Here is a 44,141-nt window from a genome sequence, read left to right as displayed (position 1 = left end):
AATATAACTAATCACTATAGTCAAAGTAGTACTAATAGAGTTCGATGTATCGAATATTCAGGGTCTTTACTGGTTACACTTTACTTTTCGCCAAGGTACGATGTCCCCCTTTGGAGGGCGCAGGGGGAGGTTCATTTAGTTATATGCAGATTGAAAGCGTTTTTCAGCCCCCATCCTCAGCTAGAGCCTGCCTGGCCTGCTACTCTTTCCAGTTTCTAACCCCCTCATTTCCCAACCAGTACCCCTTCCTGCTCTGCCTGATGCTGCCAGAGCTCCCGAAAGGCGTGGCCGTTGAGGCGCAGCTGCTCAAAACTCCCTTCCTCTACTACCTGGCCCTGCTGCAGTACATAAATGTAATCGAAGAGGGGCAGCAGGTGCATGCGGTGCAGGGAGGAGATGACCGCTTTGTCCGTAAAGGCCCCAAACAGTTTCTGGTACAGCTGTAGCTCGGTGCGGGGGTCTACACTGCTGGTGGGCTCATCCATCAGCACAATCTGGCTGCTGCGGGCGGCCAGGATGCCCCGGGCCAGGGCCAGTCGCTGCTTTTGCCCGCCCGAGAGGTTCACCCCTTTCTCCACAATCCTGGTGTCTAGCCCCTGCGGCAGGCGCTGCAGGACATCGGTTAACTGGGCCGTTTCGCATACCTGCTGTAGCTCTTCTTCGCTAAAGGGCAGGCCCAGCGTTATGTTGTAGCGGATGGTGTTTTCAAAGATCTCCGGCTCCTGGGGAAATAGCGTGATGGTGTTGGCAATCTGGCTGAAGTCGAATTCCAGCAGGCCATCGGCTTTGGCCACTACGCCGGGCTCCGGGCTGTAGAGCCCCCTGAGCAGGGCCAGCAGGGTACTTTTGCCGCTGCCGCTTTCACCGATCAGGGCTATGCGTTCCCCCCGGCGAATGCGCAGCTGCAGCTCGTGCAGGCCAGTGCGCTTTTCAGCCGCCCCGGTGTGCGAGTAGTTGATGTGGCGCAGCTCCAGACTCCGCCAGCCTGTCGGAAGGCCATGGGCGTTTTGGGTCTGGTGCAGCTGCTCAAAGGTATTGGCCAGGGCGTTGGCCGCCTGCACATCGGTATTGTAGTGCACAATGCGGGTGTACTGGTAGGCCACATCGTAAAACACACTGGTAAACTGGGTGACATAGGCCAGCAGGGTCACCAGTCCCCCAATCAGAAAGGCCTCTCCCGGCTGCCAGTGCTGGTACACATAGCCCACCACCACAACCACGTAAATAAGGGCCACCAGCATGTGTGCTGTAAACCATTTGAGCTCGTTAAGGGTGATCTGCCGCTTAAAGGCCGGAAACACAAGCGCTATTTTTTGCAGCAGGCTGCTGTGCATCTGTTTTTCCAACCGCAGGGTAATGACGGTAACAATATTGGAGAGGCTGTCAAATAGGGTAGAGGAGACCACATGCTCCCGCTCATTCTGCTCGTGCAGGGCCCGGGTAAAGGGTTTGTCAAACTGAAAGATCACCCAGACGGTAAAACAGCCGATAAGCACCCCAATCCCGCCAAAGAGGGGGGAGAAGTAAAGAATGGCCACCACGGAAAATAAAAGCTTGCCCAGCACCTGCAGGTAGACAAAGCCATGCTGAAAGAATTCCTTCAGCGCTTCGTAGGCTTTGCGCAGGCGGTTGATGGTAGAGCCGCTATGGTGATCCTGGTGCCATTTTACCGGCAGATGCAGCACTTTCAGGTAGAGCTCGTCCAGAAAATTGCGGCTGAGCCGAAACGCCAGGCTGCGCTCCATGATGCGGGCCGGTCCATGAAAGGCCCACTCCAGCAATTTAAAGCCCAGGTAGGCCAGGCCGTACATCCAGGCGTGCGATAAGGCAGCAGTGCCCTCCTGCTGTAAGGTGTTGATGAACCAGCCATACAGAAGGGGTTGCAGGGCAATCACCAGGCTGGCCCCGAGAAACAGGGTATAGATCAGTACAAAACGTTTCCGCTCCAGGCGGGCATGGTGCCAGGCCGTCCGGAGCAGCGAAATGTAGGGGTTGGGCATAGGGGAAGATGCGCAGAAAAATGCCTACGAATATAACAGCCTGGCAGGAGTTGATCAGAGTGAAAAGTGGGCAAATAGTACATCCTGCTTGCAGGAGGTTGATTGGGTAATAGGCTGGTTGTCAGTCTATACAGGCAGGAATTGGTCTGGGTGTGTCTGGGATAAAGCCAATTCTTGAGCGTTTCTATTGGCCATTGCGCTTATATTGCCTTCTTATTGCCCATTTTTCCTACTTTTGGGCGTGTGGCCAGGGGTAAAAAGATTGCAGAATGTTCCCGGCTGCCTGGGACTGTCACATCCCTTTCTGCGCCAGCTTCGTACCAGATAGAAAAGGGACTTTTTGGCCCACAATGGTGTTAATAGAAGGCAACTGCGGCAGCTGCAGTGCTGTTCCACCCTAACATTCATCAAAAAGAAAGGACAACATGATCAAGAATAGCGAAACCGGATTTAACCCCCTGAGCCGGGAAGAAGAATGGGTTATTTTGCATAAAGGAACTGAACGGCCCTTTACGGGTGAATATAACAACCATAAAGAAAAGGGCCTCTACCTCTGTAAGCGCTGCGATGCGCCCCTGTACCGCTCCAAAGACAAATTTGAGTCGCATTGCGGCTGGCCCAGTTTCGATGATGAGATCGCCGGAGCCGTAAAGCGCGTGCCGGATGCCGACGGGCGACGCATTGAGATTGTGTGCGCCAACTGTGGCGGGCACCTGGGCCATGTGTTTGAGGGGGAGTACCTCACCGACAAAAATGTGCGGCACTGTGTAAACTCCCTGTCGTTGACCTTTAAACCCGGCGAAGAAGGTGCCGACGAGCAGGTCTGAGCATGAGCTGTTTTCTGCACCGTATGGAGCGCAAGCAGCAGCGGCGGGAAGCAAGGATTCGTCTTCAGGTGCAACCGTCCTTTTCTGCAGAACCAATCTATGGCTGCAGCCGCTGTGGACATGCGCTCTTTGAGGAAAGCACCAAATTTGAATCCGGCACGGGCTTTCCCAGCTTTTGGGCGCACAAGGGAGAGGGAGTCGTGCAACGGCAACTCTCTACCTACGGTCGGGAGCGTATACAGCTGCTCTGCGGAGGCTGCGGCCAGCACCTGGGGCACCTGTTTCCTAACAAGCATACGCCCAGCAGGCTTCGCTATTGCATCAATGCAGCGGCCATAGTCATGCTTTAGCACCAATAAGGGCTCTTAGGCCCTTACTGTTGCTGTAGCAGCAGCGGAATAAGCATAAAGGTGATAAAGTCTACCAGAAAATGGCCGATCATGTTGATCCACAGATTCCGCTTCCACATATACATAGCCGTTAAGAGGGCACCGGCTATGGTAACGAACACTAAATGTCCCAGCCCCCACCCCATATGGGCCAGAATAAATACGGTTAGCGGTAGCAGCGCGGCAATCCACCGGGAGCCTGTAAGCGTTAGCAGGCGCTCAATTGGATAGGCCCGGTAAAGAATCTCTTCCGTTACACCGGCTCGCAGCGCCAGGAAAAAAAGCATATAAACAGGCATTTCAGCCAGCACAGCGGCCTTATCAGAAGATACTTCCAGCCCCAGTTTTACAACCCCCAGATTAAGAATGGGAAACAAGATCAGCAGCACTGTTCCCAGGCCTACTCCCCAAACAAGGTAGGTGTATTTAAAAGGGGGCAGCCCAATAGAAGAAAACCCAAGCTGTTCTCCCTTTTTCACAAATAGCAGCACAACCAGGGCGGTACCCCAAAAGTAAAGCTCTACCGTAAGCATACCGGGTGACAGCTGTTTGGCAAAGAACAGAAAGATAGCCGGTAGCATAAGGCAGAAAAGCAGTCCGGCGATACTGGCTGGCAATGTCTTGCCGCCTGATACGAGTTGATGATTTTTTACAGTGCTCATGACAATTATTTTTTGGTGATGAGCACAAATGTGGGCTTGCAACAGGGCCTATTCAAGCGTACGGGCGTTTCAGAGGCCGAATGGTAGGCAATTTCAGGCTGAATGGTGAATGGCCGGTTGTGCGGGAGTCTCGCTGCTTAACCATTCTTTGAATTCGGCGGCCTTGTAGCGGCTGATACTTTGCTCAGGGAATGCACTTTCTGAGGAATGTACTGCTGTGCGCAGCTGTACCAGCAGCTTGTAATTTTGATCTTTCTTTACAGAATACACGGCCTTGCGGTGGGCTATCAGCTGGCGGTTGATCTTAAAAAAGGCATCAGGTTTGAGCAGTTCTTCAAGTTCGGCTAACGTATAGGAGGTCAGCACTTTTTTTCCGGTATGCAGCATGGCAAACACCAGCTTGTTTTCTGACTGAAACCAGGCGATCTCATCAGGTGACACCTGCAACAGCTGCCTGCCTGAGTTGATCCGTAAAAGGGAAGGACGGCTTTCTGCTGCCAGCAGAGCTTCTGTTGCTTTTCCGGGCTCCAGTACACCTGCCTTCCAGGAATGGTAAAGCTCAGCGCCCAGGTAGGCAAAGTTGAGCAAAAGTGCAAAAAGCAGGCTGATGAAGAGACCGGACAGAAGGCTAAAAAGAACCAGGGGCTGATGGTAGACAAATCGGGTAACCAAAGGTGCATACAGCAGGTAAAATACCAGCGAAAAAAGCAGGTTTGTGCCAACTACCCTCCAGACCAGCCTGGGAGAAAAGCCCCGCTGGCTTAAAAACCTGTTGTAGATATGCCGAAAATTAAAAAGCTGAATTTCCCAAAGGATGGCAGAGCCAATAAAGCTAACCAGGAAATCAGTTAGGGGAAAGGAATAGTCCGGAGCAGTAGGAAAGTTTGCAGGCTTGATCAGGTGGATGCATAGCAGCACGCCCACCCCCAATGCAGCCAGATACTTTCGTTTAGAAAAGAATTGGTAAAGCGTTTCCACGACCTAGCTGGTTACTCCTGAGACCCCCTGTTTATCTCTAAGATAACTCCTTTGGCTTATTTCTGCTAAGGCCCTGGCCTGTTTACCGAAAATAAAGAGGCACCCCCGCGGAATCACCACTCGTTTGCCTTACGCCCCTCAGGGGCCTAACGCATTTTGCTGCGTTTCACCAGGTAGGTCATCAGCACCTTTTCCAGATCGTTGCGGATGTCGGCCTCTACAAAGTCAATTTTTAGCTGCAGGCAGCGCAGTTTTAGCTGACTGTAATACTCCTGCATGCGTTTGTAATACTCCTCCCGGATCTGAGCCGGATTCAGCTTCAGGCGGGCGCCGGTCTCCAGGTCAATAAATTCATGGGGACGGTCTTCAAAATCCAGCTCCAGTTCGGTAGCCTCATCTGTTACGTGGAACACAATGGCCTCATGCCCGTTGTGGCGCAGGTGTTGCAGGGCGGCAAAAAGTTCCTCGGCGGCATCGGCCTCGGCAAACATATCGGAGAAAAGGATCACCAGCGAGCGTTTATGAATGCTTTCGGCAATCAGGTGCAGCACGCCCGGCAGGCGGGTGGTGCGGTTTTCGGCCCGCTGCTCCAGCAGGGCCTGCATGTGGACCAGCATTTTCTGCAGGTGGGTGGGGGTGCTTTTTACCTCGCCCTGGTATTCAATGCTATCTGAAAAAACAGTTAGGCCTACGGCATCGCGCTGGCGCTGCAGCAGATAGGCCAGTGAGGCGGCCGCCAGCAGCGAGAAAGTGATCTTGCCCCGGCTTTCGGTGGGGTAGTGCATGGAGGATGAATTGTCGATCACCAGCCGGCAGCGCAGGTTGGTTTCCTCCTCGTAGCGCTTGGTATAGAGCCGGTCGGTGCGGGCGTACACCTTCCAGTCGATGTGGCGGGTGCTTTCGCCGGCATTGTAGAGGCGGTGCTCGGCAAACTCTACCGAAAAGCCATGGTAAGGTGATTTGTGCAGGCCGGTAATAAAGCCCTCTACCAGCTGGCGGGCCAGCAGATCGAGGTTGCCGGTCTGGCGAATGTTTTGCAGGTCCAGTTTCATGCGGCCTAGGTAATGGGGTTAGCGAATGTCTTTCGGGTCAAGCTGGGCTTCGATCTTCACCTGGGCCACACCCTTATCCAGCATACCTAACGCTTTAGCGGCGGCTTTTGATAGATCAATGCGGCGGCTCTTATTGAAAGGGCCCCGGTCATTAACACGTACTATGACCGTTACTCCTGTTTTCACATTTGTCACTGCTACTTCCGTATCGAAGGGCATCCAGCGGTGGGCGGCTGTAAATGCGGCTGTATCGTAGGGTTCGCCACTGGCTGTTGGCTTACCATGCAGGCCATCGGCATAGTAGGAGGCCAGGCCAGTTCTGGTATAATAATCAGAATTTACATAACTTGTATCCCGGATAGCGGCCAAAGCAGCCTGCCTGGCCAGGGTGGCGGAATCTACTTCCTGCGCCGGAATTTGATCGGAAGGGGGTGATTGCTGTCCGCAGGCTGCAAAAGCAAAAGAAGCACAAATAAGATATAACAGAAATTTATCCATTTTGTTTTATAAATTTTTTAGTTTTGTTTTGTGCTGTAGAGATTCTCTCTATATTTAAGCGATCGGTTAGGCTACATTGTTTTGCGAACATAAATCAAAAGTACCGTGGAAGAGCAAAAGGAATCAGAAAAAGCTGAAATTTACAGCCAGCGTGTGCGTGCAGGTAAGCGTACTTACTTTTTCGACGTGAAGGCCACCCGTTCAAACGATTACTACTTAACGATCACCGAGAGTAAGCGTAGGTTCAAGGACGACGGCTTTACGTACGAAAAGCACAAGATCTTTCTTTACAAAGAAGATTTCGAGAAGTTTGTAGAGGCCCTCAAAGAATCAGTTGATTATGTGAAGACTGAACTGATGCCCGAATACGATTTCTCACAGTTCTCAAAAGATGCTGCTTCTTCCGGTGAGGAAGATGAACTGGATACAGACCTTAAGTGGGAATAACCACTACCAACCAAAACACTATGAATAAGCTCTTGCCTTGCCGTAAGAGCTTTTTTCTTGCCCGTATGCCAGTCATCAATAGGTACAGCACTGCCAATGCTGTATCTTCGGCATAAGAATAATGATCTTCCCCTTGCGTTTATTGTCCCGGCTTGTTTATTTCCCGTATGCGATATTTTAACCCCAAGCTGGAGCTGATCAAAAGCTCGGTGGTGGTGCTGCTGATTGTCATTGCCCTGTTGGGGCTGGCCATCTGGCTTTTTTCTAACATTCTGGTCTATTTGCTGATATCACTGATATTGGCTACCCTGCTACGTCCCCTGGTGACCAGTATTAGCCGGGCCCAGGTCTGGGGCTTTCATATTCCGCGGGGGCTGGCCATTTTTATCTCCTACCTGTTGGTGCTGCTGGTGCTAACCCTCTTTGTGGGCCAGTTTGTGCCGTTGGTCTCCAACCAGATAGAGGTGCTCAGCGATATGGACTTTGATAAGCTGTATACCCAGGCCACCGAGCCCCTGCTGCGCTTTGAGGAGTTCTTGCGCCGCAATGAACTTACCCAGCGGGAGCCTGGCTTTATGGTCAACTCCATGCGGGTATACATCAATAAATTCTTCACCCAGGTAGATTTTCAGGAGATCCTCAATAACGTAATCGGCTTTACGGGCAGCCTGCTCATTGGGGTAATGGCTGTGCTATTTATTACCTATTTTCTGCTGCAGGAAAAGGGGATTTTGCGGCGCAACCTCATTTCCCTTATTCCTAACCAGTTCTTTGAGGTATCTATTGCAGCTGTCTACAAGATTGAAAAGCTGCTATCCAATTACCTGCTGGCGCTTTTTTTTCAGATGTTTGCCGTGTTTAGCATTGCCTCGCTGGGCCTGAGCCTGTTTGGGATCCGCTATGCGCTAACCATAGGGGTGTTTGCGGCTGTGGCCAACCTCATCCCTTATGCCGGGCCTATCCTGGGGGCTATGTTTGGCATTGTGGTAGCCATCAGCACTACCCAGATCCTGCCCGGTATCAATGAGTATGTGTTTCTGGTGGCCAAGATCCTGGCGGTTTTTGGCACTGTGCAGCTCATCGACAATGTGATCATTCAGCCCTTAATCTTCTCTAAAAGCGTAAAGGCGCATCCCTTAGAAATTTTTCTTGTTATATTTGCGGGCGCATCGGTGGGCAACCAGGTAGGGAGCAGCATCATTGGGATGATTCTGGCCGTGCCTGTGTATACCATTATCCGGGTTTCGTTCCTGGAATTCTATATGGGCTACAGCCAGTACCAGGTGTTCCGGAAGCCGCACGAGCAAAAGGAAGTGCTCCGCTAGGGGTCCGGCTCAGCCGGCAGCAGGAAGTACAGCTGCGGCTCAAGCGCCGGCTGATGCGCAAAGAAGTTATATTTAAGTAGAAAACAGTAGAGCCATGGGGCTGCAGGTAGGTATTGTAGGTTTACCAAACGTAGGGAAATCAACCCTTTTTAATGCACTGTCAAATGCCAAGGCAGAGGCGGCAAACTTTCCATTTTGTACCATCGATCCCAACGTAGGGGTGATCACCGTGCCCGATGAGCGGCTCCAGATCCTGGAAGAATTGGTGCATCCCGAGCGGGTGCTGCCTACCGTTATTGAGTTTGTGGACATAGCCGGCCTGGTAAAAGGCGCCAGTAAGGGTGAGGGGCTTGGTAATAAATTCCTGGCCAACATCCGTGAGGTAGATGCCATTGTGCACGTGGTGCGCTGTTTTGAAAATGAGAACGTGGTACACGTAGAGGGCCGCGTTAACCCCATCAGCGACAAAGAAGTGATTGACACCGAGCTACAATTGAAAGATCTGGACTCGGTAGAAAAAAAGATACAGCGTGTGCAGAAGATTGCCAAGGTAGGCGATGCTGCCGCCAAAAAAGAGCTGGCTGCCCTGGAAGGCTTCAAGAAAGCGCTGGAAAGTGGCATGAACGCCCGTTCCTATGAGGCCTCTGACGATGAGCTGGCTGCTGTGTCCGACCTAAGCCTGCTCACCATCAAACCGGTGATCTATGTGGCCAATGTAGATGAAGACCACCTGCACCAGGACAACCAGTATGTGAAGGTCCTGCGCGAAAATGTGGCCAAAGAAGGCGCCCAGGTAGTGCGCGTATGTGCTGCGCTGGAGTCGCAAATTGCCGAGATGGACCCCGAAGACCGGGGCATGTTCCTGGAGGAGTATGGCATGAAAGAGCCTGGCTTACATACGCTTATCCGCACCTCCTACGATCTGCTGAACCTAATTACCTACTTTACTGCCGGCAAAAAAGAAGTGCGGGCCTGGACCATCCGCAAGGGCTGGAAAGCACCGCAGGCCGCCGGGGTGATCCATACCGATTTTGAGCGGGGCTTTATCCGCGCCGAGGTGATCAAACTGCCCGACTACCAAAAGTACAGAACCGAGGCGGCCATAAAAGAAGCCGGTAAAATAGGGGTAGAAGGTAAAGAATATGTGGTGCAGGATGGAGATATCATGCATTTTCGATTCAATGTGTAGGTATTTTCATTTTTAGCGTTTAGTTTTAAGCCATATACAATTGCACGAAACATTGTGCAGGGCACTAGGTTATGTAACGTAATAGTGCATTATTTTTTTGCCATTAATAAGAAACTAGGAACAACGAGGTCTAAATTTTTACAACCTTGAGGGTACGCATAATTTTTCTGTTAAAGAACAAGGGCGGTTACGTGCCGTTTCACCATCAGTACCTGCTGGCGCAGCTCATCAAAGGGCTCATCCTGCAGGGGGGTGATCGCAAATACCGCGATTTTGTTAATTATAATTTCTCTGGTTTAAAGGGGCAGACCAAGATCAGCCGCAATGGTCTCCACTATTATTCGAGCCGGATCACCCTGGTATTGTCCAGCAGCGATAAGGATTTTATCGATTACCTGCTGAAGGTGCTCTTTACCTATGATCAGGTAGAAGTGGGCAACCTGGTGATGGTGCCCGAGTTTGTGGAAGAGGAGAAAATGCCGGAGATCACAGAAGCAACCAAGTTTATCTGCATTTCTCCCCTGGTACTGCTGAAGCCGGAATTTAACGATTCCACGGCCAAATCCTTTATTAGCCCTACCAGCGACCAGTTTTCTGACATGCTCTATGAGTCTACCATCTACCGCATGGAGCAGGAGGGAAGCTTTACACAAGAGCAGCTATCGAGCTTCTATAAATTTCAGGTGGTGCCCGACCGGGGCTATCTGAACAAGATCCGCGAGGGTCAGAAAAAATTTGCCCGCATCTACCCCCTGTTCGATCAGGATGTGAAGTATGAGGTGCGCGGCTATACCTTCCCCTTTACGCTCTACGCCGCCCGGGAAGTGCAGGAGTTTATCTTCTCCAATGGCCTGGGGTCCTGTACCCACAAGGGTTTTGGCATGCTGGATATCGCCAACAGTGATCCTACCCAGCGCGCCGCCCGCTATGAGCTGGAAGGGGTGCCTACCCGCACACCGCAGCAGCATCAGCGGCAGAGCCAGAGCCAGGACCAGGACTAGCGCCCCCCGGTGCGCAGCTGGCTGTAGCCTACCAGCAGATCAGTAGGCCGCGTATTGGGCCGGTAATAGACAAAGATCTCGTAAAAATTCTCCGTTTCGGAAAAACTGCCCTCCAGCGTGAGGGCATTTTCTTTGTTATCCACCAGATAGAGGTAGTTGTACCAGCCCTGCTTTAGCAGCACATCGGCCCGGTAGCCACCCAGGCCCGCATCGTACTGCATCTGGTAGGGGGCGCCCTTCTGGTAGTTACTGAATTCGCCCGCTACATAGACCGGCCAGGAAAGGGGACCATCGGTTTTTAGAAAGAAGTGCACATCGGCATACTCGGCGCTGATGGTCGGATCTTGCGGAAAATCAAGGTTAGAGACCACATACTGGCCGTTGAGGTCCTGCCGCTGGGCATAGGCCAGCCTGCCCCGTGATTTATCGGGCTGCAGAAAGGCATCCAGGCTTTTGCGCACCGTATCCAGCTGTATGCGGCCTACATTCTGGCCCAGGGCCCGTACCGTCCGCAGATCGAACCAGCGGTATTCATTGCCTCCCGGAAAGGCATTGCTCAGATCAAACAGCTGGTACTCCAAACTCTGGCTGGCGGTACGGTCGCCGGTGGGGCGCAGGTTCAGCACGGCATTGTCCCAGCGCTGGTTCTGGCGGATCACTACCTTAATTTGAGTAGTGGGGTCTACAATACCGGGCAGGTTGCGGTACAGTACGTTCAGGTCAATCTGCTGGCGCCGCAGGCGCTCGCCGCCCGGTGCGGCCACCAGATGGGTCTGGATGGGTACCTGGTTTTCAAAGACCTGAAAGCGGCGGCTCAGCACCACATCATTGGGGTTGCGGTTGCGGTACACCACCAGCAGGTAGTTGCCGCTGAGCTTTACCCGCGGCACTTCAAACTGGTAGTGGACGTACTGCAGCTGCGTATTGTAGGAAAAGGAGAAATCGGTAATGGGGTATTCATTGTACTCGTAGAGGTACTCCAGCGTACTGAGGCGGGAAACCTCCCAGTTATACTCGCAGTGCACAAGGCGAACGGAATAGTCCTGCCGGTTGGGTCGCAGATCATCGAATTGCAGCAGCAGGGGGTTTTGCCCATTCAGGGGTACCACAGCCGGCAGCATCTGACTGGTCGGAGTGCCATCGTCCGGATAGAGCTGTACCGACTGGATGCTGCGGTCGTACTGCATGTTTACCGGCTGCAGGCGGACCATAGGCCCGCTGCTACTCCCCCCTGAGCTGCTGCCTGTAGGTACCGGGCCGCAGGCGTTTAAGCAAAAAATAAGGCTAAGCAGCAGCAGGGGAGTGACACTTTTAAAAAACATGCGTTTAGAAGGGGGTTGAACAAGCAAAACGGAATATACGATATCTGTACATTCATAAGGCCCCTTGGTAGGAAAATTACCCGATGGGCTAAAAAAAAGCCCCGAACATGCCAGTTCGGGGCCGGGTTTATTCCAGTTCTTCCAGCCGCAGCATTAGGTCCTCCCACTGCTGCTGGGCAGCTTCCAGCTTTTCTTTTGTGCTGGTATACTGGCTGTTTACCTCCAGCAGACGTTCGGGATTACCAAATACCTCCGGTTTGGCCAGCTCTGCCTCAAGCTTCGCTTCCTGCTGCTCCAGGGCGGTTACCTGCTTTTCGCTTTCTTCCAGCTGGCGCTGCAGCTGTTTGCGCTCCTTTTCCTGTTCGGGGGAGGCGGCTTTCTTAGGAGCAGGGGCGGGCTTTTCCTGTTTGGGAGCTGCTTGTTTGCTTTGTGGCTCAGCGGCTGCCTTCTTCTCCTCCTGCTGCGCCTGCCACCACACAAATTCCTTATAGGTGCCGGGATACTCCCGAATCTCTCCATCCTCGATCCACCAGATCTTGTTGGCAATGTGGTTGATGAAGTGGCGGTTGTGCGATACCACAATGTAGCTGCCCTCGTACTGCTCCAGGGCCTGGATCAGGATGTTGACCGACTGCAGGTCCAGGTGGTTGGTGGGTTCGTCCAGCAGCAGAAAGTTGGCTTCGCTCAGCAAGGTTTTGGCCAGGGCTACCCGGCTTTTTTCACCGCCGGAAAGTACTTTTATCTTCTTGAATACCTCTTCATCGGTAAAGAGAAAACAGCCCAGCAGGTTGCGCAGCTCGGTTTCGGTCTTTTTGCTGCCGGCCCCTTTCAGTTCTTCCAGGATCTCATTATCCACGCCCAGGCTCTCCAGCTGATGCTGGGCATAAAAGGCCATGTTTACGTTGTGGCCTTCGGTGCGCTGGCCTTCCTGTACCTGCTCGCCGGCAATAATGCGCAGCACGGTAGACTTTCCTTTTCCGTTGGCCCCGATCAGGGCAATTTTATCCCCTCTTCTGATCTCGGCAGTGGCCCCATTCAGAATCTGCAAGTCGCCATAGGCTTTGCTGATCCCTTCCAGCAGGATCACCGATTTGCCCGATGGCCGGCTCATGGTAAATTTAAAATTCACCCGGCGGTTTTCTTCGGCTACGGCCTCAATCTTGTCCATACGGTCCAGGGCCTTTACCCGGCTTTGTACCTGGCGCGCTTTAGTTGCTTTAGACCGGAAGCGTTCGATGAAGCGCTCGGTTTGCTTGATCTGCTGCTGCTGGTTCTCATAGGCATTGCGCTGCAGCTCGCTGCGCTCCTCCTTCTCAATCAGGTAGTGGTCGTAATTGCCCACATAGGTGATGAGCTGCTGCTGGCTTACCTCTACTACCATGTCAACCGTATTGTTGAGAAAATCCTGGTCGTGCGATACGATGATGAAGGCGCCCTGGTAGGTCTTCAGGTAATTTTCCAGCCACTGGATAGAGGGCAGGTCCAGGTGGTTGGTGGGCTCATCCAGCATCAGCAGGCTGGGGCGCTGCAGCAGCAGCTTGGTGAGCATAACGCGCATGCGCCAGCCGCCACTGAACTCCTTCAGGGGGCGGTGCAGGTCTTCGGTGCGGAAGCCAATGCCTTCCAAGACGGCTTCGGCCTGCGATTGCATGCTGTAGCCGCCCAGGCGCTCGAACTCTTCCTGCTGGCGGGTAAGCTTTTCCACCAGCTTGTCGCTGTACTCCACTTCCAGCTGATGAATGGTTTTTTCGATCTGCCGCTGCAACTCCACCGCATTGCCAAAGGCTTCCATGGCCACCGTCAGGATGCTGTCGTTGGTCTGGTAGGAGAGCAGGTCCTGGTTCAGAAAGCCAATGGTGGTATCGTTGCTTTTGGAGATGATCCCCTCATCTGGGGTATACTCGCCATCGATGAGGCGCAGCAGGGTAGACTTGCCGGTGCCGTTGAGGCCTACCAGTCCTATTTTTGCTTTGGGGGTGATGTGCAGGTTGGCGTCCTCGTAGAGGGGGCGATCGCCGATATAGTACGAAAGATTGGAGATCGAAATCATGGGCGCAAAGGTACGAAAATTCTGGATGCGAACGGATTGTCCGCTTTCTGAACCCTTGCGGGAAAGAGGCGGTTGCGTAACCAAAGGGGAAAAATCATAGTTGTACCACAGAATTTACGTATGTTTAGTCCGGTCATACTTCTATCTCATGAAAAAATACCTTTTTTATCCCCTGCTACTGCTGGCAGCAGCCTGCCAGTCAGATTCTGCACCCGATGATCAGCAGGCTGCCGCCGATAGTGTGGGCCTTTCGCCCGATGCGGTTACCCCTGCTCCTAAAAATCCGGATATCAAACTGGATCAGCTGCAGCTGCCGGCCGGCTTTCAGATCTCTCTTTTTGTCGAAGAGATCGAGAATGCCCGCTCCCTGGCCCGGGGGGATAAGGGAACTATTTTTGTAGGCAACCGGCAGAAAGACAAGGTATGGGCTGTGCGGGATGAGAATGGCGATGGCCGGGCGGATAAAAGCTGGGTAATTGCCGAGGGCCTGAACATGCCCAATGGGGTGGCCTTTCGGGAGGGTGATCTGTATGTGGCGGAGGTAAGCCGCATCCTTCGCTACCGCAACATTGAGGCCAGCCTGGACAATCCGCCCCAGCCTGAAGTGGTCTATGACCAGTTCCCCACCGACCAGCACCATGGCTGGAAGTACATTGCCTTTGGGCCTGATGGCATGCTTTATGTGCCCGTAGGCGCCCCCTGCAACATTTGCAAATCCGATAAGGCCGTTTATGCCAGCATCACCCGCATCAATCCCAGGGGAGGTGCCCCTGAACTCTTCGCAGAGGGGGTACGCAATACGGTGGGCTTCGACTGGCATCCGCAAAGCCGGGAGCTCTGGTTTACCGACAATGGCGGCGATAACCTGGGCACCCTCATGGCCAATGCCGGTAAACTGCCCGAAGAGCAGGCCCTGGAGTATACCGACAACAACCCTCCCTGTGAGCTCAACCGGGCACCAAAGCAGGGCATGCATTTTGGCTACCCCTACTGCCATGCCGGCGATATCATAGATCCCCAATTTGGCAAGGATGGCGATTGTGGTACCTATACCCCTCCCGTGCAAAAGCTGGGCACCCATGTAGCGCCCCTGGGCATGAAGTTCTATACCGGCAGTCAGTTTCCGCAAGCTTACCGCAACCAGATCATCATTGCCGAGCATGGCAGCTGGAACCGCACGGCCAAAAGCGGCTACCGCCTGATGCTGGTACGGCTGAACGAAGGGGGAGAAGCCACCAGCTACGAACCCTTTATCAGCGGCTGGCTGGATGAGGAAAGCCAGGAGGCCTGGGGCCGCCCGGTAGATGTGCTGGTGCAGCCCGATGGCTCCCTGCTGGTGTCAGATGATCAGGCCGGGGTGATCTACCGGGTAACGTATGGGGGGTAAACTGCCGGTGCGGGCACCGGGATGGGAGTACATTGATTGATCTGTTACACGTTCAGGGCGTTTAGCAATGCTACTTTTCGGCTGCGCGATACGTTCACAGAGGCATTGTCACTCATGACAACCCATCCGCCTTCCCCCCGCATGTAGTGCGTGATTTCGTTCAGGTTGATAAGATGTGAATGGTGAACGCGCAAAAAAGAGTGGCCCTCCAGCAGTTCCTCTATTTCTTTGAGCTGGCGCGATACCAGCAGGCGCTCCCCTTTTTTCAGGAATACGTGCGTATAGTTTCCTTCCGATTCACAGCGGATGATGGTGTCAAGGGAGATCATCTTGTAGCCCTTGAGTGTTGGCAGTGCAACTTTTTGCAGGGCATGAGGGCGATGGTACAGGTGCTGCAGCAGATTATCAAGGTGCTGGTGCAGGGGGGATGCCTTGGGCTGAATCTTGGCTACGGCCCGTTTGAGCTCCTCTGTATCGATGGGTTTGAGCAGGTAGTCCAGCGCACTGAATTTGATGGCCCTGATGGCATAGGTATCAAAGCTGGTGGTGAAGATGATGTGAAACGTAATCCTGTCCAGCTGCTGAAGCATGTCAAAACCACTCATCAGGGGCATTTCAACATCCAGAAAAACCAGATCGGGCTGATAGCGCTCAACGGCCGTAAGGCCTTCCTGCGCTGAGGAACATTCGGTCAGTACGTTTACGTCCGGACAGTGCCTATGCAGCTGAATGGAGAGGGCTTTCCGACAAAGCATATCATCGTCCACCAGAATGGCTTTGATCATATCCTTTCAAGAGAAAAAAATGTCCCTATGTTCCTTACTTGACAGAAGGGCCTCGCTTACTGCCGGCCTTTCTTTTTACTTGAACAGGTAGCGATGCTACGCTTGCTGCGGCTGCTCGATTCACAGGAGTCCTTAGCTAAAAATCCTGTCCTGATACCGTTTTCGCTGGGGAACCATAACCCCCTTTCAGACTATACGAAAGTGTATCAGTAAGGTACAAATTTTTCCTTACTTTCTACCAATAAAAAAACTATTTTGCCCGGATTCTCTTTCTCCAGTTATAGCTCTGCCTGCCAGGGGAACTAATGAGGTAGCAGGGCAAGAGTTGCAGATGCTGAGCCTGCAAAAATGCCACAGGTGCATGGAAGAACCAAAACGGTTAGTTCCTGTTCTTCCATGCACCTGTGGTAATAGCCTACTGGCCAGACAGCGGAATGCCTGCAGGAAATACCCTTATTTGGGTCTCCTATGGTGGTATGCGCTTAAAAGGGAGCACCTATAGCCAGTACTGTACTATTTTTTAAAGCTAACCTTTGCATCAATATTCATGGCGGTCTTCATGCCTTGTTTCATTCCTTCTTCGCAGGCATAGCGGGTATGAATACCGCCAAACAGGCGGGAGTAGGCAATATCCTGTACCATATCGTAGAAAGAACTGTAGTGCCTGCTACCTAAATCGCGGATACCAAAACCGCCACCCAGGTCTACCTCTTTTCCAGCATAGGTGCTGTTGCTGAAGCTAACATTGTCGCCAAAAACTGTGGTCAGTGCATGGGCAAAGCTTGAACTGAACACTGCATGATTGGACGGGAAATCTCCATAAGGTGGGTTTGGGATATAGGAGGTCCAGTGCTGGGCCACCGGATCAGTCGCTCCAAATACCCGGTTGATATACTGTATGGGACGCTCTGTATTATAGGTGAATTTAGCCCTGAAGGAGCCAATGGTTCCATCAAACAGGCTCATCCCCGCTTTGGCAAAGCCAATGGCCGCAAGGTCAAGGGGAGGGTTCAGCTGTTCCATCACCTGGGTAAGTACGGAATAATAATGTGCACCACCGGGATATCCCTTTGAAGCAGGATCATCATAGTATTTTGCCTGAATACGTTCTTCCAAGGTCAAGTGCATCGACACTTCGTATACTTCCAGCATATCCTGGTAATAGGCAGATGCAGGATCTTCGCTGTATGGCATGATGGGCGAAACAGTATTGTTGATACTGCCCGGCACCATGGTGCGGGTATACCCCCAGTAGGCAAGGCCATTAGGTACTGTGGTGGCTCCGTTCATGGGATTCCAAACGCCAGGCTCCCAGGCAGGTATGGTATATACCGGCCAGCTGGTCCAGGGACGGTCAGTGGCCGCCCACTCAACTATTTTTGCGCCTACGGCTTTGCCAAATGCTACGGAGCGGGTAAAGATTTCAGGATTGTCAATGGCCAGCATGGCTGCCTGGTTCAGTTCATGCTCCAGCTGTGCTGCAGCTTGGGCATCGTAGAAGACACCAAATAGCTCCCGGCTCACTTCTGCCAGGGCTGCGTTTGCACTGGTGGGCCAATGGTAGGCTTTGCCCGGTTCTGTTTTAGGCATTTGTGGCATTTCACTCAATTGCCCGGATAGGCTCTGATAGGCCGGCATGCCGGGCACAACTGCCTCATAGGCCGCTACGCCACTATAGGCCATGATGCGGTTTGCATTTAACCCAAAAGAAGCATTCTTGGAGGCCGGATCATACAGCATGGCTGTCTGCAGGGCCAGCCAGTGTTGCACTACCTCAGCAGAATAGGTTTTTGTTTGCTTCAGGTGGCCCATTTCTTTTGCCACTCCCTGGGACTCCTCAATCTGGTGCACTGTAGGTACTTCTTCCTCACAGGAAAAAAACATTGCTACTACGGCTATCATCACTAGCGGAGCACAACTCATTCTCTTTTTCATACTACAGGTGATAAGGGTGAATAATAAAAAAATCTAGTAGAGCATCGGTTGTCGATGTAAAGGGGAGGGCCCCTTAAAAAAAATATACTTCCATCAAGATGAAGGCAGCAGGGAGTAAACGGATAAGTTATGTTAAGGTAGCTGTGAAAGCAGCTGTTTTCAATACAGAATGTATAGCTGACGGTACTAGCGTACCGTTAACCGGAATGAGTATGTAATGAAAAAGTGCGCATCGCCCCAAGTTAGCTGCCCTCCCTGCAGCCAACGCTAGCGCCCGGCCAAAATGATCCATACGTACCTAAACTGGCGTACCTATACTTGGCTGTGCTGCCTGCCGCCGCTTGCAGTAAAAAGGTGGAGCTTCCGGCTTAAAATATTGCGCCAGGTAATCCTTTATCCTCATCCGGGAGGCCATACCCTCCCGCTACAGGGTAAAGCTTGTCGGGTAGAATACTGGTTGAGGTAGTTATCGCCACCCCCTGCGTTGCAGCAGGCCTTCGATATGGGCATAGTGGTGGCGGCAATGCCAGGCATACTGGCTTACGGCCACATCCAGGCGAATGGCCACCCCCTTTTCGGGATGGATGAACTGGCGACTGAACTGCTCCTGACTAAGACCCTCCAGCAGGTAGGTCCACTTGGCATGCAGGGCGTGCAGGTAGGTGAGCGATAAGCCTATGGGGGCGCGGCGGCTATCGAAAAGTTCGGCCCAGCGGTCTTCGTAATACGCTTTGATCAGGGGTTGGGGCTCGGTAAGCGCCCATTTGTAGCGCACATAGCAATTGGTGTGGCTGTCGGCCAGGTGGTGGATCAGCTGGCGGACGCTCCAGCCCCCAGGGCGGTAGAGGCTGTCGAGCTGGTCTTTACTCAGGTCTTTTACCAGGGCTTCCAGGCGGGCGGGGAATACTTTCAATTCTTCAATCCAGCCAGAAAGCTGCTGGCGGCTGATGGATGCGGGAGCCTGGTAGGGGCCTATGGGGTAACGGAGCTGCTGCAATTCCTGCTCGGTCATAAAAAAATGGGCACTTGGGTTCGGGTTGAAATTTAGCTAAAAATCAGCGTACTGTAGAATGAGAGCCCTAATATAGTTTGGAGCCCGTAGCTGCAGGGCTGACTAGATAGTGATCATAGAATACTATATGTCTTTTGGTAATATCATTTCATAAAAAAATAGCAAGCAGCTGTGTTTAGATTGGCGACTTTTACGTATGTTCGATGGTTAACCATCTTTACGGCTGAATTACATGATTACCATTGCTGATACACCGCAGTACCATCTGGCGGTTTCTCCTGCAAAGAACAGGGCTTATTTACGCATCATTGGCTTTTGGCGCAGCCCTGAGCAGGTAGAGAACTATATCACCGACTGGCAAAAGGCAGTAGCTGCCCTAAAACCGGGCTTTACCCTGCTTACCGATGCCCGGGAAATGAAGATCCATCCGGCTTCCGTACGGGCTCTGCATGAGCAGGCGCAGGCGCTCATTGTTTCAAAAGGGGTGTTAAAGGTAGCGGAGCTCCAGCAAGATGCCATTGCCGAAATGCAGCTCAATGCCGTTGCCGGCGAAACCCAAATGCCCAAGCAGAACTTTCAGGATCCGGTAGCTGCCGAGCGTTGGTTGGATAGTATTTTCCCGAACTAATCCCTATCGGCTTCAGGCAAGGCTTAACAATATAAGCCAGCTGAAAAAGCTGGCTTATATTGTTACAGGCCGCAGGGTCGCTCAATACTGTTTGGCTACCCAGGCCTGCAGCTTTCCTTTTTGATGCTGCTTTACCAGCTTATCCAGCTTCGGATCTTTTTTTACATCATTGCCGGCCATGTAGTAAGCTATAACTGCTTTTACGGCCTGGTGGTTGGCTTCCGCCTCGCTGTATGTTTCTTTATTCTGCAGCGCATATTCTATCCAGCCCCCTATCCAGAGCATCAGAAAATCAGGATTTTGTTCGGCCAGGCCCATCACATAGCTGTTTACGACCACTGAGACCGTGGGGCTTCCTTCTGCCCACTTCAGCACATAGGCATTGGCTTGCGGACGGCTGGCATGGCTAAGCGGAGCCGTCCTGAGCCACTCAATGGCCTGCAGCACCTGTGCCTCATGGATGGCGTAATCCTCTTTTGTCTTGTAGGCTGGGATGTTGAAATTCTGTGCCTGAAGCAGGAAGGATATGAAGAGCAGGGGGAGGAGTAAAAGCTTTTTCATGTAGTTTGATTGAATTGATGGATGATGTTGGTAAGCGTAAATATCAGAATATGAAAACTGCCTGTTAGTAGTTCTGATACCTATACAAAGTGTTAAGATAAGTATAAAAATAAAACCGGCAAGCCCTTTCGCCTGCCGGTTCCTGAAATGGAAAGAACAATTGCACTTAGTTCATGAAGGTTACGGGAATTTCCACCCCGGTGCGGTCCCACATGAGCTTCAGCAGTACATCGGTGGCCGTTTGCTCAAACTCGATGGTGAAGGCCTCATACACCGTGCCCAGCTGCTTGGCCGGCACTTTAAAGCGAACCACATCCTTGCTTTCATCATAGCGGTAAGCACCCCACTGGCCCAGGTCCCGGTTGAGGATGATGGTCCAGCTGTCTTTCTCGGGAATGGTAAAGAGGGTATAGGTGCCGGCGGGAATACGGTTTCCGGCCAGGCTAATGTCGCCCGTTGTCGTGATCTCGGTGGCCTCGTTGGCGCCAGTACGCCATACTTTGCCATAAGGCACCAGCTCCCCAAAGATGGTGCGTCCCCGTTTCTGGGGCCGGCCGTAGGTGATCTTTACATAGGTGCTTTCGGGAGATTTAAAGGTAACCATTTCCAGCGGGCTGGGGCGGGGCTTGAGCGCTTCCTGCGCCAGGGCGCTTTCGCTAAAACCAAGGAGCAGCAGGCAGAGGAGGGGGTAAAAAAACAGGTTCTTTATCATCGGTCTACAGAGTTTTGTGTTACTTTACAACGTCTGAGCAAAGTAATCAAAAATTTCTATCCGGAAAAACCTCTATGAGCCGCCCCGCCTTTGATGATATTTTTATGGAACTGGCCGTAAACCTGGCAAAGCGCTCCCACTGTGTTAAGCGTCATGTAGGTGCGGTACTGGCAAAAGATACCCGTATCATCTCCATTGGCTATAATGGCCCCCCGGCCGGCACCCACAACTGTGATGAGGAATGGCCCGAAACCGGCTGTGCCCGGGACCGTAAAGGCAGCTGCTCGCTGGCCCTGCATGCCGAACAAAATGCTATTATCTATGCGGTAAAAAATAATGCCAACGTAGAAGGGGCCACCCTTTATGTAACCCTGGCACCCTGCCTGGCCTGCGCCCGCATAATTTATGCCACCGGCATCAGCAAGGTGGTGTATCTGAATTCCTATGCCGAGTACAAGGGCATAGAACTGGAAGAAGGGGTGGAGTTTTTGCTACGCTTCGGCGTGGCGGCCGAGCGCTTTCAGGGCAACCTGAGCAACGTCACCCACATGATGTAAGCCCTCTCTATTTTCGCTCTGTTACCAGCACACCCGCTACCGGATTACGGGGCCCGGTAGGGGTCATGAGGGCCAGCTGCAGGCCCATGCTCAGCTCCCGGTTGGCAGGGGTATAGGCAGCCTGCTGGGGCATCCCGGCCAGCTCTACCAACTCTTTACCCTCCAGCACCATGGGCAGGCCCGACACCACCACCAGCTGGGGCGGGATACGAAAATGGATGCCCTGCTGGCTACGGATAATTTCCTCGGCATAAAAACTGAGATCACCCGGACTCAGCAGCAGGCTGATGCGGTCAGGATGTACACTATGCTTGCTGATCTCCAGCGTAAGCGCACTTGACAGGCCACTGATACCACCGCTTTTGTAGCTATAGGTGCCGGAGAGCTCGTCCCGCACATCCAGGGGACCCTCATCCCTGGAGCATGAGGTGCCAAACAGCAGCAGTAGGGGAAGAATCAGGCAGGAGAGGCATCGGAAAGTCATGGTAAAAAAATAGGATGGAGTAGACAGAACGTTCACTCCTTACTAACCGGTATCTGGCCTCGCTGTTTGCCTGCAGCTGCATATTTTTGTACAAAAAAAGGGGGGAGCTGCCTTAGCCGCTACCCCCTGTTCACAGGCTTGCTGTTTTTTGCTAGCGGTCCAGCACCAGCAGTACCTGATCGTTGGTGTTGTTCAAAGTGATCTGCAGGCTGATGCGCAGCTCGCCCGAGCTGCCAAAATACACCCCCTGGTACTGCTGTCCCTGGCGGCTAATGGTGCGCTGGCCGCTGAAGCGGGCCTCCATGCCGTAATAGTCCACCTGCTGGCTGGGCACCTCCATGATCAGGTCATCATCTACCCGCTGCAGCTTGTTGGCGGTAAAGCTAACGCCATCCTGCAGGGCAATGCGGATGGTATTATTGCCGTCGCGCGCCACAATGGCCGTACCGTTGCCGGTTTCTGTGCCGGCTTTAAGGGTGGTGTACTGGTACGTACCGGTGATAAGATTGCCATAATCTTCCGGCATGGGATCTTCTTCTCCATTGGGGGTACAGCTGATGGCAACTATCAGCAGCAGGATAAAGAGAGAAAGTATGTTTACTGGGCGCATGGGCTAATAAGGGTTAAAAATCCAACATCTCTTACGCAGCAGGGGCTGCTCAGGATGTGGACTACGCAAGCTTCGTGCCAGCAACGTAAGCATGCTCCGGTATAAGGGGATATTCTGCCTGGGATCTTAAAAGAAAAAGAGCGGCAGCGCTGGAGTCTGCCGCTGCTGGTGAAAAAGGTTTTCTAGCTTGTTTGGCTATACAAAATTCACCTCAGTCTCCAGTGCAATGCCAAATTTTTCAGCAACCGACGCCTGAATGTCTTCCGACAGTTGCCTGATCTCCGACCCCCCGGCCCCTCCATGGTTTACCAGCACCAGGGCCTGGCGGTCATGCACGCCCACAGCGCCGCGGCGGTGGCCCTTCCAGCCGCACTGCTCAATGAGCCAGCCGGCGGGAACTTTCACCTGACCCCCTTCCTGCGGATAATGGGGCATTGCGGGGTAGTGCTGGTGCAGCTCCTCAAACTGCTGCTGGCTGATGACCGGGTTTTTAAAGAAGGAGCCTGCATTGCCAATCTGCCGGGGGTCGGGCAGTTTGCTCTGGCGAATGCGGATCACGGCATCGCTAACGGCCTTTAGGCTAAGCTCCTGTATGCCCAGCTCGGCCAGGGTTTTCTGAATATCGCCATAGCTGGTATTGAAGTTGGGCTTTTTGTGCAGGCTAAAGGTTACCGAGGCAATGATGTAGCGATCCTTTGCCCAGGTTTTAAAGATGCTGCTGCGGTAGCCAAACTCGCACTCCTGCCCCTCAAAGATCCGGAGCTGGCCCGTACTGCAGTCTACAGCCTCCAGCTGGCGGAACGTATCCTTGATCTCCACCCCATAGGCCCCGATGTTCTGCATGGGGGCGGCGCCTACGGTGCCGGGTATGAGCGAGAGATTTTCCAGACCGGCCAGGCCCTGGGCAATGGTGTAGAGCACAAAGTCGTGCCAGTTTTCACCAGCCCCTACCCGCAGCCATACAGATTCTTCATCTTCCTTTACTACCTCTATGCCCCGTATGCGGTTGAGCAGCACCAGCCCCTGGGGGTCGCGCGTAAAGAGTAGGTTGCTGCCACCCCCCAGGATCAGCAGCGGCATGTTGTGAAAGCGTTCCTGCTGCAAGACCTCCTGCAGGTCTGCTACGCTGGTTACCTCACAGAAATAGGGGGCTGTGGCCTCTATGCCAAAGGTGTTAAAGGCCTTCAGCGATTTATTTTTTTCGATCTGAACTGACATGAATGGGGGCGTTTCTACTAGTACACTGCTTTTTTCTCCTGCCCGGCAGGGGTCTGGGGCACATCGGCAAAGATATGCACTTTGTCGGAGCTCCAGGCCAGCAGCCCAAAGGAAATAAGGGCGGTGGCGCCTGCCAGGCCGGCCGACACCCAGTTGGCAAAGATCACATAACCAATAAAGAACAGAATGGCATAGGCCATGACTACCGCACTCAGCCAGGCCAGTACCAGCAGGCCTATGTGGGGCTGGCGCTCCCCCCTGTGGCGAAAGGGCTTCCAGTTGCCCAGCGGGCGCACCTTATCATAAAAAACCTGTAGTTTAGCCGTGCCGGAGGGGCGGGTAAGGTAGGTCACCAGCAGCCAGCTGATGGTAGTAAAGGCCAGAATGAACAGAAAGCTGCGCGGGTCCTGAAGTACTGGTTTAGCCCAGGGCGAGTCCGGATTGCCAGCCGCAAACACCCATTTGGTGAGCCCGTAGGCCACCAGGGGGGCTACGGTAGCCGCAATTTCGCTCCAGGCATTGATGCGCCACCACCACCAGCGCAGAATCAGCACCAGGCCAATGCCGGCCCCGGCCTCGATCAGGAACTGCCACACCGCGGCAATGGAATTGATCTGCGTGGTCACAAAGAGGGCTACGGCCATCAGCAGCAGGGTACCCAGGCGGCTGGCCAGTACCAGTTGCTTGTTGCCTGCATCGGGCTGTATAAAGCGTTTGTATACATCATTGATCAGGTAGGAGGTACCCCAGTTCAGCTGGGTGGAGATGGTGCTCATGTAAGCTGCAAAGAAGGCCACCAGCAGCAGGCCCCGCAGGCCATCGGGCAGAAAATCCTTCATGGCCATCACATAGCCCAGCTTTTTGTCGGCAGCGGGCAGGTCGGGGTAGAGCACCAGGGCGGCCAGGCCTACCAGAATCCAGGGCCAGGGGCGTAGCGCGTAGTGGGCGATCTGGAAGAAGAGGGTGGCATATACGGCATGTTTCTCATCGCGGGTGGACATCATCCGCTGGGCAATGTAGCCGCCGCCGCCAGGCTCGTTGCCGGGATACCAGCTGGCCCACCACTGCAGGCCAATAATGGCCAGAAAGGAGCTTACGCCCAGCGCCAGCGTGGTGCCGGCGCCCGCTGCCCCTTCGCCCACGCTCGGGAAAAAGCTAAGGGTAGAAGGGGGGAGCTTTTCGGCCAGGCCCCTGGCGCCGCCGATGGACTCGGCATCCAGCACCAGCCAGGCCAGGATAATGCAGCCCGTCATGGCAATGATAAACTGCACCACATCGGTAAAGGCTACCCCTAGCAGGCCCGAAAGCGAGGAGTAGAGCACCACAATGAGCATGCTGCCCGTCACATACCAAATCAGCTCTTCCTGCGGAATATTGAAAAATACCTGCAGCAGGCTCATCAGGGCCAGGTTTACCCAGGCAATCACCAGCGCATTCATGAACACCCCCAGGTAGAGGGCTTTAAAGCCCCGCAGAAAAGAAGCTGCCTTGCCACTGTAGCGCATTTCTATAAATTCCACATCGGTCAGGATTTCGGCCCGGCGCCAGTACTTGGCAAAGAAAAAGGTGGTGAGCATGCCCCCGATGAGCATGTTCCACCACACCCAGTTGCCGGCAATGCCGTTGGTGGCCACCAGTTCGGTTACGGCCAGGGGGGTATCGGCGGCAAAGGTGGTGGCTACCATGGAGGTGCCGGCAATCCACCAGGGCAGGTTGCGTCCGCCCAGAAAGAAGCTGTCAATGTTTTTTCCGGCCTGTTTGCTGAAGTACAAGCCAATAACAAGTGTAATGAGAATAAAGAGTCCAATGACGATCCAGTCGGCCGGGCTAAGTAGCATGCGTATACAATTTGCCGAATCTACAAAATTTGCCCGACATCCCGCAGCTGCCGGGCCTGTATCCGAACAAATGACTGCCGGCCCGGGCGCCGCCCGGCGTAAGGTACAGGGCCGATATGGAGCAATTGCCTGGCAGGCACCTTTTTATCCCTGTTCGGGAGAGAAGGCATTCGCCCAAAAAATAAGAAAAGAAGGGGGAGTAGCTGTATAACACTCTATTTTTTATTATTTTACTTTAAATAGTTGGGTTACTTCCGTTTCTTTACCAGGCTGATGAACCCCAGGCGGGGAGCAAGGCTGCAGGGCAGGTTCTTGTTAGGTTTAGGCTGATTTCTATGCAACAGTATCTACGATCGATCTGGGGAGTTGGGGCTTTGCTGCTGCTGTTGCTGGCGCAGCCTGCTGTGGCACAAAAGCGGGGAGATGCCTGCGCCAAGGCCCGGCAGCTGCTGCACACCATCCGAACCTACCATGTAGCCCCGCCGGCGGCCGATTCCCTTTTTGGCGAGCGGGTACTGCAGCAGTTTGTCGGCATTCTGGACCCCTATGGGCTTTACCTAACCCGGCAGGAGGTAGACCAGCTTCGTCCCCATTTCAGCAGTCTGGAAGCGCAAAGCACGCAGGGAAAATGCGGATTTGTGGAGGAGTCTGTTCGGCTGTTCATGCGGCAGTACCGCTTTGCCGATTCGCTGCGCCAGGCCCTTCTGCGCCAGCCCTTTCACTGGCAGCAGGCCGATACCCTTTACCTTACTATAACCACTACACCGCCGCTTGCCGCCAGCCGGCAGGAGCTGGCCCTGCGCTGGCAGCGACAGCTGAAATACATGGTGCTGCAGGAGGCCTATAGCGATAGCGGGGGCGAGTCCCTGCGCCTTAGCAATCAGCAGGCCCTGCAAACGCGGGTGCTGGAGCGGCTCAACTGCCGCCGCAGCCGCATGCTTGATACCCCCGGGGGACTGCAGGACTATGTAGAGGAAAGTCTGCTGGAGGCCCTGGCCTCCTCCTTTGATCCGCATACCAACTTTCTGCCCGCCAGCATCAAGCAGCAGTTTGAAGCCTCGCTATCCGTTGAGGCCGAATCCTTTGGCATAGAGCTGGAAGAAAACCGCCAGGGCGATGTGCAAATTGGCCAGCTGGTGCCCGGCGGGCCCGCCTGGAAAAGCAATGAGCTGCACCAGGGGGATGTGCTGCTGCAGCTGCGCCCCAAACGGGGGGGCACCAAAAGCTTTAGCTGCACCAACCTGGAGGAGGCAGCCCGCCTGCTGAACGATGCCACCCACCGCCATGTATTCCTGACCGTTCGCAAGCAAAACGGCAAAACCAAAACGGTAGAGCTGGTGAAGGAAAAGCTGCAGGTAGAAGAAAATGCGGTGCAAAGTTTTATCCTCACCGGCGAGCGCAAGATCGGTTATCTCTCACTGCCCGGTTTTTATACCCAATGGGATGAGCAGGGGCGGGAGCGGGGCTGCGCCCAGGATGTGGCACGGGAGCTGCTAAAAATGAAACGGGAGGGGATAGAAGGCCTTATTCTGGACCTGCGTTTCAATGGCGGCGGTTCGGTGCAGGAGGCCCTCAACCTGGCCGGCATCTTCATTGACGAGGGGCCGCTGGGCATAGAGCATAGCCGGGGAGAAGCCCCGCGCCTGCTGCGGGACCTCAACAGGGGTACGCTCTTTGATGCTCCCCTGCTGGTGCTGGTCAATGGCTTTAGTGCCTCAGCCTCCGAGATCCTGGCCCGATCTCTCCAAAACTACAACCGGGCGCTGGTGGTAGGCAGCAAAACCTATGGCAAGGCCAGCATGCAAAGCCTTATTCCGCTGGATGCATCGGCCTCCTCCAGCTGGGGCGCACATACCCGCAGCGATTTTGTAAAAGTGACCATCAGTCGCTACTATGACCTGAAAGGGGCTACCTACCAATACCATGGGGTACTGCCAGATGTACTGCTGGAAGACGGACTGGCCGTTTTAGGCCAGCACGAATCGGCCTATCCTACTGCGCTGCAGCCCGATGCCATTCAGAAAAAAGTGGTGTACCAGCCGCTGCCCCCGCTGCCGGTGCAGGATATTGCCCTGCGCAGCCAGCGGCGGCTGCAGCAGAATACGCACTACCACCGCCAGCTGGAGCAGGCCCGTCAGCTGGAAGCCAGCACCCGTAAGGGCTTTCCCCTTCGGCTGAGCCCGGAAGAATTCCGGCAGGACTATGCCTGGCTGAATAACCTGATGGGTACGGAAGAGGAACAGGAAGTGCAGCCGGACTTTGACCTGAGCCCCCTGGGCACCGGGCAACCGCGCCTGATCCAAAGCCCCGAGCAAAAAGAAGCCGAAGAGCAACTGGTAAAAGACCTGCGGCAGGATGCCTGGCTGGGCGAGTGCTACCACATTATGCTGGACCTGTTAGGGATAGTAAAATAACAGCCTATCTCAATAACATATAGACAAAGGGTTCAGACACGAATGGTCCAGGCTAGTCCTGGGTCTGACGCTCCGGCTCAGCAATTAAAACAACCATCCCGGCTAAACAGCCTGGTTTATAAAGAAAACGCATACTACATTCTGCATCCTACCAACTCGATACGCGCTACTCCACATCCAACCAATACACCTATGCTAAAACGTTTCCCACTCCTCCTGCTGCTCCTGCTCAGTTTATCCCTGAGTGCATGGGCGCAAAACCTCGAGCAGCCGGTTGGCTACCTCTCGGCCATTGGCCAGGAATACCAGGCCATGAACAAAGACATGTGGCGCTACATTTCGGCTGTAGCGCATGGCAAGCGGGCCAAAAAGATCGAAAACCTGCGCAAAGATCTGCTGGCCACCATCAAGGAATCCCAAAGCAGGGTACGCAAGCTGCCGGCCTTTCAGAAAGACCCCAGCCTGCGCGATTCCGTAGCCGCTTATTTTGCCCTGAGCTATAAGGTGATCAATGAAGATTACGCCAAGATTGTGGATATGGAAGAGATCGCCGAGCAATCCTATGACCTGATGGAAGCCTACATGCTGGCCAAGGAACTGGCCAATCGCAAGCTGGATGGGGCCGCCGAGCGGGTAAATGAGCAGCAGCGCCTCTTTGCCCAACAGCACGGGGTGCAGCTGGTAGAGGGGCAGAGCAAGCTGGGCGCCAAGCTGGAGCGGGCCGGATCGGTATTTGAGTATTACAACCGCCATTACCTGATCTTCTTCAAGACCTACAAGCAGGAAGCGTATCTGATGGCTGCTCTGGAGAAGGGGGATATTGGGGCGCTGGAGCAAAACCGCACCACCCTGCTTAAATATGCCGATGAGGGCCTCAGCAAGCTGGATACCCTGCCTCGCTACAAAAGCGACCTTACCCTAAAGCAGGCCAACCTGCAAATGCAGAACTTCTACCGCCGCGAAGCCGAAATGGTCAGCAAATGGGTAGAATTTCTGCTGATCAAGGAAAAGTTTGAGCAGCTCAACAAGGCGATGGAGGCCAAACGGCCTGCCGACCGCACCAAAGAAGATGTAGACCAGTACAATGCCGCCGTAAAGGAATACAATGCGGCTATTGCCCAGTTCAATGGCAGTCTGGACCAGCTAAACAAGTCCCGCAGTCAGCAGCTGGACCAGTGGACCAAAACCGTAGATGCCTTCCTGGCCAAGCATGTGGCTAAGTAGTGCGCGGTAACGGTCCTGTCCGGATTGCAGCTCCTAGTGCAGCTAGTTTCAAACCCCAGGACATATTCGCCCTGGGGTTTTTGCTTTTTAAGAGCGAGCGATAGGGGTGCAATGCGTTTGCTTAGGGGCAGAGGTCCTCAGCCTTGCCGGATAGTCTGCTGGCAAACTGGGCAGCATAGCGGGCAAGGGGGCCCTGGGGGGTTCCGAGCTGCAGCAATTCGTATCGAATAAGGGCTTCCTCCTGCAATCCGTAGAGGTGCAGCATCCGTGCTTCCAAAAACAGCTTTTTGTGCACCAGCAGCTCCTGTTCCAGCGCCTGGCGCATCGCCTGCTGGGTGCCGGGGTTTTGGGCCATGGCCACCCCCTGTACGGCAGAGACCACCCCCTGCTGCGGATCAACCGTTTTTTGTTTAAAGAAGCTGCTCAGGCGGTTGGCCCCCTTTTTGAGCGTATAGCCAAGGCCATACTCATTAAAGGGGATGCCCTGCTGGTAGGCGCCGGCCGGAAAAAGCTGGCCCGCTGCGGCAGAATAAAGCGGGATATGGGCTTTTCCTTCGGGGCTTAGCTCATCTTCAAACCCAAAGGTAGCCTGACAGAAAAAGGCATCTACCCATACCGTGCCCAGTGCGGATTCTGTCCGGATTACCGTATGCCCCCCTTTGCCGGGTGCTGTAATGCCCACCAGCTGTACCCGCTCCAGCTTATCGGCCAGCAGAAAGGCCAGAAAACCATTGAGCTGGTCGCAATAGCCATAGCCCCGCACAAAGGAGGCCAGGGTAGAGGTGGAGATAATGGGCACTTCGGCCTGCAGCTGGGTGAGGTAGCGCTCCTGTACCCCCTGAGTAGCGGCTGCAATGCTGTGGGCGGGCTGGTCTGCCGAGAGAGCGAATTGCTGCTCCAGGCTCTTTTTAAGATCGTGCCGCAGCTTTAGCTCCAGCACTTTTACCCAGGCTGCCTCCAGAAAGGAATGCTCCCGCAGCCAGCGTTCTTCATCCTCAAAAAAATAGTCTGCCTGCGCCGCTACCCTACCGGCCATAAGTGCAGGGGGAAGAGGGATAAGGTAAAGCGCCCCTGCCAGCAGCAGGAAAGCGATTGCCAGAAGCAGTACTTTTTTGAAGAAAGCAGCCATAGAGGGGGTATCATCATGCGATCTATAAAGATAGAGCAAAAGCCGCTTGCTGCCTACTGTTGAAAGCTGGTCATTCCTCCAAGGTTCCAAAATCCTTGTAGGATTTTCTCCCCCCCCCTCAGGCCGTAACCGAGGCCCGGATGATCTTTTTGAGCTGTTCCTTTGGCAATACCCCCTGGTAGAGGTCCCCGCCGATCTGAAAGGTAGGCACTGCCCGGATGCCCAGCCGGTAGGAGCTTTCCAGCTCCTGCTGATGCGCTTCCCGGTAGCGGCGCTCTTCCAGTGCCTGGCGATAAGCGGCCCCATCCAGCCCCAGCCCGCCTGCCAGCCGGGTCAGGATGTCAATATCACCAATGTCCTCATCTTCTTTAAAGAAGGCCTCAAACATGCGCAGGGTATAAGCCTCGCCTTTGCCCTGCTCCCGGGCATACTGAAAGCCCTCAAAGGCCAGGTGGGTATGGGGTTGCGGAGAGATGCTCGGCAGGCGGATAGTTACCCCCAGCTGCCGGGCCATGGGGTAAACGGCCTGCTCCCAGATGCGGGGCAGGTACTCATCTTCGGGGCGCAGGGTAGGGGTGGGATAGGGCCGTAGCTCAAATGCTTTCCAGTGGACGGTAATGTTCAGCTGGGGCAGCTCCCGGCGCACCTCTTCCAGGATCTGCTCGGCCAGGTAGCAAAAGGGGCAAACGTAGTCTGAATAGATGGTAATATGGGCCATAGGGGTGTGAGGTAGGAGGTATGGGGTATTGGTGAGGTATGGGGTATGAGGTTATGCGGGTTCTGTAGCTGTAAGGGGTGTACCTGTATATAAGTGGACGGGCTGGCGAAAGGTTTTGCTGGAGAGGAGGGGGGCATCGCCGGAGGGCATTTGCAGGTTTGCTGCAAGGGGTATTGGGGAAATAGTGGGTTGATAGAATGGGAAAGAATGTGTATCTTATTTGAAACTAACTTTTTAGCCTATGAATATGATCCAAAAATTGGAAGCCTATGGCGAAACCCATCACCCGGCCTGGCTCGATACCCTGCGCATTGCCCTGGGCCTTATTATCCTGATCAAAGGCATCATCTTTATTGCCGACACCAGTTCGCTGGTAGAGCTGATGCAAAGCAGCGGCTGGCCCTGGGCCACTATGGCGGTAGCGCATTATGTGGCGTTTGCCCACCTGGTAGGGGGTATTCTTATTATCCTGGGACTGAAGACCCGGGTGGCCATCCTTTTCCAGATTCCCATTCTGCTGGGGGCCATCTTTCTGGTAAACGTTCACCGGGGGTATTTCACCAGCAATGGCGAGCTGCTGCTGTCCATTGCCGTACTGGCGCTGCTGGTGTTTTTCTTCTTCTGGGGCTCCGGGCCCTTTTCGGTAGATCACTGGATGCGTACGCATCAGGAACGCTGAACGGCCCCGCCACTGCCCGCTTTGTTTCCTAACATGAGCCACTGACCCGCCGGTTGGTGGCTTTTGTATGGCAGCTGCAGGGAGGCCAGCCGATAACAATGCGCCGGCTGGCTGGTTCAGTAAGGGGAACCCTATTGCGCATCTATGAACTGGATACTGCTGCTGGCAGGAATTATACTCACAAGCTGGGCCATCCTGGAAGGGCTCTGGACTACGCTCTGGATTGATGGCAACTCGGCTCCGGTTACGGGCCGAATCACCTCAGGGATCTGGCAGGCTTGGAAGCACCTCTTCCGCCACCGGCACAAAGCCCTTAGCCTGGCGGGCCCCCTGGTGCTCATCGTCACCGTAGTTTCCTGGATCCTGTTTATCTGGCTGGGCTGGACGCTGATCTTTGCCGCTGAGCAGGGCTCCCTGATGAGCTCCAAGGGAGAGATCCCCGATTTCTGGGGCAGGGCCTGGTATGTGGCCTACTGCATGTTTACCATAGGCAATGGCGACTACCTGCCACAGGGGAGTGGCTGGCAGCTGGTAAGCAGCTTTGTGGGCTTCAGTGGCATGGGCATGGTTACGCTCTCCATCACCTACATCTTCCAGATTGTTTCGGCAGTAGTCACCAAACGTTCCTTTTCAAGCCAGATCACCAGCATTGCCACCGAAGCCGATGCATATGTAAAGCAGCAGTGGACGGGCACTGATTTTGGCGCTATTGAGTTGCAGCTTAATGCTCTTTCGGGCCAGCTGGATACGCTCAACGAACAGCACCTGGCCTATCCTATTCTGCACTACTACCATGCCCAGCATTCGGAAAAATCCATTGCCATAGCCCTGCCGGTGCTGGATGATGCCCTCATCATCATTGGCGACTGTGTAGCGGAAGAATACCGGCCAGCCCGTACGCTGCTGATGGGCTGCCGCTCTTCCATTGGCAGCTATTTGAAAACACTCAGGGCGGCCCACATTCATGCAGCCCGGGAAGTACCCCCTCTGCCCAACTGGCACGCACTCCGGGAGGCCGGCCTGCCCCTTTGCTCCAGGGAAGAATTTGAAGGCCGGTTCAGGAAGTGGGAAGACCGGCGAAAACTAATGCTGGGCGTAACCCAAAATGCCGCCTGGCGGTGGCCATCAACCCTTTAACACTATGGATGATATTGCTTTTTTCTGGTCGGGCTGGGCGCCGCTGCTGCGCATTGTGGTGGTAGGATCTCTTACCTATGTATCCATCATTGCCATTTTGCGCCTGTCGGGCAAGCGCACCCTGGCCAGCATGAATGCCTTTGATTTTGTGGTAACGGTAGCCCTGGGCTCTGCCTATGGCCGCATTCTTACGGCCAAACAGGTATCGCTGGCCGAGGCCATCACCACCTTTGCGCTGCTGGCGGTGCTGCAGATGATGCTCTCCCGGCTGGAATCCAAAAACTGGTTTCATCAACTCATTACCGCTCAGCCCACCCTGCTGTTTTACAGGGGGCGGTTTATGGAAAAAGCCATGCAGGAACAGCGGGTGCGCAAAGATGCCCTGCTGAGTGCCGTGCGCCAGAACAAGCTCAGCAGCCTGGAAGAAGTAGAAGCCATTGTGCTGGAAACAGACGGCTCCGTCTCCGTTATTCAGCGCTCGGACCGTAGCGACCAATCAGCCTACCAGCCCCTGGTAGACCGTCAGTTCCCGGAAAAACGCTAACTAAAAAAAAGCCGCAGGAAGAGGTTTTCCGCGGCTTTCTAACATCTAACATCTAACGTCTAGCTTCTAACCTCTCACTTCAGTTTCATATCTTCCACAATCTGGCGCACCTTATCCTGCAGGCGCTCCTGGGTGGCAGAGGGGCTTTCGCCGGGCTGCACCGGGGTATTTACGCTGACGTAGAACTTGATCTTGGGCTCGGTGCCGGAGGGACGGGCACTGATCTTGCTGCCATCTTCGGTCAGGAACTGCAGCACATTGGAGCGGGGAAAATCCAGGGGATCTTCCCGGTTCTCCTGCGGATGGCGGCAAACGCCCAGCTCGTAGTCCATCAGCTGCTTCAGGGGGCTGCCGGCAATCTGCAGCGGCGGATCCTGGCGCAGCTCCTGCATCATTTTCTGGATTTCTTCGGCCCCGCTCTTACCGGGTTTGGTCACCGAGATCAGAATCTCCTGGTAGTAGCCAAAGCGCTGGTACATCTCCTGCAGCAGTTCCCACAGGCCCTTGCCGTTGTGGCGGGCCCAGGCAGCCATTTCGGCAATCATGGCGCAGGAAGCTACCGCATCCTTATCCCGCACAAAATCGGAGATGAGGTAGCCGTAGCTTTCTTCGCCGCCGGCTATAAATTCCTGTTTGCCCTCCAGCTCCCGCAGTACCCCGGCAATGTACTTGAAGCCGGTAAGGGTATTGTAGCAGTCTACCCCATAGTGCTCGGCCATGCGGTCGATCAGGTCGGTGGTTACAATGGTTTTAACGATATATTGCCGGCCGTTGAGCTTGCCTTTCTCTTTCCAGGCTTCCAGCAGGTAATAAAGCAGCAGGGCGCCGGTCTGGTTGCCGTTCAGCAGCTGCCACTCACCGGCTTTGTTTTTAATGGCAATGCCCACACGGTCGGCATCGGGGTCGGTGCCCATCAGCAGGTCGGCATCCAGCTCCCGGGCTTTTTTCAGCCCCAGGCTCAGGGCTTCGGCCTCCTCGGGATTGGGGTATTCCACGGTGGGGAAGTTACCGTTTGGCTCGGCCTGCTCCTGTACCACATGCACCTGGCCAAAGCCCATGCGGCGCAGCACCTCGGGAACAAGAGTAATGCCCGTGCCATGTATGGGGGTAAACACAATCTTCAGATCGCTCTGGGCCCGGATGGCCTCCGGCGAAACGCTCAGCTTCAGCACTTCCCGCATGTAGGCCTCATCCACCTCCTTGCCAATAAGGCTGATGTACTGGGGATTCTTCTGAAAGTTAACTTCGCTGATATCGGTCAGTTTATTCACCTCCAGGATCACATTTTTGTCGTGCGGGGGCACCAGCTGGGCGCCATCGCTCCAGTAGGCCTTGTAGCCGTTGTATTCCTTGGGGTTGTGTGATGCGGTAAGCACCACCCCGCTCTGGCAGCCCAGGTAGCGGATGGCAAAGCTCAGCAGGGGGGTAGGGCGCAGCTCTTCAAAGAGGTACACCTGTATGCCGTTGGCCGAAAAGATATCAGCGGTGGTTTCGGCAAAAAAGCGGCTGTTATTGCGGCTGTCGTGGGCAATGGCCACTTTTATGGGCTGATTCGGATAGCACTTTTTCAGGTAATTGGCCAGTCCCTGGGTGGCCAGGCCCAGGGTGTACTTGTTCATGCGGTTGGAACCTACGCCCATAATGCCGCGCAGGCCGCCGGTGCCAAACTCCAGGTCTTTGTAAAAGGCTTCGGTCAGCTCGGCCTCGTTGTTGGTGTCCAGCCACTGCTGGATCTGCTGCTTGGTGTCTGCATCAACAGCCGGGCTGTTGAGCCATTTTTTTGCTTTTTCTTTTATTTCCATGGTTAAAAAAGTATCGGTTTTGGGTATGGGGTATGAGGTATGGGGTATGAGATATGGGCTTCTGCGGTGGAAATTTTTTAGGAAAGAACGACTTCTCTGGCTTTTGCCAGGCTTAACAATATTAATATCGACAAAGCATTAAACTTCTTATGCTGCTGGAAATTTCCTGCAACTTCAGAAAGCTCCCACTGCAGAAGCCCATACCCCATATCTCATACCCCAAACCTCCTATAAATTCCCCCGCAATTCCTGCTCCCGCTCTATGGCTTCGAACAGCGCTTTAAAGTTGCCTTTGCCAAAGCTCTTGGCGCCTTTGCGCTGAATGATCTCGAAGAAAACGGTGGGCCGGTCCTGGATGGGTTTGGTGAAGATCTGCAGCAGGTAGCCTTCTTCATCACGGTCTACCAGAATGTTTTGCTTTTTGAGCGGCTCCAGGTCTTCCTCAATGCTGCCCACACGCTCCAGCAGGTCCTCATAATACGTTTCGGGCACGTAGAGGAACTCTACCCCGCGGCGGCGCATTTCGGCAACCGTTTCCAGAATGTTGTCGGTGGCAATGGCAATGTGCTGCACGCCGGCGCCTTTGTAGAATTCAATGTATTCTTCGATCTGCGATTTTTTGATGCCGGCGGCCGGCTCGTTGATCGGGAATTTTACATAGCCATTGCCATTGCTCACCACCTTGCTCATCAGGGCGGTGTATTTGGTGCTGATGTCCTTATCGTCAAAGGTAATGAGCAGCTTAAAGCCCATCACATCCTCATAAAACTTCACCCACTTGTTCATCTGGCCCAGCTCCACATTGCCCACGCAGTGGTCTACGTATTTCAGGCCGATGGGGGTAACGGGGAAGGCACTCGTTTTGGCAATATAGCCTGGCATAAAGGGACCCCGGTAATTCCTGCGTTCCACAAATTTGTGAATGGTATCGCCATAGGTCTTGATGGCCGCCACCACCAGCTCACCGGAATCGTCCCTCAGGGTTTGCGGCTCCAGGGCCGATTCTGCGCCGCGGCTCATGGTCTCGTGGTAGCTTTTGGCGGCATCATCTACCCAGAGGGCCAGCACCTTCACCCCATCGCCGTGCTGGTACACGTGGCGGGCTATGTCGGTATCGGGCAGCAGGGAAGAGGTAAGCACAAAGCGCAGCTTGTTTTGCTGCAGTACATACGAGGCGCGATCGCGCTGTCCGGTTTCGGGCCCGGCATACGCCACCAGCTCAAATCCCAGCGCAGCCATGTAGTACATGGCGCTTTGCTTGGCGTTGCCCACCCAAAATTCAATGTGGTCAGTGCCGTTTATGGGCAAAAAGTCCTGTTCCATAGCAAATAAATGGTTTGTTTTCCTGCTGGCAAATACGGGAATCGCGGGGGCTTATGCAAACCTTTTGTGGTAAGCCGGGCAGCTCCTCCCCTAGAAAAAGCACCCAATGGGGCGGAATGTTCGGCATGCCCTCCAATTTTTGCCTACTTGGTTGGAAATGGACTAAAAAAGGGCAAATTTTGCACTACATCTACACCCCAACACATGCTAAATCTGCAAGAACTGGAAAGCGGCCTGCTGGCCCTGGCAACTAAAAAGAACGAGCTGGCCGCCCTATCCTATGATGATACCCGCTACGATGAGGTAGAAGAAGAACTACACGATCTGGAAGATGATTTTCAGGAGCAGTGGGGCGATTATCTGGAAGATGCTCTGCACCGTGTGCATGATGATCTGTGTCCCGATAATGATGTACTGCTGCCCATTGCCTATGTGGCCAACCGCTACGCAACAACCGAAGATGGCCGATGGGTACCCGTAGAAGGGGGCGTACCTGTAGAGGTGGATGAGCTGCCTACCAAAGGAGCCAAACTTGCCCTGGCTCCCAAACCCACGCGCATTGTGCTGATCATATCGCCCAAGAAGCAGGAGGATGTGTGGGTGGCTAAAGCGTGACATAGTATTTGCCTGATAGATGATGCCTGACTGTTTAGCCAGGCATCTTTTTTTCATGATTATTGTATGAATAAGTTAAGAATATTTCTCCTGGGGAGTCTGCTTTGCTGCGTTTTAGATACGAATGGTCAGGTCGTATCAAATAAAGACACTACGTTTAGTGTTGTTGCGCCTGCAGACTGGAGAGCTGAAGTGAGTAAGGCTGAAATCGTACTGATCTCAGCGAAAAGTGGTTTTTTGGATCCCTATCAGGAAAATGTACGGGTACTGGCCAGTAACTCGTACGGATGGGATATCGATCGTGCCTTTCGGAGTTTTGTAAAGGAGGCTTTTCCGGATATGATTCCTGGCTATAAACAACTTCAGGAAGGAACTGATACGCTTGCTGGCTTACCTGCAAAATGGTTGATATTCCAAAGTGAGGAGCAGGGGTATCGGCTAGAATCGCTGGTGATTATGGTTGTAGATGACACTCAGGCCTATGCTATTGTTGCCTCTGCCTTGGCCAAAGATTACCCTCGCTATTCCGATACATTCAAAGAGATTGCTTCCTCATTTTCGCTTTTAAAGTAGTAGTGCGTTACGTTTAGACGAACAAAACTGGTCCTAATGAGGGCTTTTCTTTGTGCTGGCATTGTGGGGAATCAAAAGAGGTATACTTATACCGAATTTGTTTTACGTTTCCCAGGACTGTGGTGCGGCCTGCCAGGCTTACAGACCAGCCTCCTGAGGGGTCTGTGGGCCACAGATCCTTAGAAACATACCTGATTTCAGAAGTTAATTTGATATTGCCTCAGGATAAGGCGCACCGGGCCGAACTAATGATTTTTTATATACTCTGAAACTTCATAGCAACGTCTGGATGATCCAGTTTTGATATCGTTCAGGGAGATCAGGCAAAGCCCAGCTTCTGCCGCACTTTTTGCAGTACGTATAGCCCTATCTGGCGGGCTTTTTCCTCGCCTTGCTGCAGCTTGCGTTCCAGCTCGGCGGGGTTTTCCATATAATACCAATAGGCTTTGCGCTGCTCGGCAAAGCGGCTGATCATGAGCTCGTACAGCGCCTGTTTGGCATGTCCGTATCCATACCCACCGCGCAGGTAGTTCTGGCGCATCTCGTCCACTTCGGCCGGACTGGCCATTAATTTATAAAGGGCAAAGGTGGTGTCGCTGTCCGGATCTTTGGGGTCCTCCAGGGGGGTGCTGTCGGTAATGATGCCCATGATCTGCTTGCGCAGCTGCTTATCGGGCAGAAAGGGGTCAATGGTATTGCCGTAGCTCTTGCTCATCTTTTGCCCGTCGGTACCGGGTACGGTCATTACCTGCTCGTCGATGCGGGCCTCGGGCAGCACAAAGGTATCGCCATAGCGATTGTTGAAGGAGGAGGCAATGTCGCGGGCGATCTCTACATGCTGGCGCTGGTCTTTGCCTACGGGCACCACCTGGGCATCGTACATGATGATGTCGGCCGTCATGAGTACCGGGTAAGTAAACAGGCCGGCATTTACATCGGCCAGGCGGTCCTGCTTGTCCTTGAAGCTGTGCGCATTGGCCAGCATGGGGTAGGGGGTATAGCAGTTGAGGTACCAGGTAAGCTCGCACACCTCGGGTATGCGGCTCTGGCGGTAGAGAATATTCTTGTCGGTATCAAAGCCAAAGGCCAGCCAGGCGGCGGCTACGGAATTTACATTTTCGATGCGCTGCTCCCGCTCCTTGATGGTGGTAAGGGAGTGCAGATCGGCTATAAAGAAGAGCGATTCGTTGCCGGGCTGGTTGCTTAAGTGAATCGCTGGCAGAATAGCCCCCAGAATATTACCCAGGTGCGGACGACCACTGCTTTGAATTCCTGTGAGGATGCGTGCCATGTAGAGATGTTTAGCGCCCAAAAGTAAAAAACAGTGCCGGGATTTGGGGGCTTTTTTGAAAAAAATGCCTTAATACCTTACAAAAGAATCTGCTTCGGCCCCATTTTTGTCATTTGTACTTTGTGAAGAAGTGCGTAATTTCAGGCAACAGTATCAGCAAGATATGAACAAGTGGATTCTTTTAATCGCCATGGGGCTGGCAAGTGCCCCGGTACTGCAGGCCCAGCAGGTGGTAGAGCGGCAGGGCTTTGAAAAACGCCTTACGAGCTTTAAGGCCGAAACCAATACCCATGATTTTGGCGAGGTGCCCGAAGAAGGCGGCGCCGTACGCTACCGCTTTGAGTTTGTGAATTCGGGCGAGGTGCCTGTTAAAATACTGGATGTGAAGGCCTCCTGCGGCTGTACTACGCCCGACTGGAGCAAGGACGAGATCAAACCCGGCGAGCGGGGCTTTGTAGTAGCCGAGTACAACCCCCTGAACCAGCCCGGCCAGTTCCACAAAACGCTTACGGTCTCTACCAATTCGGAGCCCAATGTGACCATCCTCAACATCAAGGGGGTAGTGAAACCCAAGCCCCGCACCGCCGAGGAGGATTTTCCGGCCGAGGCCGGCCGGCTGCGCATGAAATACCGTGGCTTTAACATCAACCGCATTACCAACGAAAAGCCGGTGGTGCGCAAATTTGAGGTCTATAACCAGGGCGATAAGCCCCTTGCCTTCAATAAAAAAGCAACTGAGGCACCCGCACACATTGGCGTAGCCTTTGAGCCGCAGACGCTGCCGGCCAAAAGCCGCGGCTATATAGTGCTAACCTATGATGCTGCCGCCCGGGGCGAGCTGGGCTGGCTTACCGACAACCTGGTGATCCATACCAATGAACCCGAGGGCGAAAACCGCAAGGTATTTACCGTATCGGCCACCGTAGAGGAGTATTTTCCGCCCATGACGGAGTCGGAACTGGCTCAGGCCCCGCGCCTGCAGCTGGACCGCAGCAAGCATGAGTTTGGCGGGGTGCGCCAGGGCAACATTGCCGAAACCGAATTCACCCTGACCAATACCGGCCAGTCGCTGCTGAACCTGCGCGATATCAAGTCCAACTGCGGCTGTACCGTAGGGGTGCCTGAGAAAAAAGACCTGCAGCCCGGCGAAAGCGTAAAGCTGAAGGTGAGTGTAAATACCGAGGGACGCCGGGGCAACCAGTACCAGACGGTAACCATCTTCTCCAACGACCCTACTGCCCCCACCCAGACCCTGAGCCTGAAGGTGGAAGTAAAAGAATAAGGGGGTAACCCCCTGCTGATTCGCTAACCAACGCACATTGGAAGCACCCTCCGGCCGGAACAGTTCTTGTTCCGGCTTTTTTTGTGCCCTACCTTAGAGAGCCAGATCCTCTTATCCTATGCAGGCCCCAAAAGATCGCTTCTCCAGCCAGTCGGCCGCCTACCGGCAGTTTAGGCCCCAGTACCCGCCCGAGCTGTATGCCTTTTTGCTGAATCAGGTACAGGGGAGGGAGCGGGCCTGGGACTGCGGCACCGGCAACGGGCAGGTGGCCTCCCAACTGGCCGGGCATTTTGCCGAAGTTGCCGCCACCGACATCAGCCAAAAGCAACTGCAGCAGGCCACCCCCTTGCCTAACGTACACTATAGCCTGAGCCGGGCCGAGCAAACCCCTTTTCCGGACCGGCACTTCAACCTGATCACTGTAGCGCAGGCCCTGCACTGGTTTGATTTTGTAGCCTTCTTTGCAGAAGTGCAGCGGGTAGCAAGGCCTGGGGCTCTGCTGGCGGTCTGGGGCTATGGCCTGCTGCGGATAGGACCCGCTATAGATGCCCTGCTGGATCATTTTTATATGCAGGTAGTAGGCCCTTACTGGGATGCCGAGCGCCGCCACATTGATGCAGCCTATACCAGTATCCCCTTTCCCTTTGCGGAGATGGAGGCGCCGCCACCCTTTGCCATCCGCCAGCAGTGGCACCTGGCACAGGTAGAGGGGTATTTGAGCACCTGGTCGGCAGTCAGGAATTACCAGCAGGAAAAAGGGGCTAATCCACTGCCCGAACTGGTACAGCAGCTTAGCCCCCTATGGGGAGCGCAAGCCCTCAGAGAGGTGCGCTTTCCGATCTTTATGCGCCTGGCCCGGCTTTGATTGCTAATTGCCCGGCACAAAGAAGGGATCAGCCGGAGCAGCAGCCGGCTGCTTTTTGCCAAATCGGTAGGATACACTGAGGTTTATCAGGTAATCGGCAAAGGCGGCATCCCCATTTCTGGGCTGGCCGGTTGCCTGCTCAATCTCCAGATCGGTAATGCTTTGCGGACGGTTGCGCAGCAGGGCCACGGGTACCGAAAGGGTAATAGAGGTGCTCTTCTTCATGTAGCTAAGCCCCGGCTCGGCCGATACTACACTGCCCGGACGCCGAAATCCACTGCTGCCCCCAATGAGATCCTGTACCGGTACCCCCTCATAGCGCAGGGCGCCCAGCAGCCCAAGACCACTGCTGCCCAGCGTATAGGAGGCCCCTGCCCGCAGGGCAAACTGGTCGGGTACCGACATAATGGATTCATTTACCAGCAGCGGGCTTAGCGTTTCCCGGTAGGTGCGGGTGCCATTTACCTCCCTGGGATTCAGTAGGTAAAAGCCGCTGCCGAAAAGCGCAAAGCGGGTGCCCATTGCCCTGAATCCCTGCAGCTCGAGGGCAAGCCCTACACCGCCATCGCCCGGCTGGATCGACTGGTCTACCGGACGCTCTTCCGGCCCGCCATCGGGCCCTACATTGTAAAAGAGGTCGGTAGCCCGGTAGTTGCCGGTGGGCAGCTTCAGGCCAAGACCAAAGGCCAGGTTGGCTGTGGGTGATTTTTGGGGAGATAGCAGCCAGTAGCCTGCGCCAATCCGCGCATCGGCCAGGCCCCGGGATGAGGTAAGCCGTCGTTCGCTGCGTCCATGCTCATAGAGGGAGGAGCGGTCGTTGTAGACAAAGGGCAGCGTTACACTGGCAAATAGCCGGTCATTGATTCCGTAGTTGAGGGTAAGGTCCAGCGCATGGGAGTAGTTAACCACTTCCGTATTATTGGCCACCCGGTCGGGTTCTTCTTCCCGCCCCCGAAAATGCCGGAAGGATTTAAAGTAGCGGTAGTTGGTGCTGGCCTGCCACTGACCTTTCAGCAGGGTGGCCGAATGGCTACCCCCTCCGCAGGAAGAAAAATGGCGGATGGCAACGCAGCCCTGCGCAGCTCCCATAAGGGGAAGCAGCAGGAGCGAAGCCATCAGGGATAAAAAGTAAGGGTTTTTCATAGGGAGAGTGATGGGTGTGGGTTAGGTCTACTGAAGAGTAAGGAGTTCCACAGATGGAGTCTGGCTATCTGCAGTGTTTTTAAGGGTCTGCATGAGTAAGTGGCTTGCTTGAAATGTAGCTATTCTAGCTACAAATAGCAATAGTTTCTATTGATTCAGTGCTCTGCAGCAAGCGATACCTCCAGAATGCCTGAGGAGGATGCGCCGGAATTTGAACAAGCATTAGCGCTTTTCAGTAGTACCTAAAAGAATTTAAGCACATGGCAAGTACCAAAATAACCGTAAACAGCAACGGCTCTCTGAAAGTAGAGGGTGATTTTGAGATCGTCGATAAAAACGGAACCCCTTACGACCTGGGCGGCCGCAGCCTGGTATCCATCTGCCGCTGCGGCCTTTCAAAAAACAAACCCTTCTGCGATGCCTCCCATAAAGGGCATTTTGAGCATGAGGCCATAGCCTTTGCACTTCCCCCAAAAAAATAAGCCCCGAATCCGTATCCGGGGCTTGTCTCTGGTTTGTATTTCGTTGCTTTTCACTAAACCTGACAGTCCTACGCGGCTCGGTTTCTATACCGCGCTGCGTTGGCCTGTCAGGTTTATAGACCTCTCCAATACCAGCTCTTACTCAGCGCAGGAGCCGATGGGGGCGCCCGGGGGTGGGCTGAGCAGGCCGGGCATTTCCATGGGCTTGCCCTCGGTTTCCAGGTGCTTGATCAACTCGGCTGCAAAGGCCCAATGGGCTTGCCAGCTTTCGTCTTTGCCTTTGCCGGCACTGGCCAGCCAGGGCTGTAGCTGGCTTAGCTTCAGTTTCAGAAGGGCCTGGGTCTGCGGACTGGCTCCCTTATCCCGGCTTTGGCTAATGAGGTGGTGCAGCACCACATAATTTACCGTCCGTTGCAGTTCACCGGCATAGCCTGCCTGTGCGGGGGCTTTAAGGGTTTGGCCGATCAGCCGGTCCAGCACTGCCTGCAACGATGGTTGGGCGGGGTCCTGGGCATGGTACTCCAGCAGGCGGTTCATGCGGGCGGGGTCCAGCAGCAGGGAAACGGTTTGGTTGGCGGCGGCTTCGGCAGCCGCCAGCGCATCAAACGTAAGGCCGGTACGGATGCTGATCACCTCCCGGCTGCGGGCGTAGCCATAAGGTTGAGGGGGTATCTGGTCCAGCAGGGCTTTGGGGAAGGCCAGCGCCTCCGGGCGCAGGGTGGCCAGCAGGGCCTCCAGGGCTTTCTGTTGCTGGGCCACCGGTACTTTTTCGGTCACCGGCTGTCCATCGCCTTTCAGGGCATAGCGGTAATTGAGGCCGCCGATCAGCTTTACGGCCGCTTCGGTCTGGTAGCGGTGAAAAAAGTACACCGGCACCAGCTTTTCTTCCAGCTGGGCCATGGGGGTACCCTCCCGCAGGGTGTTTTGGCCCAGGTTTTGGAGGGCAATTTTTCGTACCTCCATCAGGCGGTTAAGCTCATCGGCGGCATCGCGGCTGTTGTCCCAGAGGTGGGCATAGGGGTGGGCGCCACCGGTAGGGCGGGCATCCTGGTCGGAAAGGAAATAAAGCCCCTTGCCAAGGGCCTGGCTGATCAGGCCATCGAGCGCTTCTTTTTCATCTATCCCTTCCGGAAAGTCCTGGTAGCCCCAGCTAATGGCCACTTTGTCCCAGGCGGCAATTTTATCATCATAAGGCTGGCTGATATCAATTTGCCCGTTGCGCACAGTTACCCGCGGATGGGGGTAGTCCATCACCGAGGCCAGCTCTTCGCTGCTTGCGGCATAGTTATGGGCCAGGCCCAGCGTGTGGCCAATCTCATGGGCCGATAGTTGCCGCAGGCGAGCCAGGGCCAGTTCCTGTACCTCGGCCGGTGCCTGGGAACCCGCGCCGTAGGGGGAAAGCAGGGCTTCGGCAATCAGGTAATCCTGCCGCACCCGCAGCGAGCCAAGCGAT

General features: G+C 54.3%; 42 protein-coding genes. 19 read left to right on the top strand and 23 right to left on the bottom strand.

From position 1 onward, the window contains the following. Positions 1 to 224: 224 nt before the first annotated feature. Positions 225 to 2,000: an ABC transporter ATP-binding protein gene (locus ADICEAN_RS06735; RefSeq protein ID WP_009194815.1), complete on the bottom strand. Its 1,776-nt coding sequence runs from the start codon at positions 1,998 to 2,000 to the stop codon at positions 225 to 227. Positions 2,001 to 2,425: 425 nt separating this feature from the next. Between ADICEAN_RS06735 and ADICEAN_RS06730 the strand changes: the two genes are divergently transcribed. Continuing rightward, the gene (locus ADICEAN_RS06730) at positions 2,426 to 2,827 is read left to right on the top strand and encodes a methionine-R-sulfoxide reductase (RefSeq protein ID WP_009194814.1); all 402 of its coding nucleotides are present in this window, start codon (positions 2,426 to 2,428) and stop codon (positions 2,825 to 2,827) included. A 2-nt stretch (positions 2,828 to 2,829) separates the two neighbouring features. Then, positions 2,830 to 3,177, top strand: coding sequence for a peptide-methionine (R)-S-oxide reductase (locus tag ADICEAN_RS06725; protein ID WP_009194813.1), 348 nt, complete (start codon positions 2,830 to 2,832; stop codon positions 3,175 to 3,177). Positions 3,178 to 3,200: 23 nt separating this feature from the next. Here ADICEAN_RS06725 and ADICEAN_RS21000 read toward each other — a convergent pair whose 3' ends face one another. The 4 genes from ADICEAN_RS21000 to ADICEAN_RS06705 form a co-directional block, all read right to left on the bottom strand. After that, positions 3,201 to 3,797: a CPBP family intramembrane glutamic endopeptidase gene (locus tag ADICEAN_RS21000; RefSeq protein WP_051068806.1), complete on the bottom strand. Its 597-nt coding sequence runs from the start codon at positions 3,795 to 3,797 to the stop codon at positions 3,201 to 3,203. Positions 3,798 to 3,971: 174 nt separating this feature from the next. Then, entirely contained in the window at positions 3,972 to 4,856 is an 885-nt protein-coding gene (locus tag ADICEAN_RS20995; protein WP_083879688.1) for a LytR/AlgR family response regulator transcription factor, read from the bottom strand. 146 nt (positions 4,857 to 5,002) lie between these two features. Continuing rightward, entirely contained in the window at positions 5,003 to 5,908 is a 906-nt protein-coding gene (locus ADICEAN_RS06710; RefSeq protein ID WP_009194810.1) for a DUF58 domain-containing protein, read from the bottom strand. Between the two features lie 18 nt (positions 5,909 to 5,926). After that, on the bottom strand, positions 5,927 to 6,406 hold the full coding sequence (locus ADICEAN_RS06705) for a septal ring lytic transglycosylase RlpA family protein (RefSeq protein WP_009194809.1): 480 nt from the start codon (positions 6,404 to 6,406) through the stop codon (positions 5,927 to 5,929). A gap of 105 nt (positions 6,407 to 6,511) precedes the next feature. On the opposite strand from ADICEAN_RS06705, the gene ADICEAN_RS06700 reads away from it, so the two are divergent. The 4 genes from ADICEAN_RS06700 to ADICEAN_RS06685 all read left to right on the top strand — a co-directional run bounded on the left by ADICEAN_RS06700 (position 6,512) and on the right by ADICEAN_RS06685 (position 10,368). Then, complete coding sequence (locus ADICEAN_RS06700; RefSeq protein WP_009194808.1) at positions 6,512 to 6,853, top strand: DUF3276 family protein; 342 nt, start codon at positions 6,512 to 6,514, stop codon at positions 6,851 to 6,853. A 167-nt stretch (positions 6,854 to 7,020) separates the two neighbouring features. After that, the gene (locus tag ADICEAN_RS06695) at positions 7,021 to 8,178 is read left to right on the top strand and encodes an AI-2E family transporter (RefSeq protein ID WP_009194807.1); all 1,158 of its coding nucleotides are present in this window, start codon (positions 7,021 to 7,023) and stop codon (positions 8,176 to 8,178) included. Between the two features lie 94 nt (positions 8,179 to 8,272). Continuing rightward, complete coding sequence (ychF, locus tag ADICEAN_RS06690; protein ID WP_009194806.1) at positions 8,273 to 9,367, top strand: redox-regulated ATPase YchF; 1,095 nt, start codon at positions 8,273 to 8,275, stop codon at positions 9,365 to 9,367. 146 nt (positions 9,368 to 9,513) lie between these two features. Continuing rightward, positions 9,514 to 10,368 carry a CRISPR-associated endoribonuclease Cas6 gene (locus tag ADICEAN_RS06685; RefSeq protein WP_009194805.1) on the top strand — a complete coding sequence of 285 codons (855 nt, stop codon included), beginning with the start codon at positions 9,514 to 9,516 and terminating at the stop codon, positions 10,366 to 10,368. Here the strand turns inward: ADICEAN_RS06685 and ADICEAN_RS06680 are convergent. Both ADICEAN_RS06680 and ADICEAN_RS06675 read right to left on the bottom strand, forming a co-directional pair. Continuing rightward, positions 10,365 to 11,690: a type IX secretion system plug protein gene (locus ADICEAN_RS06680; protein WP_009194804.1), complete on the bottom strand. Its 1,326-nt coding sequence runs from the start codon at positions 11,688 to 11,690 to the stop codon at positions 10,365 to 10,367. The genes ADICEAN_RS06685 and ADICEAN_RS06680 overlap by 4 nt on opposite strands. 127 nt (positions 11,691 to 11,817) lie before the next feature. Beyond that, the gene (locus tag ADICEAN_RS06675; protein WP_040396417.1) at positions 11,818 to 13,740 is read right to left on the bottom strand and encodes an ABC-F family ATP-binding cassette domain-containing protein; all 1,923 of its coding nucleotides are present in this window, start codon (positions 13,738 to 13,740) and stop codon (positions 11,818 to 11,820) included. A gap of 148 nt (positions 13,741 to 13,888) precedes the next feature. Between ADICEAN_RS06675 and ADICEAN_RS06670 the strand changes: the two genes are divergently transcribed. Continuing rightward, a complete protein-coding gene (locus ADICEAN_RS06670; protein ID WP_009194802.1) occupies positions 13,889 to 15,127 on the top strand; it encodes a PQQ-dependent sugar dehydrogenase in 1,239 nt (412 codons plus the stop codon). A gap of 44 nt (positions 15,128 to 15,171) precedes the next feature. Here the strand turns inward: ADICEAN_RS06670 and ADICEAN_RS06665 are convergent, their stop codons facing one another. From ADICEAN_RS06665 to ADICEAN_RS06655, 3 genes are all read right to left on the bottom strand, one after another. Then, positions 15,172 to 15,912: a LytR/AlgR family response regulator transcription factor gene (locus tag ADICEAN_RS06665; protein WP_009194801.1), complete on the bottom strand. Its 741-nt coding sequence runs from the start codon at positions 15,910 to 15,912 to the stop codon at positions 15,172 to 15,174. Positions 15,913 to 16,425: 513 nt separating this feature from the next. Further along, on the bottom strand, positions 16,426 to 17,847 hold the full coding sequence (locus ADICEAN_RS06660) for a phosphatase PAP2 family protein (protein WP_009194799.1): 1,422 nt from the start codon (positions 17,845 to 17,847) through the stop codon (positions 16,426 to 16,428). Positions 17,848 to 18,313: 466 nt separating this feature from the next. Then, positions 18,314 to 18,859 carry a YfiT family bacillithiol transferase gene (locus ADICEAN_RS06655; RefSeq protein ID WP_009194798.1) on the bottom strand — a complete coding sequence of 182 codons (546 nt, stop codon included), beginning with the start codon at positions 18,857 to 18,859 and terminating at the stop codon, positions 18,314 to 18,316. A 232-nt stretch (positions 18,860 to 19,091) separates the two neighbouring features. On the opposite strand from ADICEAN_RS06655, the gene ADICEAN_RS06650 reads away from it, so the two are divergent. Further along, positions 19,092 to 19,487 carry a hypothetical protein gene (locus tag ADICEAN_RS06650; protein WP_009194797.1) on the top strand — a complete coding sequence of 132 codons (396 nt, stop codon included), beginning with the start codon at positions 19,092 to 19,094 and terminating at the stop codon, positions 19,485 to 19,487. A gap of 81 nt (positions 19,488 to 19,568) precedes the next feature. Here the strand turns inward: ADICEAN_RS06650 and ADICEAN_RS06645 are convergent, their stop codons facing one another. Both ADICEAN_RS06645 and ADICEAN_RS06640 read right to left on the bottom strand, forming a co-directional pair. Beyond that, the gene (locus tag ADICEAN_RS06645; RefSeq protein ID WP_009194796.1) at positions 19,569 to 20,048 is read right to left on the bottom strand and encodes an Ntn hydrolase family protein; all 480 of its coding nucleotides are present in this window, start codon (positions 20,046 to 20,048) and stop codon (positions 19,569 to 19,571) included. 166 nt (positions 20,049 to 20,214) lie between these two features. Then, positions 20,215 to 20,760 (bottom strand): DUF2911 domain-containing protein, encoded by a 546-nt coding sequence (locus tag ADICEAN_RS06640; RefSeq protein WP_009194795.1) that lies wholly within the window; start codon positions 20,758 to 20,760, stop codon positions 20,215 to 20,217. A gap of 74 nt (positions 20,761 to 20,834) precedes the next feature. Between ADICEAN_RS06640 and ADICEAN_RS06635 the strand changes: the two genes are divergently transcribed. After that, on the top strand, positions 20,835 to 21,317 hold the full coding sequence (locus ADICEAN_RS06635) for a deoxycytidylate deaminase (protein WP_009194794.1): 483 nt from the start codon (positions 20,835 to 20,837) through the stop codon (positions 21,315 to 21,317). Between the two features lie 7 nt (positions 21,318 to 21,324). Here the strand turns inward: ADICEAN_RS06635 and ADICEAN_RS06630 are convergent, their stop codons facing one another. The 4 genes from ADICEAN_RS06630 to ADICEAN_RS06615 form a co-directional block, all read right to left on the bottom strand. Further along, the gene (locus tag ADICEAN_RS06630; RefSeq protein WP_009194793.1) at positions 21,325 to 21,801 is read right to left on the bottom strand and encodes a hypothetical protein; all 477 of its coding nucleotides are present in this window, start codon (positions 21,799 to 21,801) and stop codon (positions 21,325 to 21,327) included. Positions 21,802 to 21,952: 151 nt separating this feature from the next. Further along, a complete protein-coding gene (locus ADICEAN_RS06625) occupies positions 21,953 to 22,411 on the bottom strand; it encodes a hypothetical protein (RefSeq protein ID WP_009194792.1) in 459 nt (152 codons plus the stop codon). Positions 22,412 to 22,606: 195 nt separating this feature from the next. Beyond that, the gene (gene murB / locus ADICEAN_RS06620; protein ID WP_009194791.1) at positions 22,607 to 23,629 is read right to left on the bottom strand and encodes a UDP-N-acetylmuramate dehydrogenase; all 1,023 of its coding nucleotides are present in this window, start codon (positions 23,627 to 23,629) and stop codon (positions 22,607 to 22,609) included. A gap of 17 nt (positions 23,630 to 23,646) precedes the next feature. After that, the gene (locus ADICEAN_RS06615) at positions 23,647 to 25,467 is read right to left on the bottom strand and encodes a sodium:solute symporter family protein (RefSeq protein WP_009194790.1); all 1,821 of its coding nucleotides are present in this window, start codon (positions 25,465 to 25,467) and stop codon (positions 23,647 to 23,649) included. 335 nt (positions 25,468 to 25,802) lie between these two features. Between ADICEAN_RS06615 and ADICEAN_RS06610 the strand changes: the two genes are divergently transcribed. Further along, positions 25,803 to 27,881 carry a S41 family peptidase gene (locus ADICEAN_RS06610; protein WP_009194789.1) on the top strand — a complete coding sequence of 693 codons (2,079 nt, stop codon included), beginning with the start codon at positions 25,803 to 25,805 and terminating at the stop codon, positions 27,879 to 27,881. Between the two features lie 192 nt (positions 27,882 to 28,073). Further along, positions 28,074 to 29,105, top strand: coding sequence for an LIC11966 family surface protein (locus ADICEAN_RS06605; protein WP_009194788.1), 1,032 nt, complete (start codon positions 28,074 to 28,076; stop codon positions 29,103 to 29,105). Between the two features lie 121 nt (positions 29,106 to 29,226). Here the strand turns inward: ADICEAN_RS06605 and ADICEAN_RS06600 are convergent, their stop codons facing one another. Further along, entirely contained in the window at positions 29,227 to 30,234 is a 1,008-nt protein-coding gene (locus ADICEAN_RS06600) for a hypothetical protein (RefSeq protein WP_009194787.1), read from the bottom strand. 118 nt (positions 30,235 to 30,352) lie between these two features. Continuing rightward, on the bottom strand, positions 30,353 to 30,952 hold the full coding sequence (locus ADICEAN_RS06595) for a DsbA family oxidoreductase (protein ID WP_009194786.1): 600 nt from the start codon (positions 30,950 to 30,952) through the stop codon (positions 30,353 to 30,355). 241 nt (positions 30,953 to 31,193) lie between these two features. Here ADICEAN_RS06595 and ADICEAN_RS06590 point away from each other — a divergent pair, with 241 nt between their 5' ends. The 3 genes from ADICEAN_RS06590 to ADICEAN_RS06580 all read left to right on the top strand — a co-directional run bounded on the left by ADICEAN_RS06590 (position 31,194) and on the right by ADICEAN_RS06580 (position 33,312). Further along, the gene (locus ADICEAN_RS06590) at positions 31,194 to 31,631 is read left to right on the top strand and encodes a DoxX family protein (RefSeq protein WP_009194785.1); all 438 of its coding nucleotides are present in this window, start codon (positions 31,194 to 31,196) and stop codon (positions 31,629 to 31,631) included. Positions 31,632 to 31,775: 144 nt separating this feature from the next. Further along, the gene (locus ADICEAN_RS06585; protein WP_009194784.1) at positions 31,776 to 32,768 is read left to right on the top strand and encodes a potassium channel family protein; all 993 of its coding nucleotides are present in this window, start codon (positions 31,776 to 31,778) and stop codon (positions 32,766 to 32,768) included. 4 nt (positions 32,769 to 32,772) lie between these two features. Continuing rightward, positions 32,773 to 33,312, top strand: a complete 540-nt coding sequence (locus ADICEAN_RS06580; RefSeq protein ID WP_009194783.1) for a DUF421 domain-containing protein — start codon at positions 32,773 to 32,775, stop codon at positions 33,310 to 33,312. A 74-nt stretch (positions 33,313 to 33,386) separates the two neighbouring features. Here the strand turns inward: ADICEAN_RS06580 and ADICEAN_RS06575 are convergent, their stop codons facing one another. Both ADICEAN_RS06575 and hppD read right to left on the bottom strand, forming a co-directional pair. Further along, positions 33,387 to 35,114, bottom strand: a complete 1,728-nt coding sequence (locus ADICEAN_RS06575; protein ID WP_009194782.1) for a phospho-sugar mutase — start codon at positions 35,112 to 35,114, stop codon at positions 33,387 to 33,389. A 228-nt stretch (positions 35,115 to 35,342) separates the two neighbouring features. Then, positions 35,343 to 36,437 carry a 4-hydroxyphenylpyruvate dioxygenase gene (gene hppD, locus ADICEAN_RS06570; protein WP_009194781.1) on the bottom strand — a complete coding sequence of 365 codons (1,095 nt, stop codon included), beginning with the start codon at positions 36,435 to 36,437 and terminating at the stop codon, positions 35,343 to 35,345. A gap of 204 nt (positions 36,438 to 36,641) precedes the next feature. On the opposite strand from hppD, the gene ADICEAN_RS06565 reads away from it, so the two are divergent. Then, positions 36,642 to 37,052 (top strand): hypothetical protein, encoded by a 411-nt coding sequence (locus ADICEAN_RS06565; RefSeq protein WP_009194780.1) that lies wholly within the window; start codon positions 36,642 to 36,644, stop codon positions 37,050 to 37,052. A gap of 66 nt (positions 37,053 to 37,118) precedes the next feature. Beyond that, on the top strand, positions 37,119 to 37,625 hold the full coding sequence (locus ADICEAN_RS06560) for a hypothetical protein (protein ID WP_009194779.1): 507 nt from the start codon (positions 37,119 to 37,121) through the stop codon (positions 37,623 to 37,625). A 319-nt stretch (positions 37,626 to 37,944) separates the two neighbouring features. Here ADICEAN_RS06560 and trpS read toward each other — a convergent pair whose 3' ends face one another. Beyond that, the gene (gene trpS, locus ADICEAN_RS06555; RefSeq protein WP_040396411.1) at positions 37,945 to 38,916 is read right to left on the bottom strand and encodes a tryptophan--tRNA ligase; all 972 of its coding nucleotides are present in this window, start codon (positions 38,914 to 38,916) and stop codon (positions 37,945 to 37,947) included. Positions 38,917 to 39,079: 163 nt separating this feature from the next. On the opposite strand from trpS, the gene ADICEAN_RS06550 reads away from it, so the two are divergent. Both ADICEAN_RS06550 and ADICEAN_RS06545 read left to right on the top strand, forming a co-directional pair. After that, positions 39,080 to 40,198: a DUF1573 domain-containing protein gene (locus tag ADICEAN_RS06550; RefSeq protein WP_009194777.1), complete on the top strand. Its 1,119-nt coding sequence runs from the start codon at positions 39,080 to 39,082 to the stop codon at positions 40,196 to 40,198. A 118-nt stretch (positions 40,199 to 40,316) separates the two neighbouring features. Beyond that, positions 40,317 to 41,063, top strand: coding sequence for a class I SAM-dependent methyltransferase (locus ADICEAN_RS06545; RefSeq protein ID WP_009194776.1), 747 nt, complete (start codon positions 40,317 to 40,319; stop codon positions 41,061 to 41,063). A 3-nt stretch (positions 41,064 to 41,066) separates the two neighbouring features. Here ADICEAN_RS06545 and ADICEAN_RS06540 read toward each other — a convergent pair whose 3' ends face one another. Further along, positions 41,067 to 42,206 (bottom strand): transporter, encoded by a 1,140-nt coding sequence (locus tag ADICEAN_RS06540; protein ID WP_009194775.1) that lies wholly within the window; start codon positions 42,204 to 42,206, stop codon positions 41,067 to 41,069. A gap of 260 nt (positions 42,207 to 42,466) precedes the next feature. Between ADICEAN_RS06540 and ADICEAN_RS06535 the strand changes: the two genes are divergently transcribed. Continuing rightward, positions 42,467 to 42,688: a CDGSH iron-sulfur domain-containing protein gene (locus tag ADICEAN_RS06535; protein ID WP_009194774.1), complete on the top strand. Its 222-nt coding sequence runs from the start codon at positions 42,467 to 42,469 to the stop codon at positions 42,686 to 42,688. 138 nt (positions 42,689 to 42,826) lie between these two features. On the opposite strand, the gene ADICEAN_RS06530 is transcribed toward ADICEAN_RS06535, so the two are convergent. Further along, a partial coding sequence (locus ADICEAN_RS06530; RefSeq protein WP_040396410.1) for a zinc-dependent metalloprotease occupies positions 42,827 to 44,141 on the bottom strand: 1,315 nt, incomplete at its 5' end.

It is taken from the genome of Cesiribacter andamanensis AMV16 (assembly GCF_000348925.1).
Lineage (GTDB): Bacteria > Bacteroidota > Bacteroidia > Cytophagales > Cyclobacteriaceae > Cesiribacter > Cesiribacter andamanensis.
This window is presented reverse-complemented; position numbering and strand designations above follow the sequence as displayed.

What these genes read in the sequence shown, in the direction of transcription:
- ADICEAN_RS06730 (WP_009194814.1), top strand. Translation starts at nt 2,426, where the DNA reads ATGATCAAGAATAGCGAAACCGGATTTAACCCCCTGAGCCGGGAAGAA.
- ADICEAN_RS06725 (WP_009194813.1), top strand. Translation starts at nt 2,830, where the DNA reads ATGAGCTGTTTTCTGCACCGTATGGAGCGCAAGCAGCAGCGGCGGGAA.
- ADICEAN_RS06695 (WP_009194807.1), top strand. Translation starts at nt 7,021, where the DNA reads ATGCGATATTTTAACCCCAAGCTGGAGCTGATCAAAAGCTCGGTGGTG.
- ADICEAN_RS06680 (WP_009194804.1), bottom strand. Translation starts at nt 11,690, where the DNA reads ATGTTTTTTAAAAGTGTCACTCCCCTGCTGCTGCTTAGCCTTATTTTT.
- ADICEAN_RS06580 (WP_009194783.1), top strand. Translation starts at nt 32,773, where the DNA reads ATGGATGATATTGCTTTTTTCTGGTCGGGCTGGGCGCCGCTGCTGCGC.
- ADICEAN_RS06645 (WP_009194796.1), bottom strand. Translation starts at nt 20,048, where the DNA reads ATGAAAAAGCTTTTACTCCTCCCCCTGCTCTTCATATCCTTCCTGCTT.
- ADICEAN_RS06585 (WP_009194784.1), top strand. Translation starts at nt 31,776, where the DNA reads ATGAACTGGATACTGCTGCTGGCAGGAATTATACTCACAAGCTGGGCC.
- ADICEAN_RS06605 (WP_009194788.1), top strand. Translation starts at nt 28,074, where the DNA reads ATGCTAAAACGTTTCCCACTCCTCCTGCTGCTCCTGCTCAGTTTATCC.
- ADICEAN_RS06610 (WP_009194789.1), top strand. Translation starts at nt 25,803, where the DNA reads ATGCAACAGTATCTACGATCGATCTGGGGAGTTGGGGCTTTGCTGCTG.
- hppD (WP_009194781.1), bottom strand. Translation starts at nt 36,437, where the DNA reads ATGGAACAGGACTTTTTGCCCATAAACGGCACTGACCACATTGAATTT.
- ADICEAN_RS06640 (WP_009194795.1), bottom strand. Translation starts at nt 20,760, where the DNA reads ATGATAAAGAACCTGTTTTTTTACCCCCTCCTCTGCCTGCTGCTCCTT.
- ADICEAN_RS06630 (WP_009194793.1), bottom strand. Translation starts at nt 21,801, where the DNA reads ATGACTTTCCGATGCCTCTCCTGCCTGATTCTTCCCCTACTGCTGCTG.
- ADICEAN_RS06635 (WP_009194794.1), top strand. Translation starts at nt 20,835, where the DNA reads ATGAGCCGCCCCGCCTTTGATGATATTTTTATGGAACTGGCCGTAAAC.
- ADICEAN_RS06545 (WP_009194776.1), top strand. Translation starts at nt 40,317, where the DNA reads ATGCAGGCCCCAAAAGATCGCTTCTCCAGCCAGTCGGCCGCCTACCGG.
- ADICEAN_RS06535 (WP_009194774.1), top strand. Translation starts at nt 42,467, where the DNA reads ATGGCAAGTACCAAAATAACCGTAAACAGCAACGGCTCTCTGAAAGTA.
- ADICEAN_RS06560 (WP_009194779.1), top strand. Translation starts at nt 37,119, where the DNA reads ATGAATAAGTTAAGAATATTTCTCCTGGGGAGTCTGCTTTGCTGCGTT.
- ADICEAN_RS06710 (WP_009194810.1), bottom strand. Translation starts at nt 5,908, where the DNA reads ATGAAACTGGACCTGCAAAACATTCGCCAGACCGGCAACCTCGATCTG.
- ADICEAN_RS06590 (WP_009194785.1), top strand. Translation starts at nt 31,194, where the DNA reads ATGAATATGATCCAAAAATTGGAAGCCTATGGCGAAACCCATCACCCG.
- ADICEAN_RS06705 (WP_009194809.1), bottom strand. Translation starts at nt 6,406, where the DNA reads ATGGATAAATTTCTGTTATATCTTATTTGTGCTTCTTTTGCTTTTGCA.
- ADICEAN_RS06600 (WP_009194787.1), bottom strand. Translation starts at nt 30,234, where the DNA reads ATGGCTGCTTTCTTCAAAAAAGTACTGCTTCTGGCAATCGCTTTCCTG.
- ADICEAN_RS06595 (WP_009194786.1), bottom strand. Translation starts at nt 30,952, where the DNA reads ATGGCCCATATTACCATCTATTCAGACTACGTTTGCCCCTTTTGCTAC.
- ADICEAN_RS06735 (WP_009194815.1), bottom strand. Translation starts at nt 2,000, where the DNA reads ATGCCCAACCCCTACATTTCGCTGCTCCGGACGGCCTGGCACCATGCC.
- ADICEAN_RS06550 (WP_009194777.1), top strand. Translation starts at nt 39,080, where the DNA reads ATGAACAAGTGGATTCTTTTAATCGCCATGGGGCTGGCAAGTGCCCCG.
- ychF (WP_009194806.1), top strand. Translation starts at nt 8,273, where the DNA reads ATGGGGCTGCAGGTAGGTATTGTAGGTTTACCAAACGTAGGGAAATCA.
- ADICEAN_RS06670 (WP_009194802.1), top strand. Translation starts at nt 13,889, where the DNA reads ATGAAAAAATACCTTTTTTATCCCCTGCTACTGCTGGCAGCAGCCTGC.
- trpS (WP_040396411.1), bottom strand. Translation starts at nt 38,916, where the DNA reads ATGGCACGCATCCTCACAGGAATTCAAAGCAGTGGTCGTCCGCACCTG.
- ADICEAN_RS06650 (WP_009194797.1), top strand. Translation starts at nt 19,092, where the DNA reads ATGATTACCATTGCTGATACACCGCAGTACCATCTGGCGGTTTCTCCT.
- ADICEAN_RS06540 (WP_009194775.1), bottom strand. Translation starts at nt 42,206, where the DNA reads ATGAAAAACCCTTACTTTTTATCCCTGATGGCTTCGCTCCTGCTGCTT.
- ADICEAN_RS06665 (WP_009194801.1), bottom strand. Translation starts at nt 15,912, where the DNA reads ATGATCAAAGCCATTCTGGTGGACGATGATATGCTTTGTCGGAAAGCC.
- murB (WP_009194791.1), bottom strand. Translation starts at nt 23,629, where the DNA reads ATGTCAGTTCAGATCGAAAAAAATAAATCGCTGAAGGCCTTTAACACC.
- ADICEAN_RS06660 (WP_009194799.1), bottom strand. Translation starts at nt 17,847, where the DNA reads ATGAAAAAGAGAATGAGTTGTGCTCCGCTAGTGATGATAGCCGTAGTA.
- ADICEAN_RS06575 (WP_009194782.1), bottom strand. Translation starts at nt 35,114, where the DNA reads ATGGAAATAAAAGAAAAAGCAAAAAAATGGCTCAACAGCCCGGCTGTT.
- ADICEAN_RS06655 (WP_009194798.1), bottom strand. Translation starts at nt 18,859, where the DNA reads ATGACCGAGCAGGAATTGCAGCAGCTCCGTTACCCCATAGGCCCCTAC.
- ADICEAN_RS06615 (WP_009194790.1), bottom strand. Translation starts at nt 25,467, where the DNA reads ATGCTACTTAGCCCGGCCGACTGGATCGTCATTGGACTCTTTATTCTC.
- ADICEAN_RS06675 (WP_040396417.1), bottom strand. Translation starts at nt 13,740, where the DNA reads ATGATTTCGATCTCCAATCTTTCGTACTATATCGGCGATCGCCCCCTC.
- ADICEAN_RS06565 (WP_009194780.1), top strand. Translation starts at nt 36,642, where the DNA reads ATGCTAAATCTGCAAGAACTGGAAAGCGGCCTGCTGGCCCTGGCAACT.
- ADICEAN_RS21000 (WP_051068806.1), bottom strand. Translation starts at nt 3,797, where the DNA reads ATGCTACCGGCTATCTTTCTGTTCTTTGCCAAACAGCTGTCACCCGGT.
- ADICEAN_RS06625 (WP_009194792.1), bottom strand. Translation starts at nt 22,411, where the DNA reads ATGCGCCCAGTAAACATACTTTCTCTCTTTATCCTGCTGCTGATAGTT.